The sequence below is a fragment of the Actinoplanes sp. URMC 104 genome (assembly GCF_051386375.1).
Classification (GTDB): domain Bacteria; phylum Actinomycetota; class Actinomycetes; order Mycobacteriales; family Micromonosporaceae; genus Actinoplanes.
Window position 1 is genome coordinate 448464 of sequence record NZ_JBPQTO010000002.1, and the last position, 56531, is coordinate 504994.

Annotated in this window: 51 protein-coding genes and 1 pseudogene (2 of these 52 cut by a window edge); 22 read left to right on the top strand and 30 right to left on the bottom strand. The window is 73.4% G+C overall.

Annotated features, from left to right (window positions below; all coding sequences use genetic code 11):
• Both ACSNN8_RS03040 and ACSNN8_RS03045 read left to right on the top strand, forming a co-directional pair.
• Nucleotides 1-114 carry the final stretch of a PLD nuclease N-terminal domain-containing protein gene (locus ACSNN8_RS03040; protein WP_436646844.1) on the top strand. The gene continues 177 nt to the left of window position 1, outside the view, so the window shows 114 of its 291 coding nt (coding positions 178-291); the start codon falls outside the window, past its left edge; its stop codon occupies nt 112-114.
• A gap of 1227 nt (nt 115-1341) precedes the next feature.
• Entirely contained in the window at nt 1342-3480 is a 2139-nt protein-coding gene (locus ACSNN8_RS03045) for a carbohydrate-binding protein (protein ID WP_436646845.1), read from the top strand.
• On the opposite strand, the gene ACSNN8_RS03050 is transcribed toward ACSNN8_RS03045, so the two are convergent.
• From ACSNN8_RS03050 to ACSNN8_RS03070, 5 genes are all read right to left on the bottom strand, one after another.
• Complete coding sequence (locus ACSNN8_RS03050) at nt 3473-4078, bottom strand: HAD family hydrolase (RefSeq protein WP_436649387.1); 606 nt, start codon at nt 4076-4078, stop codon at nt 3473-3475. The two genes, ACSNN8_RS03045 and ACSNN8_RS03050, sit on opposite strands and share 8 nt — an antisense overlap.
• A 56-nt stretch (nt 4079-4134) precedes the next feature.
• The gene (tuf, locus tag ACSNN8_RS03055; RefSeq protein WP_436649389.1) at nt 4135-5325 is read right to left on the bottom strand and encodes an elongation factor Tu; all 1191 of its coding nucleotides are present in this window, start codon (nt 5323-5325) and stop codon (nt 4135-4137) included.
• Between the two features lie 273 nt (nt 5326-5598).
• The gene (locus tag ACSNN8_RS03060) at nt 5599-7389 is read right to left on the bottom strand and encodes a protein kinase domain-containing protein (protein WP_436646846.1); all 1791 of its coding nucleotides are present in this window, start codon (nt 7387-7389) and stop codon (nt 5599-5601) included.
• Nucleotides 7390-7501: 112 nt separating this feature from the next.
• A complete protein-coding gene (locus ACSNN8_RS03065; protein WP_436646847.1) occupies nt 7502-9547 on the bottom strand; it encodes a hybrid sensor histidine kinase/response regulator in 2046 nt (681 codons plus the stop codon).
• 68 nt (nt 9548-9615) lie between these two features.
• Nucleotides 9616-10314 (bottom strand): SIR2 family NAD-dependent protein deacylase, encoded by a 699-nt coding sequence (locus ACSNN8_RS03070; protein WP_436646848.1) that lies wholly within the window; start codon nt 10312-10314, stop codon nt 9616-9618.
• 150 nt (nt 10315-10464) lie between these two features.
• Here ACSNN8_RS03070 and ACSNN8_RS03075 point away from each other — a divergent pair, with 150 nt between their 5' ends.
• A complete protein-coding gene (locus ACSNN8_RS03075; RefSeq protein WP_436646849.1) occupies nt 10465-11541 on the top strand; it encodes a lytic polysaccharide monooxygenase auxiliary activity family 9 protein in 1077 nt (358 codons plus the stop codon).
• 1218 nt (nt 11542-12759) lie between these two features.
• Here ACSNN8_RS03075 and ACSNN8_RS03080 read toward each other — a convergent pair.
• Entirely contained in the window at nt 12760-13632 is an 873-nt protein-coding gene (locus ACSNN8_RS03080) for a glycoside hydrolase family 88 protein (protein WP_436646850.1), read from the bottom strand.
• The gene (locus ACSNN8_RS03085; protein ID WP_436646851.1) at nt 13629-14567 is read right to left on the bottom strand and encodes a ribose-phosphate diphosphokinase; all 939 of its coding nucleotides are present in this window, start codon (nt 14565-14567) and stop codon (nt 13629-13631) included. The genes ACSNN8_RS03080 and ACSNN8_RS03085 overlap by 4 nt, the downstream gene beginning before the upstream one ends.
• A gap of 67 nt (nt 14568-14634) precedes the next feature.
• On the opposite strand from ACSNN8_RS03085, the gene ACSNN8_RS03090 reads away from it, so the two are divergent.
• The gene (locus ACSNN8_RS03090) at nt 14635-15474 is read left to right on the top strand and encodes an ABC transporter ATP-binding protein (protein WP_436646852.1); all 840 of its coding nucleotides are present in this window, start codon (nt 14635-14637) and stop codon (nt 15472-15474) included.
• On the opposite strand, the gene ACSNN8_RS03095 is transcribed toward ACSNN8_RS03090, so the two are convergent.
• Genes ACSNN8_RS03095 through ACSNN8_RS03110 form a run of 4 tightly spaced genes read right to left on the bottom strand, consistent with a single transcriptional unit; the run spans nt 15471 to nt 23198 of the window.
• A complete protein-coding gene (locus ACSNN8_RS03095) occupies nt 15471-16124 on the bottom strand; it encodes an ABC transporter ATP-binding protein (protein WP_436646853.1) in 654 nt (217 codons plus the stop codon). The two genes, ACSNN8_RS03090 and ACSNN8_RS03095, sit on opposite strands and share 4 nt — an antisense overlap.
• Nucleotides 16125-16161: 37 nt before the next feature.
• Entirely contained in the window at nt 16162-19158 is a 2997-nt protein-coding gene (locus ACSNN8_RS03100) for an FtsX-like permease family protein (protein WP_436646854.1), read from the bottom strand.
• On the bottom strand, nt 19155-22157 hold the full coding sequence (locus tag ACSNN8_RS03105; protein WP_436646855.1) for an FtsX-like permease family protein: 3003 nt from the start codon (nt 22155-22157) through the stop codon (nt 19155-19157). The genes ACSNN8_RS03100 and ACSNN8_RS03105 overlap by 4 nt, the downstream gene beginning before the upstream one ends.
• 42 nt (nt 22158-22199) lie before the next feature.
• Nucleotides 22200-23198, bottom strand: coding sequence for a magnesium transporter CorA family protein (locus ACSNN8_RS03110; protein WP_436646856.1), 999 nt, complete (start codon nt 23196-23198; stop codon nt 22200-22202).
• Between the two features lie 67 nt (nt 23199-23265).
• Between ACSNN8_RS03110 and ACSNN8_RS03115 the strand changes: the two genes are divergently transcribed.
• Nucleotides 23266-23982 (top strand): nicotinamide mononucleotide transporter family protein, encoded by a 717-nt coding sequence (locus tag ACSNN8_RS03115; RefSeq protein ID WP_436646857.1) that lies wholly within the window; start codon nt 23266-23268, stop codon nt 23980-23982.
• Between the two features lie 7 nt (nt 23983-23989).
• On the opposite strand, the gene ACSNN8_RS03120 is transcribed toward ACSNN8_RS03115, so the two are convergent.
• On the bottom strand, nt 23990-24274 hold the full coding sequence (locus tag ACSNN8_RS03120; RefSeq protein ID WP_436646858.1) for an SCO4226 family nickel-binding protein: 285 nt from the start codon (nt 24272-24274) through the stop codon (nt 23990-23992).
• Between the two features lie 49 nt (nt 24275-24323).
• On the opposite strand from ACSNN8_RS03120, the gene ACSNN8_RS03125 reads away from it, so the two are divergent.
• Entirely contained in the window at nt 24324-27095 is a 2772-nt protein-coding gene (locus ACSNN8_RS03125) for an ATP-binding protein (RefSeq protein WP_436646859.1), read from the top strand.
• Nucleotides 27096-27124: 29 nt separating this feature from the next.
• On the opposite strand, the gene ACSNN8_RS03130 is transcribed toward ACSNN8_RS03125, so the two are convergent.
• Nucleotides 27125-27646, bottom strand: a complete 522-nt coding sequence (locus ACSNN8_RS03130) for a CGNR zinc finger domain-containing protein (protein WP_436646860.1) — start codon at nt 27644-27646, stop codon at nt 27125-27127.
• An 86-nt stretch (nt 27647-27732) separates the two neighbouring features.
• Here ACSNN8_RS03130 and ACSNN8_RS03135 point away from each other — a divergent pair, with 86 nt between their 5' ends.
• Nucleotides 27733-28818: an epoxide hydrolase family protein gene (locus ACSNN8_RS03135; protein ID WP_436646861.1), complete on the top strand. Its 1086-nt coding sequence runs from the start codon at nt 27733-27735 to the stop codon at nt 28816-28818.
• A 68-nt stretch (nt 28819-28886) separates the two neighbouring features.
• Here ACSNN8_RS03135 and thrS read toward each other — a convergent pair whose 3' ends face one another.
• The 3 genes from thrS to ACSNN8_RS03150 all read right to left on the bottom strand — a co-directional run bounded on the left by thrS (nt 28887) and on the right by ACSNN8_RS03150 (nt 32170).
• Entirely contained in the window at nt 28887-30887 is a 2001-nt protein-coding gene (gene thrS / locus ACSNN8_RS03140; protein ID WP_436646862.1) for a threonine--tRNA ligase, read from the bottom strand.
• A gap of 82 nt (nt 30888-30969) precedes the next feature.
• Complete coding sequence (locus ACSNN8_RS03145) at nt 30970-31857, bottom strand: hypothetical protein (RefSeq protein ID WP_436646863.1); 888 nt, start codon at nt 31855-31857, stop codon at nt 30970-30972.
• A gap of 4 nt (nt 31858-31861) precedes the next feature.
• Entirely contained in the window at nt 31862-32170 is a 309-nt protein-coding gene (locus ACSNN8_RS03150; RefSeq protein WP_436646864.1) for a hypothetical protein, read from the bottom strand.
• A gap of 169 nt (nt 32171-32339) precedes the next feature.
• Here ACSNN8_RS03150 and ACSNN8_RS03155 point away from each other — a divergent pair, with 169 nt between their 5' ends.
• Nucleotides 32340-33728 carry a gamma-glutamyltransferase gene (locus ACSNN8_RS03155; RefSeq protein ID WP_436646865.1) on the top strand — a complete coding sequence of 463 codons (1389 nt, stop codon included), beginning with the start codon at nt 32340-32342 and terminating at the stop codon, nt 33726-33728.
• A 111-nt stretch (nt 33729-33839) separates the two neighbouring features.
• On the opposite strand, the gene ACSNN8_RS03160 is transcribed toward ACSNN8_RS03155, so the two are convergent.
• Complete coding sequence (locus ACSNN8_RS03160) at nt 33840-34421, bottom strand: HdeD family acid-resistance protein (RefSeq protein WP_436646866.1); 582 nt, start codon at nt 34419-34421, stop codon at nt 33840-33842.
• 176 nt (nt 34422-34597) lie between these two features.
• On the opposite strand from ACSNN8_RS03160, the gene ACSNN8_RS03165 reads away from it, so the two are divergent.
• Entirely contained in the window at nt 34598-35386 is a 789-nt protein-coding gene (locus tag ACSNN8_RS03165) for a DUF1684 domain-containing protein (protein WP_436646867.1), read from the top strand.
• 46 nt (nt 35387-35432) lie between these two features.
• On the opposite strand, the gene ACSNN8_RS03170 is transcribed toward ACSNN8_RS03165, so the two are convergent.
• Nucleotides 35433-35897: a hypothetical protein gene (locus ACSNN8_RS03170; protein ID WP_436649569.1), complete on the bottom strand. Its 465-nt coding sequence runs from the start codon at nt 35895-35897 to the stop codon at nt 35433-35435.
• On the opposite strand from ACSNN8_RS03170, the gene ACSNN8_RS03175 reads away from it, so the two are divergent.
• Together ACSNN8_RS03175 and ACSNN8_RS03180 are read left to right on the top strand one after the other, a co-directional pair.
• Nucleotides 35784-36038, top strand: coding sequence for an AAA family ATPase (locus ACSNN8_RS03175; protein ID WP_436649390.1), 255 nt, complete (start codon nt 35784-35786; stop codon nt 36036-36038). The genes ACSNN8_RS03170 and ACSNN8_RS03175 overlap by 114 nt on opposite strands.
• Entirely contained in the window at nt 35966-36463 is a 498-nt protein-coding gene (locus ACSNN8_RS03180; RefSeq protein WP_436646868.1) for a 5-methylcytosine restriction system specificity protein McrC, read from the top strand. Before ACSNN8_RS03175 ends, ACSNN8_RS03180 begins: the two co-directional genes overlap by 73 nt.
• Here the strand turns inward: ACSNN8_RS03180 and ACSNN8_RS03185 are convergent.
• Both ACSNN8_RS03185 and ACSNN8_RS03190 read right to left on the bottom strand, forming a co-directional pair.
• The gene (locus ACSNN8_RS03185) at nt 36421-37281 is read right to left on the bottom strand and encodes an NAD-dependent epimerase/dehydratase family protein (protein ID WP_436646869.1); all 861 of its coding nucleotides are present in this window, start codon (nt 37279-37281) and stop codon (nt 36421-36423) included. The two genes, ACSNN8_RS03180 and ACSNN8_RS03185, sit on opposite strands and share 43 nt — an antisense overlap.
• Before the next feature lie 10 nt (nt 37282-37291).
• Entirely contained in the window at nt 37292-37747 is a 456-nt protein-coding gene (locus ACSNN8_RS03190) for a MarR family winged helix-turn-helix transcriptional regulator (RefSeq protein ID WP_436646870.1), read from the bottom strand.
• A 50-nt stretch (nt 37748-37797) separates the two neighbouring features.
• Here ACSNN8_RS03190 and ACSNN8_RS03195 point away from each other — a divergent pair, with 50 nt between their 5' ends.
• Both ACSNN8_RS03195 and ACSNN8_RS03200 read left to right on the top strand, forming a co-directional pair.
• Entirely contained in the window at nt 37798-38823 is a 1026-nt protein-coding gene (locus tag ACSNN8_RS03195; protein WP_436646871.1) for an LLM class flavin-dependent oxidoreductase, read from the top strand.
• The gene (locus ACSNN8_RS03200; RefSeq protein ID WP_436649392.1) at nt 38742-39494 is read left to right on the top strand and encodes an NADPH-dependent F420 reductase; all 753 of its coding nucleotides are present in this window, start codon (nt 38742-38744) and stop codon (nt 39492-39494) included. The genes ACSNN8_RS03195 and ACSNN8_RS03200 overlap by 82 nt, the downstream gene beginning before the upstream one ends.
• Nucleotides 39495-39868: 374 nt before the next feature.
• Here ACSNN8_RS03200 and ACSNN8_RS03205 read toward each other — a convergent pair whose 3' ends face one another.
• Both ACSNN8_RS03205 and ACSNN8_RS03210 read right to left on the bottom strand, forming a co-directional pair.
• A complete protein-coding gene (locus ACSNN8_RS03205) occupies nt 39869-40303 on the bottom strand; it encodes a hypothetical protein (RefSeq protein ID WP_436646872.1) in 435 nt (144 codons plus the stop codon).
• 27 nt (nt 40304-40330) lie between these two features.
• Nucleotides 40331-40942, bottom strand: a complete 612-nt coding sequence (locus ACSNN8_RS03210) for a hypothetical protein (protein ID WP_436649570.1) — start codon at nt 40940-40942, stop codon at nt 40331-40333.
• Between ACSNN8_RS03210 and ACSNN8_RS03215 the strand changes: the two are divergent.
• From ACSNN8_RS03215 to ACSNN8_RS03225, 3 genes and pseudogenes are all read left to right on the top strand, one after another.
• Nucleotides 40878-41036 (top strand): annotated as a pseudogene (locus ACSNN8_RS03215) (hypothetical protein); the annotation flags it as partial. The gene ACSNN8_RS03210 and the pseudogene ACSNN8_RS03215 overlap by 65 nt on opposite strands.
• A gap of 87 nt (nt 41037-41123) precedes the next feature.
• The gene (locus ACSNN8_RS03220) at nt 41124-41549 is read left to right on the top strand and encodes a hypothetical protein (protein WP_436649571.1); all 426 of its coding nucleotides are present in this window, start codon (nt 41124-41126) and stop codon (nt 41547-41549) included.
• Between the two features lie 148 nt (nt 41550-41697).
• The gene (locus ACSNN8_RS03225; protein WP_436646873.1) at nt 41698-43638 is read left to right on the top strand and encodes a potassium transporter Kup; all 1941 of its coding nucleotides are present in this window, start codon (nt 41698-41700) and stop codon (nt 43636-43638) included.
• On the opposite strand, the gene ACSNN8_RS03230 is transcribed toward ACSNN8_RS03225, so the two are convergent.
• Nucleotides 43613-44338: a hypothetical protein gene (locus tag ACSNN8_RS03230; RefSeq protein ID WP_436646874.1), complete on the bottom strand. Its 726-nt coding sequence runs from the start codon at nt 44336-44338 to the stop codon at nt 43613-43615. The genes ACSNN8_RS03225 and ACSNN8_RS03230 overlap by 26 nt on opposite strands.
• Before the next feature lie 259 nt (nt 44339-44597).
• Between ACSNN8_RS03230 and ACSNN8_RS03235 the strand changes: the two genes are divergently transcribed.
• The 3 genes from ACSNN8_RS03235 to ACSNN8_RS03245 are packed head-to-tail and all read left to right on the top strand — an operon-like array spanning nt 44598 to nt 47701.
• The gene (locus tag ACSNN8_RS03235) at nt 44598-45614 is read left to right on the top strand and encodes a chemotaxis protein CheB (protein ID WP_436646875.1); all 1017 of its coding nucleotides are present in this window, start codon (nt 44598-44600) and stop codon (nt 45612-45614) included.
• Nucleotides 45615-45629: 15 nt separating this feature from the next.
• Nucleotides 45630-46613, top strand: coding sequence for a methyltransferase (locus ACSNN8_RS03240; protein WP_436646876.1), 984 nt, complete (start codon nt 45630-45632; stop codon nt 46611-46613).
• Entirely contained in the window at nt 46610-47701 is a 1092-nt protein-coding gene (locus ACSNN8_RS03245; RefSeq protein ID WP_436646877.1) for a carboxylate-amine ligase, read from the top strand. The genes ACSNN8_RS03240 and ACSNN8_RS03245 overlap by 4 nt, the downstream gene beginning before the upstream one ends.
• On the opposite strand, the gene ACSNN8_RS03250 is transcribed toward ACSNN8_RS03245, so the two are convergent.
• Nucleotides 47663-49072 (bottom strand): M20/M25/M40 family metallo-hydrolase, encoded by a 1410-nt coding sequence (locus tag ACSNN8_RS03250; protein ID WP_436646878.1) that lies wholly within the window; start codon nt 49070-49072, stop codon nt 47663-47665. The two genes, ACSNN8_RS03245 and ACSNN8_RS03250, sit on opposite strands and share 39 nt — an antisense overlap.
• 28 nt (nt 49073-49100) lie before the next feature.
• A complete protein-coding gene (locus ACSNN8_RS03255; RefSeq protein WP_436646879.1) occupies nt 49101-50222 on the bottom strand; it encodes a phytanoyl-CoA dioxygenase family protein in 1122 nt (373 codons plus the stop codon).
• 73 nt (nt 50223-50295) lie between these two features.
• Here ACSNN8_RS03255 and ACSNN8_RS03260 point away from each other — a divergent pair, with 73 nt between their 5' ends.
• Both ACSNN8_RS03260 and ACSNN8_RS03265 read left to right on the top strand, forming a co-directional pair.
• The gene (locus ACSNN8_RS03260; RefSeq protein WP_436646880.1) at nt 50296-51291 is read left to right on the top strand and encodes a LacI family DNA-binding transcriptional regulator; all 996 of its coding nucleotides are present in this window, start codon (nt 50296-50298) and stop codon (nt 51289-51291) included.
• Between the two features lie 81 nt (nt 51292-51372).
• Complete coding sequence (locus tag ACSNN8_RS03265; protein WP_436646881.1) at nt 51373-51996, top strand: response regulator; 624 nt, start codon at nt 51373-51375, stop codon at nt 51994-51996.
• Between the two features lie 12 nt (nt 51997-52008).
• On the opposite strand, the gene ACSNN8_RS03270 is transcribed toward ACSNN8_RS03265, so the two are convergent.
• Nucleotides 52009-52665: a response regulator transcription factor gene (locus tag ACSNN8_RS03270; protein ID WP_436646882.1), complete on the bottom strand. Its 657-nt coding sequence runs from the start codon at nt 52663-52665 to the stop codon at nt 52009-52011.
• Complete coding sequence (locus ACSNN8_RS03275) at nt 52662-53765, bottom strand: sensor histidine kinase (RefSeq protein ID WP_436646883.1); 1104 nt, start codon at nt 53763-53765, stop codon at nt 52662-52664. The genes ACSNN8_RS03270 and ACSNN8_RS03275 overlap by 4 nt, the downstream gene beginning before the upstream one ends.
• Before the next feature lie 160 nt (nt 53766-53925).
• Between ACSNN8_RS03275 and ACSNN8_RS03280 the strand changes: the two genes are divergently transcribed.
• The gene (locus tag ACSNN8_RS03280; RefSeq protein ID WP_436646884.1) at nt 53926-54663 is read left to right on the top strand and encodes a hypothetical protein; all 738 of its coding nucleotides are present in this window, start codon (nt 53926-53928) and stop codon (nt 54661-54663) included.
• A 32-nt stretch (nt 54664-54695) separates the two neighbouring features.
• On the opposite strand, the gene ACSNN8_RS03285 is transcribed toward ACSNN8_RS03280, so the two are convergent.
• The 3 genes from ACSNN8_RS03285 to ACSNN8_RS03295 all read right to left on the bottom strand — a co-directional run.
• Nucleotides 54696-54866, bottom strand: coding sequence for a hypothetical protein (locus tag ACSNN8_RS03285; protein ID WP_436646885.1), 171 nt, complete (start codon nt 54864-54866; stop codon nt 54696-54698).
• Nucleotides 54867-54960: 94 nt separating this feature from the next.
• Nucleotides 54961-55713: a ZIP family metal transporter gene (locus ACSNN8_RS03290; protein ID WP_436646886.1), complete on the bottom strand. Its 753-nt coding sequence runs from the start codon at nt 55711-55713 to the stop codon at nt 54961-54963.
• Nucleotides 55714-55762: 49 nt separating this feature from the next.
• Nucleotides 55763-56531 carry the 3' portion of a vanadium-dependent haloperoxidase gene (locus tag ACSNN8_RS03295; RefSeq protein ID WP_436646887.1) on the bottom strand. 521 nt of this gene lie beyond the right edge of the window, so only the last 769 of its 1290 coding nucleotides appear in the window; its start codon lies off the right edge, out of view; the stop codon is at nt 55763-55765.

Genomic DNA, 56531 nt, shown 5'->3' on the forward strand with positions numbered 1-56531 from the left:
CCGGTCACCGAGGTCCCGCTGCGCCCGCGGCCGGTCTTCGTGGCCCCCGACGACAATCCCGAGTTCCTCGAGAGCTTGGCCGCCACGATCCGCCGCGAGCACGACGACGACTGACCAAAAATGCCGCCGCGGACAACCGCGTACAGCTACCACGCACGACCGTGTACCGAGAGCGGACGGCCGATCATCCGCTCGGCGCACAACCGCGAACAGCCCGGCGAGCACCGGCCCGGTGGCGGCGTCGGGCGTGGGCGGCGGCGTGCTGGTGCCGGTCGACCGTGCACAATCGCGTAACCGGTCTTCGCGCCCAGGCGAGCCTCACCGTGGCGGCGCACCACTGGGCAGCCAACCCTGCGCACGAACACGCATGATCGCGCTCGACGCACAGCCGCGTGGGCGCCTCTGTCACCCAGTCGCGTCGCCGTGCCCTGTGGACAACCGATTCCGCCCCGCACGCTGACGGTTGGCATACATGCATCCTGTGGACAATCCGTCCGGACCGCTCTCGAAACGCGTAAGGTCCGCCCACGTCCCTTGGGTGGGCGGGGGAGGCGGTGGCTAGGCGGCGCATGGCGATTGGCGGCGTCCGGCAACGGATGACGGGCAGCCGACAGCGGACGGCAGCACGCGACGGGCAGGGGCAACGGACGATGGCGGCGTCGAGCAACGGATGACGGGCAGCAGACAGCGGACGGCAGCACACGACGGGCGGCAGGGGCAACGGACGGACGGCGGCGTCGAGCAACGGATGACGGGCAGCCGACAGCGGACGGCAACACACGACGGGCGGCAGGGGCAACGGACGGACGGCGGCGTCGAGCAACGGATGACGGGCAGCCGACAGCGGACGGCAACACACGACGGGCGGCAGGGGCAACGGACGGACGGCGGGCGGTCGAGGGCAGGCGGTTGACGCGCGGCCGGCAGAGGGACGGACGGCAGCGGCCGGCAAAGGGACGGACGGCAGCAGGCCGGCGGACAGCAGCCGACCGGCAGACGGGCTACGGACGGCAGGCGCCCGGCAGGTGGCCTGTGGACGGCAGCCAACAGCAGCGAAGGCCGGAAACCGAGCGGCCGACATCAGCGACCGGGCAACCCTGGGCGGCCGGGGACGGCGGGCGACAGGTGGGGCACCGGACGACGGGTAACGGGCGCGGAGCGACGGGCGCGGAGCGACGGGCGAGGCGCAACGGGCAGCATCGAGCCCGATGGAGACGCGGTTACGGCGGTGTTGCGGGTTAGTTAAAGACGTTAATAAACTGCCGGACGTCTATCTCTCCTGGAGGTTCGGTGAAGCGATCGATAACCGCCGCCCTAGCGGTAGCATCGACGGCCGTCACAATGCTGGCGGGTCAGCCGGCGACGGCCGGTGGCTCGAAAGCGCTCGTCACGGCCACATACTCGACCGGCGCGGCGACCGCCTGGGCTCCCCTGCCGTCGACGCGCGTCGGGGAAGGCAAGGGCAAGGCGGTCGATGCGACGGTCGTCGTGGATCCGGCGGCGACCAGGCAGCGCTACGGCGGCATCGGGTTCTCGATCGACGAGACCAGCGTCTCCAACCTGTGGAAGCTCACGCCTGCGGAACGGGACAGGGCGGTCAAGCTGCTGGTCGACCCGGTGAGCGGGGCGGGGTTCGACCGGTTCCGGCTCACGATCGGCAGCCCGGACCTCATCGAGCACCTGCCGTTCTGGTCGTACGACGAGCTTCCGCCGGGTGTCACGGAGGACTTCGACCTGAAGTACTTCTCGATCCGGCGCGACCTCGACCTGCACCTGATCGACGCCGTCAAGCTGATCCAGAAGCACAACCCGAGGGCCACGTTCTTCGCCTCGGCGTGGAGCGCGCCGGCCTGGATGAAGACCAACAACCGCTTCACGGGTGAGGTCGCGCTCAAGCCGGGCAGCACCACGGAGCACTACCAGGTGGGCAAGCTGCGTGACGACTGTATCGACGTGTTCGCGCGCTACTACGTCAAGTACGTCCAGTCGATGCGTCGACACGGCATCAACGTGGACGCGCTGACTCTGCTCAACGAGCCGGGCATGGACGTCGTCTATCCGGCCATGGACATCAGCGTCGAGCAGCAGCAGAAACTGGCCGTCGCCATCAAGCGGGAACTGCGGAAGGCACGTATCGGCACGCAGCTCTACGTGCACGACTTCAACTTCTGGGACTGGCGCGACCCGAACAGCACCACGACCAAGAACTACTACCGGATCATGAATGATCCCGCGGCGCGCCGAGCAGCCGACGCGATCGCGTTCCACCCGTACTGGGGTGACCCGTCGGTCATGCGCGACGCCTACGAACAGTACGGCAAGCCGGTGCACCTGACCGAGACCAGCGACCTCAACCCCGCGACGGTGCTCGGCTACTTCCGGCTGGACGCGAGCAGCTACACGCTGTGGGCGCAGACCACCGACCAGACCGGCGGCACGCTGCACTGGACGGACAAGCGCGACAACGACGTGGACTGGGAGGAGGTCGGCCGCACCACCAAGTGGCCCGACCGCCTGGTGAAGGTCGACACCGAGACCCGGACCTTCTCCGTACGCGATGAGCTCTACCCGCTGGGCCAGTTCGCCCGCTACCTGTCCCCTTCGGACGTACGGGTCGAGTCGAGCGCCGCGGACGCCGGCGTGAGCAACGTCGTGTACCGCGACGGCGACCGGTTCACCGCGATCCTGGCCAACGGCACCACAGCGGCCAAGAGCGTCCGCATCCGGCTGGGCGCCGAGTCGTTCGTCGTCAGCGTGCCCGCGGGCGCCTACGCGACGTACCGCTGGAAGGCGGATCCGCCGCGCCGCGACCACGCACCGGTGTTGCGCGCCGTGCCCCCGCTGACCGTCGACCAGTACGCGACGACCACGTTCCGCCTGTCGGCCACCGACCGGGACCGCGACCGGCTCGCCTACTACGCCACCGACCTGCCCGCCGGCGTGTCCCTCGACGCGTCGACCGGCGTGGTCACGCTCAACCCGGCGACGCCGGGCCTGCAGCAGCTCACGTTCTTCGTGACCGACGGCGCGTCACGCGACTCGGTGACCGTGGCGGTGAACGTCACGCCGCGGGGCGCGCCGATCGGCGTCCGGGTCGAGGCGGAGTCGTACGCGGCGCAGAACGGCTGGACCGAGGGCGGCGCGAACTTCGTCGAGAGCAACGCGGGCGCCAGCGGCGGCCGGAACGTCGGCTGGACCGCCGCCGGCAACTGGCTGAGCTACCGCGTCGACGTGGCGCGGGCGGGCACGTACGACCTGGAACTGCGCGTCGCCAACGGCACGGGCGCGGTGGCGGCGGACGCCATCTCGGTCCGCGACGCGGCCGGCGCGAAGCTGGCGACCGTGTCGGTGCCCGACACCGGCGGCTGGGCGGCCTACCGGTCGGTGCACGTGCCGGTGACACTGGCCGCGGGCGACCAGCTGGTCACGGTGTTCTGCGAGACCGGCGGCTTCAACCTGGACTATCTGACGCTCAGCTAGTCGCGGCCGGGTGCCGCTGCCACGGCGGCGGCACCCGGACGGCCGCCATGCCCGCCGCGGCGGCCGACTGCATGCCGAAGTCGGTGTCCTCGAACACCAGGCACCTCCGCGGCGCGACGTTCAGCAGCTTCGCGGCGGTCAGGAAGCACTCCGGGTCGGGCTTGCCGTTGAGGTAGTCGCCGGCGCAGACCATCACCTCGAACCGGTCGAGCAGGCCGAGCGCCGTCAGCGACGCGGTGACCGACTCGCGGCTGCTCCCGGAGACGACGGCGAACGGCACCTTCCCGTACGCGTCGTCGATGTGTTCGAGAACCTCGGGCACCGCGCCGACCGTGGGCAGCAGCTCCCGGAAGATCTGCTCGCGGCGCGCGTCGACGACGCCGACCGGCATCGCGAGGCCCTGCTGGGCGTTGAGGTCGGCGATCACCGAGGCGGGCGTGCGGCCGCCCCACGCGTAGAACAGCTCCTCGCCGAAGTCGGCGCCCCACTCCTGCAGGGCGAGCTGCCAGGCCCGGTAGTGGATCGGCATGGAGTCGGCGATCGTGCCGTCGCAGTCGAACAGGTACGCGTCGAACTCGCCCTCGGGCAGCGGCAGCATCACGAGCTCAACGATAGAGGGACGGCCCGGCTGCGTGAGCCGGGCCGTCCGCCGTGTCAGTCGAGCAGGGCGGTCACGGTGCCGGCGGCGACCGTACGGTTGCCCTCGCGCACCGCGAAGCCGGCGCCCACCTCGAGCGCGACCGGCTTGCCCAGCGTCACCACGACCCTGTCGAGCGTGTCGCCGGGCATGACCAGGTCACGGTCGCCCAGGTCCATGCCGCCGGACACGTCCGTGGTGTGGAAGAAGAACTGCGGCCGGTAGTCCGCCGCGAACGGCGTGTGCCGGCCACCCTCCTCCTTCGTCAGCGCGTACATCCGCGCCTCGAACCTCTCGTGCGGCGTCACCGAGCCCGGCACCGCCACGACCTGGCCGCGCTGCACCTGGTCGCGCTTGATGCCGCGCAGCAGGATCGCCGCGTTGTCGCCGGCCTCGGCGGACTCGAGCGACTTGCCGAACGTCTCGAGCCCGGTCGCGACCGTGGCGACGGTCGGGCCGAGGCCGACCACCTCGACCGGCTCGCCGACGCGCAGCGTGCCGCGCTCCACCTTGCCGGTGACCACGGTGCCGCGGCCGCTGATGGTGAGCACGTTCTCGATCGGCATCAGGAACGGCTCGCCGAGCTCGCGCGGCGGGACCGGCACGTAGTCGTCGACCGCGTCGAGCAGGTCCACGATGGACTGCGTCCACCGCGGGTCGCCCTCGAGCGCCTTGAGCGCGCTGACCCGTACGACCGGAACCTCGTCGCCCGGGAACCCGTACTCGCTGAGCAGGTCCCGGACCTCGAGCTCGACCAGGTCGAGCAGCTCCTCGTCGTCCACGGCGTCGCTCTTGTTGAGCGCCACCACCAGGTACGGCACGCCGACCCGCTGGGCGAGCAGCACGTGCTCGCGGGTCTGCGGCATCGAGCCGTCCTGCGCCGAGACGACCAGGATCGCCCCGTCGACCTGGGCCGCGCCCGTGATCATGTTCTTCACGTAGTCGGCGTGGCCGGGCATATCGACGTGCGCGTAGTGCCGCGACGGCGTCTCGTACTCGACGTGCGCGATGGTGATGGTGATGCCGCGGGCGGCCTCCTCCGGGGCCTTGTCGATGCCCTCGAACGCCACGTACCGGTTGGAGGCCGGGTCGCGGTCGGCGAGAACCTTCGTGATCGCGGCGGTCAGGGTCGTCTTCCCGTGGTCGACGTGCCCCATCGTGCCGATGTTGACGTGCGGCTTGGTGCGGATGAACTGGCTCTTGGCCATCGTCGTCTCAGTCCTCACTGGATGTAAGGCATTGCTGGGTTGCGCGCCCGCTTGCCGGGCGGGGCGCGCCAGAACCGCGCAGGGCTCAGCCACCCTCCCCCTACGGTTCTGCTGCTGGTGGGGAAGGGTCAGATTCGGGTATCGGCGCCGCTGAACGCGGACACGCACACGGGAGCCACCGAGCGGGGCAGCTGCAGACCGGGCGCGAACATGTGGATCACGGTAGGCCGCAACGCGGGAGCCCTCAACCGAATTCCCGCGCGCCCGCCGGGCTCACCAGCTGAACGTGCGGCCCTGGAAGGTGCTCGCCAGCATGCGGCCCTCCCGTTCGAAGCGGAACGTCATGACGACCGTGTAGCTGCGGCCGCGGCGCGGGGTGGTGGCGCCGGGGCCGCAGTCGCGGGTGGCGGCGCGGCCCTCGAAGACCAGGTCGGTGCAGGTGCGGGGCTCGCCGACGACGCGGCCGGTGGCGGCGTCGCGCAGCTGCACCTGCATGCTGCCGGAACCGCCGCCGAACCCCGTCAGCGAGCCCTGATAACGGATGTCGCGGCCGACCATGTGGCAGACCTTGGGGGCGAAGCCGAGGCGGCTGGGGAAGTCGAACCCGACGGTGCCCGCGCACTGCCACGGTCCGTACGGCCGGGCCTCGGGTTGCGGGGAGCGGGCCGGCTTGCGCCTGGCGGAGGGTTGCGCGGGCTTCGAGCGTACGGCGGAGGAAGCCGGCGCCGGAGCAGCCGCCGTGACCACCGGCCGGATCGGACGCCCGTGGCCGGAGCCCCGGGAGGCGGGGGCGGACGAGCGGCGCAGCCCCACGGGCGACGGCCCGGAGGCGGACGGCGTGGCGGGAACGGTGACCACCTCCCGGACGGCGAGGTCGTGCGGCTGGTCGCCGGAGCGGCCCATGTGCCAGGCGGTGGTGGCGGCCGCGGAGGCGACCATGGCGCCGGCCACCGCGGCGAAGGTGGCGCCGGGCCGCGCCCAGCGCCACCGGGGCACGGCGTTGCGCTTGCCGGGGTGACGCGGGGCCGGAATGACCGAGGGCAGCGCGGGAGCGGGCACCTCGGCGGCGGGCTCCTGCGCCCGGGGCAGCGACGCGCTCAGCGAGGGGCCGAGCGACGCGAACGACGGGTGGGCCGGCGGTTCCTCGGCGGGCCGGGGCAGCGCGGGCACGTCGGCGAAGCGGCGCGAGATGTCGGAGAGGTCGGCGACCAGCTCGGCGGCGGTCGGGCGCAGCCGCGGCTTGAGCGCCATGCACGCCGTGACGAGATCCCAGAGCGGGTCGGGGAGGCCGGGCCGGCGGGTGAGGTTGCCCTCGCAGTGCCGGCGCATGAGGTCGGGAATCGAGTCGCTGAGGTACGGCGGGCGGCCGCTGACCAGCTCGTAGAGCAGCACGCCCAGCGCGTACACGTCGGTGGCGGGGCTGGCCCGCGCGCCGTGGAAGGCCTCGGGCGACATGTAGTGCGGGGTGCCGACGACCGCGTTGGGCGTGGTCATGCTCGGCGTGTTGAGGATCCGCGCGACGCCGAAGTCGGTGAGCCTGGTGTCGGGGCGCCCGTCGGTGAACGCGAGAAGGATGTTGTCGGGCTTGAGGTCGCGGTGCACGATGCCCAGCTCGTGGGCCTCGGCCAGCGCCGCGGCGACCTGGGCGGTGAGCCGCGCCGCCTCCCCGGCCGGCAGGGTGTGCCGCTCGCGCAGCAGGTCGCGCAGGCTGCCGCCGTTCACCAGGTCCATCACCAGGCCCAGCGTCTCGCCGACGCTGAACAGGTCGCGCACGCGCACGACGTTGCGGTGCCGCAGCATCCGCAGGATCGTGCGCTCCTGAACGAACCGGGTGACCAGGCGGGGCTGGCGCAGCAGGCTCTCGTGCAGCAGCTTGACCGCGACCGACTCCCCGGAGGTGCGGTCGAGCGCCAGCCAGACGGTGCCGGTGGCGCCCTGCCCGATGGGCCGCTGGAGCACGTACGAGCTGCCGACGCACCGTCCGCTGAGGTCCATGGTCGACGTGCCGGGCGTGTCGGCGCGTGCTGCCGCGCTCGACCGGTTGCTCGTGCGATCCTGGGTCACCGAATGATCCTTCCGGAGCGGGCAATGCCCCGGAATATTGCTGTTTGTCCGGATCGATTGGCAAGCCCTTACGCCCGGTTTCGCACCTTCGGTCGGAGTCGCGGGAACGCCGTTACCTGGCTCCCGCGGGGTCGTTCGACTGGGCAGAGGGAGACGGCTGCGGGCCGCACAGCGCCCGGATCGCCCCCAGCAGCGTCGAGCGCGTGAACGGCTTCTCGATCAGCATGCTGTTCTCGTCGAGGTTGAGCTGCGGGCCCAGCGACGCCGCGGTGTAGCCGGACATGTAGAGCACCGGCAGGTTCGGCCGGTGCGTGCGCAGCGCGTTCGCCAGCTCGGGGCCGGTCATCGTGGGCATGACCACGTCCGTGATCAGCAGGTCGGGGTGCCGGCCCGCGGCCACCTGGGTCACCGCCGTCAGCGCGTCGGTCGCGACCGTGATCTCGTACCCGGCGGGCTCGATCAGCCGCTGCACCAGCTGCGCCACCTCGGGCTGGTCCTCGACGATCAGCACCCGCCCGATCACCGCGGACGCGCCCTGGCGGCCCGCGGCGGGCGCCGGCTTCTCCTCGGCGGCCGGCAGGTAGAGGTGCACCGTGGTGCCCATCCGCGGCTGCGACTCGAGCTCGATGTGGCCGCCGATGCCCTGCACGATGCCGGCGGTCGTGGCCAGGCCGAGCCCCGCGGCCGTGGGCCGGGTGGTGAAGAACGGCTCGAGCGCACGCTGGCGCACCTCGTCGCTCATGCCCACGCCGGTGTCCGTGATGACCATGTGGACGACCTTGCCGGGCGGCGCGCCCTCGGGGCCGTTGCCCGGCTCGATCACCTCGTTGGTGGCGGCGACCCGCAGCATGCCGCCGTGCAGCATCGCGTCGCGGGCGTTCGCGGCGAGGTTGACCAGTGCCTGCTCGAGCGGGCCGCGCTCGGCGCGCACCGACCACACGTCGGGGCCGAACGCCAGGTCGAGGCCGATGTGCTCGCCGAGCGTACGACTGAAAAGCGACTGCACGTCGGTGAGCAGGTCCGGAATCGGGATGATCTCGGGGCGGTTGCCGTCGCTGCGGCCGAACGCGAGCAGCTGGTGGGTCAGCGACCGGCCGGTGCTGACCGCTTCGAGGATGTCGCCGGCCAGCTTGTGCGGCCGGCTGCCCTCCTCGGTCGACGCCGAGATCATCTCCGCCGAGCCGCCCACCACGGTGAGCAGGTTGTTGAAGTCGTGCGAGATGCCGCCGATGAGCTGGCCGAGGCTGTCGAGCCGGCGCAGATGGTCGAGCTGGCGCTTGAGCCCGCGCGCGTCGATGTGGTCGGTGGTGTCGGTGACCATGCAGACCACGCCGCTGAACATGCCGTGGTCGTCCATCAGCGGCATCATGCTGATCCGCACGCTGCGCTGCGAGCCGTCCGCGCGCATGAGCCGGGTGCCGCCGACCGTGGACCGGCCCTCGCGGCACTCGCTGATGCGCCGGTTGAGCTCCTTCTGCCCCTGATCGTTGAGGAAGCCGCGCAGCGACACCCCGACCAGCTGCGAGCGCGGCATGCCCAGCACGACGCCGATCGGCTCGTTGGCGTACGTGACCACCGCGTCCGGGTCGAGCTGCAGCACACCCTCGGGGATCGTCTCGAGCACCCGGCGGTACCGCTCCTCGCTGGCCCGCAGCCGCTCCAGCGCGCGGGCGCTCGAACAGGCGAGGGCCAGCTCACCGGCGATGTCGCGGGCCAGCTCCACCTCCGCGGCGGCGTAGAACGACCCCGGCGTCTCGCGGGTGAGGACCAGATAGCCCGCGTACGTGTTGTCGACGATCACCGGGCACAGGACCGCCGAGTGGATCTGGTGCTCCTCGCCGGCCAGCGGCTCCACGCCGTCGCCGGCCAGCACGATCGGGCGGCGGCTGGCGGCGAGCGCGGTCGAGAAGTCGTCGTCGGGCAGCTGGTCGACGTGGTCGAGCACCCGGGCCATCGCGGCCGAGCGGTCGTCGTCGATGTGGTGGTAGGTGATCGAGTCGTAGCGGCCGTCGTCGCGCAGCAGCTGCACGCCGGCGCCGTCACCGATCATGTCGGCGGCGGCGCGGGCGGCCGTGGACTGCACGGCGGCGGGATCGTGGGAGACCCGGCTCAGTGCCAGGGCAAGATCGGCGAGCGCGTACCGGAGGGGGTAAGCCATGACACCCATGACGACATGATCCGCGTCGCAAGGGGTGCATGGTGCCGGTTCGCCAGGTTTGCAACCATTCAACTGATGATCTGCGGAAGCACCACCGCGGCCGGTCCCCGCAGGTTGAGCGCACAGACCGCATCCAGCGGCGTCGGCTCCGGGTTGACCTGGATGACCGTACCGCCCAGGCGCGCCGCGACCTGCGGAATCTCGGCCGCCGGGTGGACCAGCCCCGAGGTTCCCACGGTGATCAGCACGTCGCAGGCGGCAGCAGCCTCCACCGCCTGCTCCAGCGCCGCGGCCGGCAGCGCCTCCCCGAACCAGACGACCCCCGGGCGTACGGGTCCCCCGCAGCGCACGCAGGCCGGCGGCTCACCGGCGGGCCGCTCCGCGGGCGCCGCACACACCGAGCACCGCGGCTCGAACAGGCTGCCGTGCAGGTGCACGACGTCGCGGGAGCCGGCCCGCTCGTGCAGGTCGTCCACGTTCTGGGTGATCAGCGTGCAGTCGAGCCGGGCGACCGCCTCGTGCCCCGCGTTGGGCTCCACCCGCTCGACCAGCTGACGCCGCCACTCGTACCAGCCCCACACCAGGGCCGGGTCGCGCTCGAACGCCTCCGGCGTGGCCAGCTCGTGGGCGTCGAAGCGCGCCCACAACCCGGTCAGCGCGTCGCGGAACGTCGGCACGCCGCTCTCCGCGGACATGCCCGCCCCGGTGAGCACGACGAGCCGCCGGGCTCCGGCGATCAGGTCGGCAGCGGCTCGCAGATCCTTCATGACCCCTTTGTAGGCTATTGACATTCGTCAATTGTGTGCGACCGTGTTACGACACCCCGCCGGTGCCTTGATCGGGAGCAGAGGGCAGCTCCCGACGGATCCCCCTGGCCTGTCCACCGGGCCACCGACCCATGCGGAGCAACTGCCCTCATGAAAATCAGAATTCTGTTCAGCGCGCTGGCCGGCCTCGTGCTCGCCGGCCTCTTCGTCCTCGTCGCGCCGACCTCCCCCGCGAGCGCGCACGGCAACGTCACCGGGCCCGCGTCGCGCAACTACGGCTGCTACGAACGCTGGGGCAGCCGCTTCCAGGACCCGGTCATGGCGACCGAGGACCCGATGTGCTGGCAGGCCTGGCAGGCCAACCCCAACGCGATGTGGAACTGGAACGGCCTGTTCCGCGAGAACGTCGCCGGCAACCACCAGGGCGCCATCCCCGACGGCCAGCTGTGCAGCGCCGGGCACACCGAGAACGGCCGCTACAACGCCATGGACGCCATCGGCGACTGGCGGGCCACCAACGTCGGCAACAGCTTCAACGTGCACCTGTTCGACGGCGCCCGGCACGGCGCCGACTACATCTGGGTGTACGTGACCAAGCCCGGCTTCAACCCCACGACCCAGGCCCTCAAGTGGTCGGACCTCGAACGGGTCTCCCAGATCGGCAACACCCCCGCGGCCCAGTGGACGCAGCGCGCCGACGGCGTGGAGATCGACGTTCCGGTCTCCCTGTCCGGCCGCAGCGGCCGCGCCATCGTCTACACGATCTGGCAGGCCAGCCACCTCGACCAGTCCTACTACTTCTGCAGCGACGTGAACTTCGGCGGCACCACCACCCCGACGACCCCGCCGCCGACCACCCCGCCCACGACTCCTCCGACGACCCCGCCCACCACTCCCCCGACCACCCCGCCCACCACCCCCCCGGCGGCCGGCGCCTGCTCGGCGACCTTCGCGCTGAGCAGCCAGTGGTCCGGCGGCTACCAGGCCGAGGTGAAGGTCACCGCCGGCTCGGCAGCGATCAAGGGCTGGACCGTCAACCTGGCGTACGGCAGCGCCCAGTCCGTGCAGCAATCGTGGAACTCCACGGTGACCGCGAGCGGCAACGCGCTCGTCGCCAAGAACGCGGCCTACAACGGCTCGCTGGGGGCGGGCGGCTCGACGAGTTTCGGCTTCATCGGCTCCGGCACCGCGGGGACGCCGACGGTCACCTGTACGGCTACCAGCTGATTGTTAGGCCGACGGGCTCCGCGGTGCGCCAGCTCTGGCGTCCGCGGGGCCCAACCGTTAGAGTCGTTATGGGAGCGCTCCCATAACGTTCATGCGGCGAGAGGAGCACGATTCGACCGGCGGCAAGACAACAGGGCTGCGGGGGACGGTGAATTGCCCTCCCCGTCCCTCGTATCAACCTCGGGCCCTGCTTTTCTCCCCCACCAGCCCTCCCCGCCCACCCAGGGGGCTGGCCCGAAAGTACGCCGCGGCAAACCGACAAATCGGAATGTCCACAGGCCACTGCGGGTGATGTTCCAGACAGACTTCGGGTGTTGCGGGCTTCCGAAGATCAGCACGAGAGAGACGGCACTCCGCGGCGCTGCTGGCCGGCGATCGGGTGCGCAATCGATGCGGACAGACTTTCGCCGCGTGTCGGTAGAGGCTCGCCGAGCTCGACAACGATCGCTCACATGCAGGCGAAGGCGAGCTCGACAACGATCCGCTCACATGCAGGCGAAGGCGAGCCAGGACGCGGACAGCAGCCGCGAGATGCTGGCGAAGGCTGACGGGATGCGGTCAGGTACTCGCCAAGAGGGCCGGCAAAGGGTTGCCACGACGGATGCCGGCACAGGGTCGCCAAGATGTGGGTCGCCAAGAGGCTGGTGAAGCTCGCCGACATGCCGACAGCCGCTTGCCCAAGACTGCCGACGAGGCTTACCGAGATGCCGACGATGCTCGCTGGGATCACGACGAAGCGAGCGCCCGATTGCCGGTGAACGATGGCACCGCCGCCGTTGTGGACAGGCCAACGGCGAAGCCGAGAAACCGAAACGGCTGACGTGTCGCGGTACCGTCGCGCGACCGCAGCGCCGCCGCTATGGACGACGGGCGGACGGCGAACCTGAAAGCCGGGACGGCGGCCGCATGACGGGTGCGCCGCCGTCGTGGACGACAGCCAACGGCGAACCCGAGGAAACGGAACGGCCGCCGCGTGTGACCGGAGCGCCACCGTCGTGGACGACAGCCAACGGCGAACCCGAGGAACCGGAACGGCCGCCGCGTGACCGGTGCGCCGCCGTTGTGGACGACAGGCCAACGGCGAACCCGAGGAAACGAAACGGCCGCCGCGTGACCGGAGCGCCGCCGTTGTGGACGACGGTGGACCAAGGCGAGCCGGCACACCGAAGGCTGGCAATCAGCCCACGCGGCAGGGTCGACGGCCGGAGCGGAGAAGGCCTAACCAAGCGCATCAGCGGCAGCGGAGGCGAGCAGATGAAAAGCCTGCGCCTCCACCGAGATCCCCGCCCGGTCGAAGTGCGGCGCCCCGCAAGCCCCCCGGACGAACCCCACGGCGTCGACCTCGCGGGTGGCGGCGGCGAGCAGGTCGCGCCCGACGGAGGCGTACGACGAGGGCAGCCACCCGTCCGCGACACCGGTGAGGGCCGCGTACGCGAACATCTGCGCGGCGTTCGTCTCGCGGAACGACCCCGGATCGTCCAGCACGTCGGGAAACAAGCCGTCGGCGCGGCGGAAAGCCAGGCACGCGTCGAGCACCTCGCGCGCGTGCGCCGGCAGCCAGGTGGAGCGCAGCGGGGGCGCCAGCCGTACGGCCCGGGCTATCCCGGCGACCACCCAGCCGTTCCCGCCGCCCCAGCGCGCCGGGCGGCCGGGGTCGATCGCGGAGTACACGCCGTCGTGGCACAGGTGGCGGCGGTGGCCCTCGACCTGGCGTACGGCCTCGTCGAGCTCGCCGCTCAGCGCCAGGAAAGGCACGACCATGTAGACGGTGTCGGCCCACACCTCCGCCCGGCCCAGCACGTGGAAGAGCGTCCCGTCGGCGGCCCGCGGAGCGGACATCAGGAACGCGAGCTGCCGCGCGGCCGCGTCGGTGAAACCCGCCCGGACGACCGCTTCGCCGCACGCGGCGCCGTTGACGGCGTTGTCGTCGGCGCCGCCGAGCCGGCCGTCCGGGGCCTGCGTCGTGACCGCCGACTCGGCCATCAGGCGGGCCAGGTCCGTACGGCCGAGGTCGAGCGCCGCCTGCGAGGCGACGCCCTGTTCCCAGCTGAGCCGCTGCATCGACAGCAGCGCGTCGAGGACCCGGGTCATGCGAACAACGCGCTCACGGACTCGCCGTTGTGGATGCGCCGCATCGCCTCGGCGAGGGCGGGCGCCACCGACAGGATGGTCAGCTTGTCGGTGCGGCCGGCGGCCGGGATCGGCACCGTGTTCGTGCAGACGATCTCCTCGATCTCCTTCTCGTCGGACAGCCGCTGCACCGCGTCGGCGGCGAAGAGCCCGTGCGTGCAGGCCACCCGCACGCTGCGGACGTTGCGCTCGCGCAGGCGGTGGAGCAGCTCGAACACCGTGCTGCCCTTGGCGATCTCGTCGTCGAGCACGATCACGTCACGGTCGGCGACCTCGCCGATCACCGTGCTGATCACGACCTTGTCGTCGGCGTAGCGCTGCTTGGCGCCGGCCGCGACGTCGATGCCGAGCAGCCGGGCGAACGCGGCGGCCTCCTTGGCGTTGCCCAGGTCGGGCGACACCACCACGGCGTTGCTCAGGTCGTACTGCCGGAAGTGGCGGGCCAGCTCCTGCAGCGCGTGCAGGTGGTCGACGGGGATGTTGAAGAAGCCGTGCACCTGCGGCGAGTGCAGGGTCATGGCGAGCACCCGGTCGGCGCCGGCGGTGGTGAGCAGGTCGGCGACGAGGCGCCCGCCGATCGAGATGCGCGGGGCGTCCTTCTTGTCGCTGCGGGCGTACGCGTAATGCGGCAGCACGACCGTGATGCGTCCCGCCGAGGCGCCGCGCGCCGCGTCGAGCATGAACAGCAGCTCGACCAGGTTCTCCTGGACGGGCGGGACGAGCGGCTGGATCAGGAAGACGTCGCGCTCGCGGCAGTTGGCCTGCAGCTGCACCTCGATGCAGTCGTTGGCGAAACGGGACGTACGGGTCGGCAGCAGCGGCACCCCGAGGTGGTCGCAGATCTCGGCGGCGAGCTCGGGATGGGCGGATCCGGAGAAAACGGCGATGTCACGCACGTGCACACCCTAAAATGCCGCCCGGCGCGGGGCCGCCCCGGGCGCGCGAAACCGCTAGCGTGAATCCATGAACGGATTGGCCGTAGCGTGCCGCCGGGTGGTGCACATCTACCGGGCCGAGGCCGGTGACGTGGTCGCGCTCGCCGGCGTCGACCTCTCGATCGCGCCGGGTGAGACGCTCGCGCTCGTGGGCCCGTCCGGCTCCGGCAAGTCGACGTTGATCGCGCTGCTGGCCGGCCTCATGCGCCCGTCGGCCGGGCGGATCAACATCGGCACGTACGACATGGGCAAGCTCTCCGACGGCGAGATCTCGCGGCTGCGGGGCACCGAGATCGGCGTGGTGCTGCAGGGGGCGGCGCGCAACCTCCTGCCGTACGCGTCCCTGCACCGCAACATCTGGCTGGCGCAGCGCCGCGCGGCGCACACCCGCGGCATCACGCTCGACGACCCCGACCGCATCCTCGACCTGGTGGGGCTGCCCGGTCAGGGCCGCCGGCGCCTCGCCGAGCTGACCCCGGGCGGCCGGCAGCGCGCCGCGCTCGCCGTCGGCATCGCCACCGGGCCCGGTCTGCTGCTCGTCGACGAGCCGACCAGCCGCCTCGACACGGCGGGACGCGACGAGGTGCTCGCCGCGATGGAGACGGTCAACGCCGAACGGCAGACGACGATCGTGGTCGTCACCCACGACAACGAGGTGGGCGCCCGGCTGGGCCGCGCCGTGACGATCCGCGACGGCCGGGTCGGCGCCGAGGGCCGCGACGGTCAGGACTTCGCCGTGGTCGCGGGCGACGGCACGGTGCAGCTGCCGCCCGAGGTGCTCGGCAGCTACCCGCCCGGCACGCTGTTCACCGTCCAGCACGTCGACGGCGAGGTCACGCTGGTTCCCGGCGGCACCGAGCCGGTCTAGGGCCGCACCCACACCGCCTCGCCGTCGCCCAGGTGCAGCTCGCGGTCGCAGGCCGCGGCGGCCTCGGGGTCGTGGGTGGCGAAGACGACCGCCGCGCCGCGGTCCGCCTCGGCCCGCAGCAGCTCCAGCACGCGCTGGCGGTTCGCGGCGTCCAGCTCGCTGGTGATCTCGTCGGCCAGCAGCACGTCGCCGCGCAGGGCCAGCCCGCGGGCGATCGCCGTGCGCTGCTGCTGGCCGCCGGAGAGCTCCTCGATGAGCTGGTTGGCCTGGCCCGACAGGCCCAGCGGCTCGAGCGCCTCCGCCGTGCGGCGCCGGGCCTCGGCCGCCGTGCCGCCGGTGGCGATGACCGCGACCGAGATGTTCTCGGCGGCGGTGAGGATCGCGGCCAGCCCGTTGTCCTGCGGGATCAGCACCACGCCCAGCTTCACCGCCTGGTCGCGGTCGGCCAGCGGCTCGCCGTCGACCAGCACCTGTCCGCGCGCCGGCGGCAGCAGCCCGGCCATCGCGCTCAGCAGCGTCGTCTTGCCCGCGCCGGACGTACCGGTGACGGCCAGGATCTGCCCGGGCCGGGCCTCGACCGTCACGCCCCTCAGCACGGTGAGGTCGCTGTCCCAGGCCAGGTCCGCGTCGGCGACTGTCAGCGTCCGCATGTGTCCTCCAAGCAGTTCACGGTCGATCCGGGGCGCGTCATGGTCTGATCCGGCGGCGCAGGTCACGGCCGGCGCCGACCGCCACCACGGCCGGCACCAGCAGCACCAGGGCCGTCGTGCCGGCGAGCACCAGGATGCGCGGCCAGGACGGCAGCGGCAGGGTTTCCGGTTGCACGCCGGCCAGCGGCAGCGCCCACCCGGTGACGGCCCACGCGGCCACCGCGGCGGCCACGCCGACGAGCGCGGCGATGCCGACCAGCGCCGGGTACGTCCACAGGGTCGCCCGGCCGGTCGTCGCCCGACCCAGCCCCTGCGCGCGCAGCGCGGACAGGTCCTCGACGCGGCGGGCCCGGTCGACCGCGGCGGCCAGGACCAGGGCGAAGACGCCGAGCAGCACGGCGAGCCCGCCGGCCAGCAGGTGGAACCAGAGCGCCAGCGCCGGGCCCTGCTCGTCGAGCCGCCGGTGCACCTGCCCGGCGCGGGTGTCGGAGAGCACGAACAGCCCCTGCGCCTCGAGCCGCTCGGCGACGTCGGCGGGCGCGCCGGCGCCGACCCAGACCTCGGGCAGCAGCGCGGGGGCGGCGTCGGTGGCGAGCCGGTCGGCGTACTCGAGGTCGACCAGGCCGGCGTGCCGGCCCAGCCGGGGCACGGCGGGCAGCCCGGCCGTCCCGGTCACCGCGATCGGCCGGCCGTCGAGACCGGTCAGGACGTCGCCCGGCGGTTCCCCGGCGTACGCGACGGGCAGCGGGTACGGCGTGCCGACCGGCTGGATCCAGGCGCCGCTGGGCAGCCCGCCCGGCGCGTCCACGTCGATGCGCAGCCCGCCGGCGTCGGCGCTGACCGTGCCGTACTCGGGCATCCGCCAGCGCGGCGCCTCGGCCAGCGCGGCCGCGGTCAGCGTGTCGCGGGGGCTGCCGCTGCCCACGCTCGCGATCGTCACGCTGCCGGTCACCCCGACCACGGTGCTGTTGACCGCCAGCTGGAAGCCGTTGACCCGGCAGCCCTCGGCGCACGCGCTGACCCGCTGCGCGTAGCTGTGCCGGCCCTCGTGCAGGTCGCCGAGCTGCACCAGGGCGTCGCCCTCGCCGGTCAGCGAGGACACCGCCACGTTGAGCCGCAGGTCCTTGCCCGGCGGCACGCCGGTGGCGGTCGCCTCGACGGTCAGGTCCGGGCCGCCGATCACCGGCGGTTCGGGCGCCGGCGGGCGCAGGTCGCGGGCCACGTCGTCCACCGCCGGTGCCCCGCCGGGCCAGCTCGCGACAGCGGCGAGCCGCGTCGTGTCGGCGGCCAGGCCGAGCGGTTCGCGGCCGTCGGTGTTGCGCAGCCGCGCGGTGGCCATCGCGAACCGGCCCTCCGGGTCGACCTGGCGCACCGCGTGCAGCAGCTGGCTGCGGTACACCGGCGCCACGGTCAGGACCCGGTCGGCGCCCACGCCCAGCTCGGCCTGCACGACCCGGCCGCGGGCGGCGACGTCGACCGCGCAGGCCGCGTAGCCGGCCACCGCGACGGTGGCGACCAGCAGCGCGAACAGCCGCCCGGCGCCGGGGCGGCGGGAGACCTGGAAGCCGGCCAGCGCGGGGCCGAGCCGGCCGGCCGCCAGCGCACGGGTGGCGTAGCGCGTCACCAGCGGCAGCAGGGCGCGGGCGGACAGCAGCGCGAGGGCGAGCATGACGAACGCGGGGGCGAGCAGGCCGACGCCGGTGAGCTCGCCGCCGGAGACCGCGAGCTGCCCGGCGCTGAGCGCGGCCAGCAGCACGACGACGGCCTCCGGGGCGTACGTGCGGTTGCCGTTGGTGGTGACCGGGCGGCGCAGCAGCGTGGCTACCGGGCTGAGCAGCTGCCGCCGCTGGGCCAGCAGCGCGGCGCCGAGGGCGGCCAGCGCGGCGAACGGCGCGAACCGCAGGGAGGCCCACCCGGGGTCCACGCCCACCCCGGGGAACCGGGCGGCGGCCACCAGGTTGACCAGCAGCTGCCCGGCGACGCACCCCGCGACGGCGCCGGCCAGGATCGCGGCCAGGCTCTCGCCGGTCGCCAGCCACCAGCGGGTCCACCACCGCGAGCCGCGCAGCGCGACGACCGCCAGCTCCGGCCGGCGGCCCTGGGTGCCGTAGCCGACCGCGAGGAAGATGCTGAAGCAGGCCAGCAGCACCAGCGGCACGGCCATCACCGGCACCAGCAGGTGGGCGGCGGAGCGGCCGGAGTCGATCCGGTCGAGCAGCGCCGGGATCGACGTGTCGACCTGCAGCGACGTGCCCGTGGCCCGGCCGGTCAGCGACTGCAGCCCGGCGCGCAGCGCGTCGAGCCGGTCGACGTCGAGCGCCTGGGGGCCCGCGGCGCCGTCGATCGACAGCTCGGTCACGCCGTGGTCGGTCGTGCTCATCGTGGCGTCGCCCACGAACGCCGGTTCGGCGGGGCCGCGGCCGGGCAGGGCGGCGAAGTAGCCGTGCGTGCCCCAGTAGACGTCGCCCGGGTCGGTGATCTCGTACAGGCCGGCGACGGTGAGCCGTTTGGGCCGGCCGGCGGCTTCCCAGTGCGGGTTGCCCGGCTCGTCGACGAACGCGGCGAAGCTCAGCGTGACCGGGTCGCCGGGGGCCACCCCGGTGCGCTCGGCGGTCCGCCTGCCGACGATCACGTCGCCCTCGCCGATCAGGCAGCGGCCGTCCACGATGCGCACGTGGCCGCAGACGTCCTGGCGGAACACCATCGCGGTGGGGTCGATCGCGTCCCGTTCCAGGCCGATGACGGGGATCGCGGCGGCGTAGACGTAACTGAAGCCGGGCAGCTCGATCAGCGCGGCGCCCACGTCGGTGAAGTCGGCGGCGCCCTGGTCACGGAAGTCCCGGGTGCCCGCGATGACCAGCGTGCGCTCGGCGGGCGCGGCGGTGGCGATCTGGCCCGCGGCGATCGCCCGGTCGACGGCCGTCAGGTACGCGGGCGCGGCGACCGCGGACGCCACCGCGAACAGGGCCAGCAGGGCGAGCGTGACGGCCTGGCCGCGGCGGGCCCAGACCATGGCGAGCACCAGCCGGATCATCGGCGCAGCCCCTTGACCAGCGGCGCCACCGCGAGCCACGCGACCAGGCCCAGCACGACGAGCGCGACGAGGCCGGACAGCAGCACCGGCGCCCAGCCGAGCGCGCCCGGCGGCGGAAGCACGTCCCAGCCGTCGGTGAAGCCGGGCACGGCGACGCGAGCGAGGGGGTCGGCGACCGCGGCGGCGAGCAGGCCGGTCAGCAGCCCCGCGCCGACGAGGACCCAGATGCCGGCGTACGCCGTGCCGACCGCGGCGCGCAGCGGCAGACCCTGCAGCCGCAGCGCCCGCAGCTGCTCGAGGCGGCTGCGCCGGTCGACGGCCCCGGCCACCCCGATGGTCGCGGCCGCCAGCAGCAACCCGGCCACGCCCGCGACCAGCCCGAACCGCGTGATCGCGGAGGGCGCCTGGTCGGCGAGCCGCTCGGCCCGGCGGGCGACCGTGTCGTCGGCGGCGATCGTGAGCCCGGCCGCCCGCAGCGCGTCCACGGTGCCGGGCCCGGCGTCCGGCGCGAGCCAGACCTGGAACTGCCCGGGCGGGTTGACGTCCCCGGCGACCCGGCGGGTGGTCTCGAGGTCGACCAGCACGCCGGAGCGCCCCACGACCGGCAGCACCCCGGCCGTGCCGTCCACCCGCACGGGCGCCGGCTGTGTGCCGAACGAGGCGAGCGCGGGCTCGCCGAAGCGCCAGGACTCCTCGGGCGGCCCGGCCAGCACCACCGGCAGCGGCAGCGCGCTGTCCACGGCGTACACCTCGGTGCCGAGGTCCGGGGACTGGGTGGTGTTGAGGTCCACCGAGATCCGCAGCGCGCCGTCGCGCGCGGCGACGTCGAGGGCGGCGCCCGTGCCGGTGCGCCAGCGGGCGATGTCGCCGAGCTGCTCCGGGCCGAGGACCGTGGCGGGCGGGCCCTGCTGGGTCAGCTCCCGCACGGTCACCGCGCTGCCGGGCGGGCCGGGCAGGATCGCGCCGGTGCGCGCCGGCGGGTTGCTGAACTGCCAGCGCAGCAGGCGGCAGCCGGGCGCCCGGGCGCAGCCGGTGACGGCGGCCGTGCGGGTCTGCTCGCCGCGGGTCAGCGTGCCGAAGCGGGCCTGCACGGGGGCGCCGCTGCCCTCGTGCTGCAGCAGCAGGGCCAGCGCGGCCGGCGACCTGCCGTCGTACCGGACCCGGACGGTCAGCCGGTCGCCCGTGATCGCCGGCAGCGGCGGCGGGCCCGCGTTCTCCGCGGTGGCCGCGCCGAGCAGCGCGAGCGGGCCGTACTCGGGCCGCCAGTGGGCCACCGCGGCGAGCCGGGAGCTGTCCACGGCGACGATCGGCGGGGTGCTGCCGCGGTCCACGACCACGGCCATCGCCCGGTCGCCGCGCGGATCGGCCTGCCGGACGGCGTTGAGGAGCGTGGTGCGGTTCGGCGCCTGCACCTGGAGCACGCGGTCGGCGCCCAGCTCGGCCCGGCTGCGCTCGGTGCGGTGCGCGCCGTCGGCCAGCGTCAGCCCGAGCATGGTGGTGAACAGCGCGACGGCCACGACCACCAGCGCGAACACGCGGTCGGTGCCGGGCTGCCGGCTGACCTGCACGGCGGTCAGGCCCAGCCGCAGGCGGCCCGCGCGCACCGCCGCGCTGCCGCCCCGGTCGGCCAGCTGCCCGAGCAGCCGGGCCAGCAGCAGCGCCACCGCGAGCGCGACCAGCCCCGGCGCGGCCAGCGCGAGGCCGCTGTCCGGCGCGCTCGACCGGGCCTGATAGACGGCGGCCACCGCGACCGCGAGCAGCAGCAGGTCGGCCAGCCCGGACCGCCAGCCGCCGCGGCCGGGGCTCACCTGGCGCAGCAGGTCGGCGACCGGCCTGCGCAGCACGACGCCCTCGACCGCGGCCAGCACGAGCAGGCCGCCGAGCAGCACCGCCCCGGCCGCGGCCAGCGAGAACAGCAACGCCTCGACCCGCTGCACCGGCGAGGTGACCGGGCCGGCCAGCCACCGCGCGAGCAGGTAGCCCAGCGGCAGCCCGAGCACCGCGCCGGCGGTCAGCGGCAGCAGGTGCTGCCCCCAGACCAGCCGCAGCATCGCCGCCCTGGTGCTGCCGCGCAGCTTGAGCAGCGCGACGTCGCCGCGGCGGTCGCGCCCGGTGTAGCGGCCGGCGAGGCCGATCGCGAACCAGGTCAGGACCACGGTCTGCACGAGCGCGACCACGACGCCGAGCCGGATCTCCGCGCGGTCCCGGGCGATCGCGGTGATCAGCGGGCTGCTCGAGTTGACCATGCGCAGCCCCGAGGCGCCCAGCGCGGCGGAGGCCTGGCGCAGCACCGGGCCGAGCCGGTAGCCGCCGTCGCCGCGCAGCAGCGAGTCGGGGATGGTGACGTCGAACGTGACCGTCGGCTCCCACAGCTGGCGGGCCTCGAACGTCTCGAGCGCGGTGAAGGCGGGGTCGAACCCGCCGTCCGCCTCGAACTGCGGGTTGCTCCAGTAGGGCCCGTTCGGGTCGGCGTACGCGAACCGGGCGACCACCCGCAGCGCGAGCGGGTCGCTGCTCTGGCTCGCCCGCAGGGTGAGCGGGTCGCCCGGGCGCACGCCCAGCTGCTGCGCCGACGCGGTGCTCAGCGCCACCTCGCCCGGCGCCGCGGGGCACGGGCCGTCGAGCACCACGTGGGCGCAGAAGTCGTCGCGGTACGCGATGCTCATCGCCGGGGCGCCGCCGCCGGTGGCCACGGTGAGCGGCAGCACCAGCCCGATCACCGGGTCGGACGCGGGCAGCGGCAGCCGGCCGCCCATGGTCGACTCCATCCGGGCGATCGCGGAGCGCGGGTCGCCCTCGGTCTCGGCGATCTCGCGCACCGACACGGTGCGCTGCTCGGCGGGGGCGGAGGCCACATCGGACGCGGCGGCCCGGTTGATGCTCGCGTACGCGAACCACGGCGCCGCGGCGGCCACCGAAGTGGCCAGCACGGTGAGCAGCAGCACGGTCAGCACCTGGGCGGTACGGGTCCGCACAGCACCCCAGACGAGCGCCACCATGCCGGGAGGCTACGCCTTTCCGGCGGCCCGCGATGCCCCGCTCTACAGCCAGCCGCGGCGCTTCAGATACACGTAGAGCAGCACGGACGTGGCCAGGATGAGCACCGTGCTGGCGATCAGACCCGAGACGTGTTCGTAACCCGGGTACGGCAGGTTCTGGCCGAACCATCCGGTCAGCGCCGTGGGCACGGCGATGATCGCGGCCCACGCGGCGAGCTTGCGGGTGGTGTCGTTGAGCGCGTTGCCCTGCTCGGCGAGGTCGGCCTGCAGCAGCGACTCGATCCGGTCGCGCAGGTGCTCCACCTCGTCGACGGTGTGCTGGGCGTGGTCCTCGACGTCGCGGTAGTAGGGGCGCAGGTCGGCGTCGACCAGCCCCAGGTCCGCGCGCATCGCCTGGCCGACCAGCTCGGGCATGGGCGCCACCGCGCGGCGCAGGGCGGCCAGCATCTTGCGCTGGTCGATGCCCTGCATGCGCACGTCCCGCGGCGCGCCGCCCTCCTCGAGCAGCGCGTCCTCGACCCCGTCCATCGCCGCGTCGAGGCGTTGCGCGGCCGCGTAGTGCCCGTCGACCACCACGTCGAGCAGGCCGTAGAGCAGGAAGCCCACCCCGCCGGCCGCGCCCAGCTCGGCGTCGGCGTCCCAGCGGTCGACGAACCGCGAGGTGTCGCTCTGCGACTTGCGAACCGTGATCAGCGCCCGCGAGGTGACGAACGCGCTGATCTCGGTCTTGCCGAACCGGGTCTGCGAGTCCCGGGTGGCGATGTCGACCGCGTAGACGTTGAGGAACACGTGGTGCGGATAGCGGTCGAGCTTGGGCCGCTCGTGGTCGACCACGGCGTCCTCGACGGCGAGCGGGTGCAGGCCGAACTCCTCGGCGACCAGCGTGAGGTCGCCGGAGTCGGGGTCGAACAGGTCGAGCCACAGCACCGACTTCGGGTGCTGCTCGAGCAGGCCGGTCACCTCGCCGTAGTCGAAGTCCTGCGCCACGACCTTCCCGTTCTCGTAGAGGCGGGTGGTGATGGGGCAGGAGGGTGCTGTCACGGACACCACTATGCCCCGGTGACCTTCGCGCTACCCAGCGGCCACCGCCGGCGGCCTAGGATGAGCCGTGACCTGGCTCGACCAACTGCTGACCACGTTCTACACCGCCAAGTGGCAGGTGACCGCCGACCAGGCGATCTACTACCGCGAGATCGTCGGGAACGCCTTCGGGCTGGGCTCCGCGCTGTTCGGGCTGCGCCGCAGCGCGTGGGCGTGGCCGGTCGGCATCGTCGGCAACGTGCTGCTGTTCACCGTGTTCATGGGCCAGGCGGTCGGCAACGACCAGGGCACCCCGCTCTACGGCCAGGCCGCCCGGCAGGTGTTCTTCCTGGTGGCCAGCGTGTACGGCTGGTGGCGGTGGAACAGCAACCGCCGGCGCACCCACGGCACTGCGGTGACGCCGCACTGGGCCTCGGCCCGCCAGCGCCTGGTCTACGGCACGCTGGCCCTGGCCGCGCTGGTGCTGTGCTTCTTCGTGTTCCGCGCGGTGGGGGCGGGCTTCCCGGTCCCCTGGTGGTACTACCTGGCCGACTCGTGGATCTTCGTGGGCTCGATGCTGGCCACCTTCGCGATGGCCCGCGGCTGGGTCGAGTTCTGGCTCTGCTGGATCGCCGTCGACCTGGTCGGCGTGCCCGAGCTGCTGCACTTCGGCTACTACCCGTCCGCGATCCTGTACGCGGTCTACGCCGCGTTCGTGATCTGGGGCTTCGTCGTGTGGCTGCGCATCTCGCGCACCGAGGAACGGCGCCCGGCCGCCGGCGAGGCGGCCGTGGCGCCGGCCTGATCGGCGCTCAGACCTCGGCCGTCAGCTCGTAGACCTCCGTCGTCGGGTGACCGGCGCGCTCGTGGATGCGCATCACGGCCTCCTTGCTCGGCCCGGTGCTCAGGCAGAACACCTTGCCCGACTCCGGGTCCAGCCACGCCCGTTCGAAGTGCACCCCCTCCTCGCCCTCGATCTTCAGGTCGGCCTCGTGCGCCTCGGACAGCTGCTCCGGCGTGACGCCGACGAATCCGTTGTGTACGTCCATGAACTTCGCCATGTCCTGAAGGCTGCCCGCCCGGCGAGCGTCGGACATCGGTCAGAGCACCTACGAAGGCACGACCCGCTGACCTAAAGTCGCGGGCGTGGTGGCCAGCCCCGTCTTCGTGGGCCGGGAGGACCTGCTCGCCCTCGCCGACCGGCGGCTCGCCGCGTCCACCGGCGAGCTGCTGTTCCTGGCCGGCGAGGCCGGCATCGGCAAGACCAGGCTGCTCGGCGAGATCGTCGCCCGCGCCCGCTCGGCCGGGTACGCGGTGGTGGCCGCCGGCGCCTCCCCCGGCGACACCGAGCTGGCCGGCGGGCCGCTCGCCGACCTCGGCGCCGAGCTGCGCCGCGACCCGGCGACCGCCGCGGCCGGGGTGCGGCTGGCCGAACGCCTGCGCGAGCTGGCCGACGGCGACGCCGCCCGCCGCCGGCGCCTGCTCGTGGCGGACCTGGCCGCGCTGCTCGTGCCGTCCGACGGCCCGGCGCTGCTGGCGCTGGAGGATCTGCACTGGGCCGACGACCTCACGCTCGACGTGCTGGCCCGGCTGGCCCGGCACGCCCGAGCGACGCGGCTGCTGGTCGTCGGCACGTACCGCAGCGACGAGCTCTACCCCCGCGTCCCGATGCGCCGGTGGCGGACCCGCCTGCTCACCCAGCGGCTCGCCGAGGAGGTGCGGCTCCCCCGGTTCGGCCCCGCCGAGACGGCCGCGATGGCCGCCGCCATCACCGGCACCGGTCTGCCCACTCCGTCCGCCGAGGCCCTGCACACCCGCAGCGACGGCATCCCGCTGCACGTCGAGGAGTTCCTGGCCGCCGACGCGGACGCCGGACAGGTGCCCGACACGCTCGCCGACGCCGTGCTGGCCCGTGCCGCCCACCTCGGCCCCGCCACCCGCCGCCTGGCCGAGGCCGCCGCGGTGCTCGGCCGCTCGTTCGATCTCGACCTGCTCACCACGCTCACCGGCGAGCCGCCCGCCGCCGTCGACGAGGCGCTGCGCGAGCTCACCGTCCGCTTCTTCGTGCTGTCCGGCGACGGCGCCGGCTACGGCTTCCGGCACGCGCTGATCCGCGACGCGCTCTACGCCGACATCCCCCCGCATCGGCGCCGGGCCCTGCACGCCGCGGCGGCCGCCGCCGGGCTGCCCGACGCGCTCGCCAGCGACCACTACGAACGGGCCGGGCTGCCCGGCGAGGCGTTCCGGCACGCGCTGGCCGCGGCTCGCGAGGCATCCGCGCTCTCCGCGCACCGCGAGGCCGCCGGGCTCTACCGCCGGGCGCGGCGCACCTGCCCGCCCGGGCTGCCCCCGGCCGAGCGGGCCGACCTGCTGGCCGCGCTGGCCTGCGAGCTGGCCTCGATCGACGAGAACGACGAGGCCGCCGCGTGCTACGCGCAGGCGTACGACGTCCGCCTCGGTCTCGGTGACGACGCGGGCGCCGCTGCGCTGGTGCCCGACTGGGTCGCCGTACGGCACCTGCTCGGCGCCGACCTGGAGGCGCGCACCCGGGCGCTGCGCGCGGCGCTCCCGCTCGCGGCCGACCGGCCGGCCACGCGCGCCGAGATCCACGCCGAGCTGGCCGCGGCGTACATGCTCGACCGCCGCCTCGACGAGGCGCTCGCGGACGGGGAACTGGCCCGTGAGCTGGGCGCCGGCGACCGGATGCGCTGCCACGTGGACGCCACGGTCGGCTCGGTGCTGCTGTTCGCGGGCCGGATGGCCGAGGGCGCGGGCCTGCTGCGCGACGCGATCGCGCGGGCGTCGGGGCTGCGGCTCGAGGCGCAGGCCGCGCGCTGCTACCGGATGCTGGGCACGTCGATGTCGGTGCTGGTCGAGTACGACGCGGCGACCGCGACGCTGACCGAGGGGATCGCGTACGCCGAACGCGTCGAGCAGGTCAACGACCGGCACTACATGGCCGCGCACCTCGCCCACGTGCAGTGGGCCACCGGCGACTGGCCCGCGGCGGCACGGACCGCGCGGCAGGCCCTGGCCGACGGCGGCGGCATCACGACCGAGATCACCGCCCGGCACGTGCTCGGCTACCTGGCACTGGGCCGCGGCGCGTACGACGAGGCCGCCGGCCATCTCGCACGCGCGGAGTCGCTGGGTGCGGGCATGCGCGAGCTGCAACGCGTCTCCCCCGCCTGGTGGGGCCTCGCGGAGCTGGCCCTGGCCCGCGGCGACGCCGCCACCGCCGTCGCCCGGTGCGAGCAGGGGTACGCCGCGTCGGCCGCCGTCCGGGACGCCGCCTACCTCTTCCCGTACGTCGTGACCGGCGTCCGCGCCTACCTGGCCGGCCCCGGCCCCACCGCCGCCCGCGACTGGCTCGACCGCGCCTCCACGCTGCTGCACGACCGCGCGATCCCCGGCACGCTGGGCGCGCTCGACCACGGGCACGGCCTGATCCACCTGCACGAGGGCCGTACCGGAAAGGCCCGCGACTGCCTGGCCGCGGCGCGCACGTTCTGGGCGTCGCGCCGCCGCTTCTGGGAGGGCACCGCCGCCCTGCTGGACCAGTCCCGCTGCGCCCACCGCTCCCGCCGCCCCGCCGAGGCCGTGGCGTTGCGCGAGGCGGCGCTGCAGGCGTACGCCTCCGCAGGCGCCACTGTCCCGCCCGCCGCGGCCGACTCCTCCCCGGCGCAGACCCGCCACGCTCCCCTGCCGCCCGCCCGTTCGCTGCTCTCCGCCCGCGAGGTGGAGGTGGCCCGCCTGGTGGCCGCCGGCCTGACCAACCGGGAGATAGCCACCGCCCTGACCATCGCCCCCAAGACGGCCGCCGCCCACGTGGAGCACATCCGCACCAAGCTGGGCGTCTCCCGCCGGGCCCAGATAGCGGCCTGGTTCGTCACGAGCACCAGCACCCCCACCCCCTGATCCGGGCCGCCGGCGGCGCGAACGCCGCGTCACCCGGCCGGCCGGCGGCGCTCCCGGTAGGTGCGGGTCTTGTGGCGGTTGCCGCAGATCTCCATGGAGCACCACCGGCCCCGGCCGTTGCGCGAGGTGTCGTGGAACGCCCACCGGCAGTCCGGCGCCGCGCAGAGCTTGAGCCGCTGCCACTCACCGCGGGCCGCGCTGCGCGCCACCGTCTCGACGATGACGTCCAGCCACGGCCGGCCGGACCGGGCGACGATCCGCAGGCCGTCCGAGGCGTCCGGGGCCAGCTGCAGCGGATGCTCCGTCAGCGCCGTGACGCCGTCGGTCTCCCCGAGCAGGACCCGGCGCAGGGCGGTGCGCAGGGCGACGGTGGCGGCCAGGTCGGCCGGCTGAAGCTCGGCCCCGCCGGGCAGGTCGTGCGCCGCCAGCCAGTCCGCGAGCTCCCGCGGCGAGGCGAGATGCTCGGCGGCGACGTGGTCCTCCCCGTACCGGCTGAAGGTCCTCTGATCGACCGTGTTGAGAAACTCCTCGACCAGCTGCAACGTCGTCACAACACCAGTATAAGCGTTGACCGGTGTTGACGTCACGCGACTCCACTATTAGCGTTCGATGGTGTCGAGCAGAGGAGGAGGAAGCGATGAACCACGACAACGCGGCGCCCGAGGCCACCACCCAGGACGTCCTCGACGATCTGCGGGCCCGGCTGCGGGCGTTCCGTCCGGTGGCCCTTCCCGGCGGGCACGGCTGGCAGCGCGGCGTCGACCCGGATCACCTGGCCGAGCTCGTGGCGTTCTGGGCGGACTCGTACGACTGGCGCGTCCACGAGGAGCGGATCCGGCGACTGCCCTGGACGCTGACCACCACGCGGGCGATCCACCAGCGGTCCGGGCGTGCCGACGCCACGGCCGTGCTGCTGCTGCACGGCTGGCCCGACTCGGTGCTGCGCTTCGAGCGCGTCCTGCCGCTGCTCGCCGACCACCACGTGGTCGCGCCGGCCCTGCCCGGCTACCCGTTCGCCGCCCCGGTCCCCGAGCGCGGCATGTCGGCCGACGAGATGGCCGGCGCGGTCGCCGCCACCATGGCGGCCCTCGGCTACGACCGGTACGTGGTCTCGGCCGGCGACGTCGGCTGCGACGTCGCCGAGGCGCTGGCCGCCCGCCACCCCGAGCGCGTCGCGGCGCTGCACCTCACCGACGTGTCGCAGCACCACTTCCTGATCGACCCGCCCACCGACCTGTCGGCGGCCGAGCGCGCCTACGTCGGGCGCGGCCGCGACTGGCAGGCCCGCGAGGGCGGGTACATGCACGAGCAGTCCACCAAGCCGCACACGCTGGCCGCCGCCCTGGGCGACTCCCCGGCCGGGCTGGCCGCGTGGATCCTGGAGAAGCTGCGCGGCTGGACCGACTGCGACGGCGACGTGGAGTCCGTCTTCACCCGCGACGAGCTGCTGACCTGGATCACGGCCTACTGGGTCACGGGCGCGATCGGCACGTCCTTCACCCCGTACGCCACCGCGGAACCGCGGTCCACCCGCCTGACGCCTCCCGCGGTCTTCACGATCTACCCGTACGACCTGGTCAACGCCCCCCGCGAGTTCGCCGAGCGGTTCTTCACCGTGCACACGTGGCGTGAGGAGCCCGAGGGCGGCCACTTCGCGGCCTGGGAGCAGCCGGCCCGCTACGCCGCCGCCGTCCACGAGGCCGTCCAGCTCGCCAAGCCGTAGGGCCCACGCCGGCGAGCCGCCCGCAGGAGCCGGCCCGGGCGCCACGAGGCGGCACCCGGGCCCCGGGATCAGGCCGCGGACGGCCCGACGTTCGTCCGGGACCGCACGATCTCGGCGACGTGGGCGACGGCCTCCTCGAGCGGGACGCCGTTGCGCTGCGAGCCGTCGCGGTAGCGGAAGGAGACCGTGCCGGCGGCCACGTCGTCGTCGCCGGCGATGGCCATGAACGGGATCTTCTGCTGCTGGGCGGTGCGGATCTTCTTCTGCATGCGGTCGTCGGAGTAGTCGACCTCGGCGCGGATGCCCGCCTTGCGCAGCGCGTCGACGAAGCCGGTCAGGTAGTCGGCGTGGTCGTCGCGGATCGGGATGCCCACCACCTGCACGGGCGCGAGCCACGCCGGGAAGGCGCCCGCGTAGTGCTCCACCAGCACGCCGAAGAACCGCTCGATCGATCCGAACTTCGCCGAGTGGATCATGACCGGTTCCTGGCGGGTGCCGTCCGCCGCCTGGTACTCCAGCCCGAAGCGCGCCGGCTGGTTGAAGTCGTACTGGATGGTCGACATCTGCCAGGTGCGGCCGATCGCGTCCCGCGCCTGCACGCTGATCTTCGGACCGTAGAAGGCCGCGCCGCCCGGGTCGAGCACCAGCTCGAGGCCGCTCTCGGTGGCCGCGTCCTCGAGCACCTTGGTCGCGATCGCCCACTGCTCGTCCGAGCCGATGAACTTGTCGCTGTTCGGGTCGCGGGTCGACAGCTCCAGGTAGTAGTCGTCCAGGCCGAAGTCGTCGAGCAGCGACCGGACGAACTTCAGCAGGTGCTTGATCTCGTCCGGCGCCTGCTCGGCGGTCACGTACGAGTGGGAGTCGTCCTGCGTCAGGCCGCGCACGCGGGTGAGGCCGTGCACCACGCCGGACTTCTCGTAGCGGTAGACCGAGCCGAACTCGAACAGCCGCAGCGGCAGCTCCCGGTAGGACCGCCCGCGGGACCTGAAGATCAGGTTGTGCATGGGGCAGTTCATGGCCTTGAGGTAGTAGTCCGCGCCCTCGAGCTGCATCGGCGGGAACATCGTGTCCTTGTAGTACGGCAGGTGGCCCGACGTGTGGAACAGGCCTTCCTTGCTGATGTGCGGCGTGCCGACGTACTGGAAGCCCTCCTCGATGTGACGCGCGCGGACGTAGTCCTCCATCTCGCGCTTGATCACACCGCCCTTGGGGTGGAACACGACCAGGCCGGAGCCGATCTCGTCGGGGAACGAGAACAGGTCGAGCTCGGTGCCGAGCTTGCGGTGGTCGCGGCGCTCCGCCTCGGCGAGCCGGTTCAGGTACGCCTTGAGCTCGTCACGCGACGGCCACGCGGTGCCGTAGACGCGCTGCAGCTGCGGGTTCTTCTCCGAGCCGCGCCAGTACGCCGCGGCCGAGCGCATCAGCTTGAACGCGGGGATCAGCCGCGTGGTCGGCAGGTGCGGGCCGCGGCACAGGTCGCCCCAGACGCGCTTGCCGTCCTTGTCGAGGTTGTCGTAGTGGGTCAGCTCGCCGGCGCCCACCGTGGACAGCTCGGCGTCGTCCACGTCGCCCTTGATGTCGACCAGCTCGAGCTTGTACGGCTCGTCGGCCAGCTCGGCCTTGGCCTCGTCGAGCGAGGAGTACTCGCGGCGGCGGAACGTCTGCCCGGCCTTGACGATCTCCTGCATCCGCTTCTCGAGCTTCGTCAGGTCCTCGGGCTGGAACGGCTTGGGCACGTCGAAGTCGTAGTAGAAGCCGTTCTCGATCGGCGGGCCGATGCCCAGCTTCGCCTCGGGGAAGATGTCCTGGACGGCCTGGGCCAGCACGTGCGCGGCCGAGTGGCGCAGCACGTTCAGCCCGTCGGGCTCGTCGATCGCGACCGGGGTCACCTCGGTGTCGGCCTCGGGCTGCCAGTCGAGGTCCCGCAGGCGGCCGGCGGCGTCACGGACGACCACGACCGCCTTGGGCCCGGTCGCCGGCAGGCCGGCCGCGGCCACCGCGTCGGCGGCCGTAGTCCCGGCCGGGACGACGAGAGGGTCGGCCACAGCAGGGGTACGGGATGCGGACACGGTGATCTCCTTAGGAAAGCGCTGTCGGAACCCTGACGATGCTATCCGCCCGGATTTTGCCGCAGCGTCCCGCGCCCGCGCGTCACCGTTTGGTGAGCTCGGCCTGGTCCTCGGCGCCCGGGGCGTACGAGAGCAGGTACCGGCCCGCCGAGCGCTCCTCCAGCGCCGTGATCGCGGCCAGCCTGCGGTCGAGGTCGAGCTGGGCCCGGTTCATCGCGCCGTCGTGCAGGTCCTGCTGACGTTCCCGGGCGGCGAGCAGCTCGTCCTTGGCCCGGCGCAGCAGGATGCGGTTGGCGGTGTCGCGGTCCTCGGGCGGGATGCCGGCGGCCGCGCCGATGATCTCGGGGTGCTCGGCGATCGCCCGGTCCTGCAGCAGCGAATGCTGGTTCTTCCAGTAGTCGGTCTGGCTGCCGTCCGTCCAGTTGGCCAGCGCCAGGATGTGCACCTCCGAGTACTGCGGCTCCTCGGTGCCGGGCACGAACTCCTCGCGGAAGGTGTGGTCGGCGAGCAGCTCGGCGGCCCTGCGGTCCCTGTCGTTGATGCCGGCCACCAGCTCGCCGAGGTGCTGGGCGTACCCGTCGACCAGCGACTGGGTCGCCGCCACCGCGATCGGCGCGGTGATCGTGCCGGAGGCCAGGTCGATGCGCAGCCCGCGGCTCTGCGCCTCGGCGACGACCTCGCGCACCTGACCCTGGTAGTGCGCGACGTCGAGGGCGAACTCGCGGATGGTCCAGGCGATGGCGGCGCAGTGCACCTGCCCGTTGCCCAGCTGCAGCCGCAGATCCGCCGACTTGTCCTGGGCGGCCTGCGAGCTCGGCCCGGCCGGCCAGTGGTTCGCCAGCTCGCGGGTGTCGCGGCCGAGGTCCTCGACGGCGTCGTCCAGCGTCTGCGCCAGCCGGTCCCAGCGCCTCGCGACGCTCTCGAGCCGCCCGGTGTCGGCGGCCAGCAGCCCCTGCAACGTGATCGTCACGGCGTCACGCCCCCGGCTTGCCGGCGACCTGGATGCGGCCGGCCGCGTCGGCGTCGGTGGCGACGAAGTCCCCGGCCGCCGCGCGCAGCTCGCCGCCGTAGTCGCGCACCATCGCGGCCAGCCCGTCCGCGGTGATCTGCCAGAACCGCGCCGAGCCGGCCAGCTGGTGGTCGCAGAGGGTCGAGCCCTCGACCGCGCCCTGTCCCGCGTACTCCCAGCCCGGGATCTGCGCGGCCACGGCAGCCACCCGCTCCCCGATCGCCGTCACCGCCGCGCCCATGGCCCGCACCGCGGGCGCATCGATGCTCGTCATGTCATCCATCGATCAACCACCAACCCCGTAGAAGCAACGACTGGCGCAAAGTACACGGCGCGGGCACTCCCGGCGGTTCAGACCGGCCCCGGTGCTGCCCGCGATCGACACCCGCGAGCACGGCGCGGCCCCCGACGACGAGCGTGCGCCGGGAACGTAGGGTCGCGGTATGTCCGTCGCCGTGGCTGCGCCGCATCCGGCCGCCGTCGAGGCCGCGCGCCCGATCGTGGCTGCCGGCGGCAACGCGTTCGACGCGGCGCTGGCCGCTGCGGGCGCGCTGGCGGTGGTCTATCCGCATCAGTGCTCGGTCGGCGGAGACCTGGTCGCGATGGTGCGGACGGCCGGTTCTCCCGTACGGGCCGTGCTGTCCATCGGCGCGGCCGCGTCCGCTGCGGTGCCGCCCACGGCGCCGCGCATGCCGTTGCGCGGGCCTCTGACCGTCACCGTGCCCGGGGTGGTGGCCGGGTGGGCCGCCGTGCACGGGCTGGGCGCGCGGCTGCCGCTCGCCGAGCTGCTCGCCCCCGCGGTGCGGCTGGCCTCGGACGGGGCGCCGTTCAGCGCCGGCCTGCGCCGGGCGATCGAGCAGCAGCGGGAGGTCGTCCGCGCCGACCCGGGGCTGTCCGCGGTGATGCTGCGGCCGGCTCTCGTGCAGCCCGCGCTGGCGGCGACGCTGGCGCAGATCGCGCGCGACTGGCGTTCCCTCTACCGTGGTCCGCTCGCGCAGCGCCTGGCCGTCGGGCCGCTCACGGCCGGCGACTTCGCCGCGCACGCCGCCGAGGTGACCGAGCCGCTGAGCGCCGTCGCCGGCGGGGTGACCTGGCACGCCGCGCCTCCGCCGGTGCAGGGCGCCACCTTCCTGGCCGTGAACGGATCGCCGGATCTGCTCGCCGGGAGCCACCGCGCCCAGTCCGCCCGCGACGCGCTGCTGGGCGACCCGCGCGGCGGGCCGATCGACGTCGCCGGGCTTCTCGGGCGTACGTCCCCGGTTGTGGCAGCCGCGGACCGGCTGCACGAGCCCACCGGGGACACCGTCGCCGTCACCGCGGTCGACGACGACGGGAACGCCGTCACGCTGATCCAGAGCGTCTTCGAAAGCTTCGGCGCCGGCATCCTCGAGCCGTCCACCGGCGTCGTGCTGCACAACCGCGGCTCCGCGTTCAGCCTCGACCCGGCGCACCCCGGCCGCCTCGCCCCCGGCAGGCGGCCGCCGCACACGCTCTGCCCCACCCTGGGCATCGCCGCCGGCGACGTCGTCGCGCTGGGGTGCCAGGGCGGCCGCGCCCAGCCGTGGATCCTCGCCCAGATCGCCCCCGACGCCTTCACCGCCCCCGACCCGGCCGAGCTGGTCGCGCGCCCGCGGTGGATCCTCCGGGGCGCCGACCTGATCCTCGAGCCCGGCGTGCCCACCCCACCGGCCGCGGCCGGCCTGACCGTCACGACCACCGCCGGCCCGCACGACGACGCCGGCCACGTGCAGCTGTCCCGCCTGCGCGGCGGCCGCCTCGACGCCGGCAGCGACCCCCGCGCCGACGGCCTCGCCGCCGTCCTGCCCTCCTAGCGCCCACCCGCGCGGCCGGCATCAACCCGCACGGCGCCGCGAGACAGGCACGGGACCGTGGGCACGGCACAGTGGGGCGGTTCCGGCGCGCTGGGGCCGGGACGGGGAGGGTCAGACGGCCGCGTGGCCGGGGCGGTTGCGCAGCACCATCAGCAGCTGGATCAGGCCCATGAGCAGCAGCCAGATGCCGGTGAGCCAGACGATCGTCGCGAGGGACGGGCCCGGCCACAGGAGCACGACGAGCCCGCCGAGCACGCTGACGGCGCCGAGCGCGGCGAGGACCAGCCGGCCGGCGGCGTCGTGGCCCGCCGTGAACGCGTTGATCAGGCCCACGATCCCGCCGATCAGCCACGAGATGCCGATCAGCGTGGCGATCACGACGACGGACACCAGCACGTTGCGCAGGCAGATGACTCCGGCCACGACGAACAGCACGCCGATGACGGCGCTCAGCGCCCGGGCGGCGCCGTCCGCGCGGGCGGCGGTGATGGCCTGGACGATGTTGATGACGCCGTGCACGAGCAGCCAGACGCCGAACAGTGCGGCGCCCACGTACAGGGTCTCGTCGGGCCAGGCGAGGGCCAGCACCCCCAGGACGATCGAGGAGGCGGCGCCGGCGACGGCCAGCCACCAGAGGGACCGCTCGGCCGAGCGGGTGAACGACGCGGACATCGGGGCGTGGGTGGTGGACACGGAAGCCTCCCGGAGCGGTGTGGGCACGAGCTGACCGGGACGGCCGATGCGGCTGCGGAACACCGCAGGGGTCGCCGTGCGGGCAATCTATCGCCGTACGCCTCCGGGGACCATCCTCCGTGACGGCCGAAACAAGCTCTATCTCCCATAGGCTAAGTAGGCATAGGCTGGCGGGCATGACCGATCAGACCTGGGCCGAGTGGCACGCCGAGCACGAGCGCGACCTCGCCGACCCGCACGGCTTCCTGGCCATCACCAGCCTGAACTTCCTCGACGCGACCCCGCGGCGCTTCCCCGACGCGCCGGGCGAGTGGAGCACCGGCCCGGACGGGCCCGTCGTCGACCTCGCGGACGGCGAGTCGCTCACCGTCGACGGCGCCGAGGTCACCGGCCGGCACAGCTTCGGCGTGCTCGCCGAGCGCAGCAGCGTCTTCCCCGCGTTCGGCGACGCCGTGGTCGAGGTCGCGAAGCGCGGCGGCTTCGACATCATCCGGCCGCGGCATCCGGAGAACCCGCTGCGGCAGCAGTTTCACGGGGTGCCGGCCTACGAGCCGACCGAGAAGTGGCAGCTGACCGGCCGCTACGTGCCCTTCGACGAGCCCCGCGACGTCACGGTCGGCGCCGCGGTCGAGGGCCTCGAGCACGTGTACGAGTCCCCCGGCCGCGTGGAGTTCGAGGCGCAGGGCACTCCGCTGGCGCTGACGGTCTTCAACGGCCGTACGCCGGGGTCGTTCTTCGCCCTGTTCACCGACGAGACCTCGGGCGTGACCACGTACGCGGCCAACCGCAGCCTGGCCATCGACGCCCCGGCCGCGGACGGGACGGTGACGCTCGACTTCAACAAGGCGACCAACCTCGTCTGCGCGTACACCGACTTCGCGACCTGCCCGCTGCCCCCGTCCGAGAACCGCCTGCCGGTCCCGGTCGAGGCCGGCGAGAAGATCCCGTACGAGCGACTCCCGTAACGCTGCACGGCCCGCGTCTGCTAGAACCTCAGCTGGGACGCGAACGCTACGACAGGTTCACGCCTGGCTTCGCCGGCGCGGTGATGGGCAAGCTCGGCAGCGACCCGGAGACGTTCAACCGGATGGTCACCCGGCTGTGGCGCGAACCCGTCGACGCGGCACTGGCCTCGCCGGCTACCAGCAGTTCTGCGCCGACCTCCGCGACTGGCGACAGCAGCACGGCATCGCGCCGCAGGAGGCGGACGCCGTTCTCACCCGCTTCATGCGGGCTGCCAGGACCGTCGTTGCGCAAGCGCCGCTGCCGGCCGCGGAACGGCTCGGCGCCAACGAGGTCGCCGCACGGTGTCACCTGCCGGTCGAGCAGGTGGACCAGTGGGCGGAGGCGCTGAGCACCGGGATGCGGCAGGCGGTGTTCCACGGGCCGCCCGGCACGGGCAAGACGCACGTCGCCGGGCTGCTCACCCGGCACCTGGCGACCTCGGCGGAGCACATCGAGGTCGCGCAGTTCCACCCCGCGTACTCCTACGAGGACTTCGTCGAAGGCCTGCGGCCCGAGACCGGAAGCGCCACATCGCGGACGTGGCCGGTGCGCCGCCCGAGATGGCCGGCGTGCCGGCCCGGTACCGGGAGATCGTGCCGCTGGCGCGGCTGATCCTGGACGGCCGGACCACGCTGCCGACGGGGTCGGGGAGCGCCGGAGCCAGCGTGCTGTTCCTGATGACGAAGATCTGGGAGACGTACGTCGGCAGGTGGTTGCGCGCCCGGCAACCGGGCTGTGCCGTGACCGGCCGGCATCGCATCCCGCTCACGGAGACGCGCTCCGCCTGGGCGGACTTCGTCGTCTCCCGCGCGGGTGAGCCGGTTGCCGTGTACGACGCCAAGTACCGGCCGTGGCGGCCCGACCCCGCCACCGACGAGCTGTACCAGCTCTACACGTACGCCCGGCGCCTCGGCATCACCCGCGCCGCGCTGGTCTGTCCGGCGCGGGAGAGCAGCTTCGCCGAGACGTCGGTCGGCGAGGTGACGATCGGCAGCTACGGCGTCCCGGTGGAGCGCCAGGTGAACTCGGGCTCGTAGCCGAGCAGGCGGCGGGCCTTGTCGATGGAGAGCAGGGTCTCGTGCTCGCCCAGCTCCTTGCGGACGGGGACGTCCGGGAAGACCTCGGCGGCCAGCGCGGCGCTGGAGCGGCTCATGACGGTGTCGGCGTTGGCGATCACGAAGACCTCGACGCCCGCCTCGGGATAGGCCAGGGCACGCCGTACGGCCTGGGCGCCGTCGCGGGCGTCGATGTAGGCCCACGCGTTCCAGCTGCGCAGCCGGGGGTCGGCGTCGTAGGAGGGGAAGGCCTCGTAGTCGCCCGGCTCCATCACGTTGGAGAACCGCAGGCCGACCATGGTGAGCTCGGGGTCCCACCGGCAGAACTGGGCGGCCATCTGCTCCTCGAGGTGCTTGGCCAGCGAGTACGAGGAGTTGGGCCGGACCGGGTACTCCTCGTCGACGGGCAGGTAGGGCGGCGGCGTGGTGTCGAAGGGCAGCCCGAGCAGGGTCTCGCTGGACGCCCACACCACGGTCTTGATGCCGGCCACCCGCGCGGCCTCGAAGACGTTGTAGGTGGCGCGGATGTTGTTGTGGAACGTCGCCGCGTTGGGCAGCAGGCCCGGCGCGGGGACGGCCGCGAGGTGCACGACGGCGTCGATGCGGTCGTAGCGCTCGTCGACCGTGGTGAGCGCGCCGACGACCTGGCCGAAGTCGGTGAGGTCGACGTTGAGCCACGGGGCGGGCGAGGACGACGGCGCCTGGTCGAGGTTGACGACCTGCTGGCCGTGGTCGAGAAGGTCCTGGACGACGGCGCGGCCGAGCTTGCCGCTGCCTCCGGTTACCGCGATGCGAGCCATGGCCCTAGTTCTACCCCCGCGCGAGGTGGGCACGCAGGGCAGCGGCGATCTCGCCCGCGGCCTCGAGCTGTGCAGGGGTCAGCGCGTCGACGAAGATCTCGCGGATGTCGCGCAGGTGGGGGCGGGTGGCGGCCGCGAAGGCGGACGAGCCCGTGGGGGTGAGCACGACCTCGGCGCCCCGGTTGTCGGTGGGGCAGTCCTCGCGGCGGATCAGGCCGCGCTTCTCCATGCGCGCGAGGTGGTGCGACACCCGGCTGCGCTCCCAGTGGATGGCCGCGGCCAGCTCCGAGCTGCGCAGCCGGTTGCCGGTGGCCTCGCTGAGCGCGAGCAGCACCGCGTAGTCGCCCGGCGAGAGCCCGGCCGAGCGCTGCAGCCGGGCCGCCATCTCGGCGCGCACGGCTTCACCGGTCTCCAGGTAGTCCCGCCAGATGCCCAGCTCCGAGCGCGTCGGGAAGCGGGTGGTCATGGACACAGCGTACCCGGCATAATTGACACGTCAATCACGTTGGAGGCGGCATGACCGACCACATCTTCGGCCTCGACACCTTCGGCGACGTGCCGGAGGACGACCGAGGCACCCTGCTCTCGCACGGCGCCGCCATCCGCCAGGTCGTCGACGAGGCCGTGCTCGCCGACGAGCTCGGCGTCGACGTCATCGCGCTGGGCGAGCACCACCGCCCCGAGTACGCGATCTCGACGCCCGAGACCGTGCTGGCCGGCATCGCCGGGAGGACGTCGACCATCCGCCTCGCGTCCGGCGTCACGGTGCTGAGCTCGGACGACCCGGTCCGGGTGTTCCAGCGCTTCGCCACCGTCGACGCGCTGTCCAACGGCCGCGCCGAGGTGATCCTGGGCCGCGGCTCGTTCACCGAGTCGTTCCCACTGTTCGGCTACGACCTCGCGGACTACGACAAGCTGTTCGAGGAGAAGATCGAGCTGTTCGTCCGGCTGCTCGACGAGAAGCCGGTGACCTGGAGCGGCACCACGCGCGCGCCGCTGGTCGACGCCGACGTGTACCCCAAGACCGACTCCGGGCGGCTCACGACGTGGGTGGGCGTCGGCGGCTCCCCGCAGTCGGTCGTCCGTACGGCGCGGTACGGCCTGCCGCTGATGCTGGCGATCATCGGCGGGGCGCCCGAGCGCTTCACCCCGTACGTGGACCTCTATCGCCGTGCCGCCGAGCAGCTCGGCACCGCCGCGCACCCGGTCGGCATGCACTCCCCCGGCTTCGTCGCCGACACCGACGAGCAGGCCCGCGAGCTGTTCTACCCGCGCTACAAGGTCATGCGCGACCGCATCGGCGCGCTGCGGGGCTGGCCGCCGCTGCGCGAGCAGGAGTTCGACCACGAGGTCGAGCACGGCTCGCTCTACATCGGCTCGCCCGAGACCGTGGCCCGCAAGATGGCCCGCGCGATCAAGGCGCTCGGCGTCGGCCGGTTCGACATGATCTACACCGCCGGATCGATGCCGGCGAGCGCGCGGCTGCGCAACGTCGAGCTGTTCGGCACCAAGGTGCTGCCGATGGTGAAGGACATGCTGTGAGCACGATCGGCATCCTGGGCGCCGGCAAGGTCGGCACCGTCCTGGCCCGGCTCGCCGTGGCGGCCGGGCACCGGGTGCTCATCGCCGGGTCCGGGGACGTCTCGAGGATCAGCCTGATCGTCGGCGTGCTGGCGCCCGGCGCCGAGCCGGTCACCGCCGCAGACGCGGCCGCCCGCGCCGACGTCGTGGTGCTGGCCCTGCCGCTGGGCAAGCACCGGACGGTGCCGGTGGAGGCCCTGCGCGGCAAGCTCGTGGTCGACGCCATGAACTACTGGTGGGAGGTCGACGGCATCCGCGACGACCTGACCGACCCGCGTACGTCGTCCAGCGAGATCGTGCGGGAGTTCCTGCCCGGCTCGCGGGTGGTCAAGGCGTTCAACCACATGGGCTACCACGACCTCGAGGAGGGCGCGCGTCCGCCGGGCGCTCCGGACCGCAAGGCGATCGCCGTCGCCGGCGACGACCCGCGCGACGTCGCCACCGTCGCCGCGCTCGTGGACGACCTGGGCTTCGATCCGGTGCTCGCCGGCCCGCTGGCCGAGGGCGTACGCCTGGAGCCCGGCACCGAAGCCTTCGGCGCGAACGTGCCCGCCGACGAACTGAGGGCCATGCTCGACCGGTTCCCCGGTTCCGAGCGGGGTCGCGTGGTGGCCGAGGCCCGCGGAGCCTGAGCCTGCCCTCCCCGCCGCCGACGTGAGCAGCAAGTCGCGGACTGCCCGGCCCCTGTTCTGTGTGGCGCGACGGCCCGGTCGAAAGGTTCTGAGAATGCTGGGGAAATGGGGCGTTGCTGAGGCGCCGGTCGGCCGATGAGCCTTTCTGGGACACCGAACCATTTGAGACAGCGGCTGCTGCGCATTCCGGCAATTTCGGGGTGCGACGTTTTGCCGGCAATACCGTGGGTCGGGTAACCGTCCGATCCGACCCACGGTGGGAAGTTTCTCGTGAAGCACAGGAAGCCTGCGCGCCTGCGCGGCGCATGGATTGCTGTTGGTGGTCTGCTGGCGCTGGGCGGGCTGGTGCCGCTGCTGGACGAGACCGGGCCGGCCTACGAGTTGCGCGCGGACGAGGTGTGCCCGTCGGAATCGGCCGGGTCCGCGACGCCGGACCCTAGCTTCTCGACGACAGCAGCCATTGCCACTACCTCGCCGTCGAATGCGGACTCCCCGACGCTACCCACCACACCGGCGACCACACCGGTCACCACCGGAACAACCACCCCGGTCACCACCGATGCGACCTCGGCTTCGGCCGACCCCGTAACCACGTCACCCTCCCCGGACCTCACAACCACGTCACCCTCCCCGGACTTCACGACCACGTCACCGTCGCCCGAACTCACCACCACGTCACCGTCGCCCGAACTCACCACAACATCACCGTCCCCTGAGCTCACGACCACATCACCGTCCCCTGAGCTCACGACCACATCACCGTCCCCTGAGCTCACCACCACATCACCGTCCCCCGAGCCCACCACCACGTCAGAGTCCCCGGACGCCATAACCGCTCAAGTGGCGGAAGCGGCTGAGGCATCGGCCTGCCCCACCAGCTCGGCTGCCGTTGACGCCACCACCGCGCCGACGTCCGCAGCGACCAGCCTCCCTACGACTGTCGCGGCCAGTTCGGCGCAGACCGTCGCCCCAACGACGACCACGACTACGACCCCCGTCCCCACCCCCACGACGACGGCGCCCACCGTCCCGGCCACCGCGCCGACGACCACATCCGCCTCGCCGAGCGCTTCGGCCACGATTACCTCCCCGAGCGCCTCCGCCACGACGACCTGGCCAGGCCCCTCCGCCACAACCACCTCGCCCAGTCCCACCGCCACAACCACCTCACCAAGCCCCACCGCTACAACCACCTCACCAAGCCCCACCGCCACGACGACCTCGCCGAGCCCCTCGGCCACAACGATCTCGCCGAGTGCGTCGGCCACGACGTCGGCGTCGGCCGGGCCGACGGTCTCGTCCACCGCGCCGACCTCTGCCCCGGCCACCTCGTCGAGCCCGACCGCGCCGGCCGTCGTGCCGAACGCCCCGTCCGGGGTGACCGTGTCGGCTGCGACCTCGTCGATCCGGGTTTCCTGGAGCGCGCCGGCCGCCAACGACGCGACCATCACCGGCTACCGGGCGACCGCCAGCCCGGGCCCGGCCACCTGCTCGACCACCGGCGCGACGAGTTGTGTCCTCGGTGGCGCGGCCGGTGAGACGTACACGGTCACCGTTGTCGCCTTGTCTGCTTCGGGAGAGTCCGCGCCCTCGGCGCCGTCCGGCAGTGTGTCGCCGGAGGAACCGGTGGTGAGCAGCACGCCGCCGGAGACCGACCTGCCACTGGACACCAGCGAGGGCGACATCTCCACCGCAGTGCCGGGCGAGGAGCTGGTCATGATCGGCTCGGGCTATGCGCCGTACTCCTCCGTGACGCTCACGGTCTACTCGAAGCCGACGGTTCTCGGCACGGTGACCACCGACGGTGACGGGTCCTTCCGGCAGGCGGTCACGGTCCCGCCGGGGCTGACCGGGTCGCACTCGTTCGTGGCGGCCGGGGTCGACCCGAGCGGCAACCCGCGGGCGTTGCGGCTCGATGTCACCGTGGCGGCCAAGAGCAGCGACGACGGCGGCAGCGGCACGCTTCCGATCACCGGTGGCGCAGCGATCTGGTTGTTCCTCGTCGGCTTCGTCTGCGCGACTGCCGGTGTCGCGATGCGGCTGGTACGACGCTAGTCGCCTCGGCGGGGACCGCCGGTGGTTTCGTCAGCCGCCCGGGCGCCTCGACCTCTGCGGAACCCGACGCAACGGGCCTGCCCGGTCGTGGCGTGGGACACCTCCCGACAAGGCAGCCGAATCGGCCCGGGGCGCGCAGAATGATCCGGTGAGCTCACAGGCGCCCGAGAAGGCGGCGGTCCCCCAGGAACACCACGGGCACGGCAAGCTGCGGGCGGCGGTCGTCGTCGGCGCGCTCGGGGTGGTGTTCGGCGACATCGGAACCAGCCCGATCTACACGATCCAGACCCTGTTCAACCCGGACGACCCGCACCCGGTGCCGATCACGGGCGACAACATCCTGGGCGCCATCTCGACCATCTTCTGGTCCGTGATGATCATCGTGACGCTCACCTACATCACGCTGGTGATGCGGGTGAACAACGACGGCGAGGGCGGCATCATGGCCCTCATCACGCTGCTGCGCCGCTGGGGCACGTCGACCGGCCGGCGCAGCGCGGTGGCGCTGGCCCTGCTGGGCATCTTCGGCGCCGCGCTGTTCTTCGGCGACAGCATGATCACGCCGGCCATCTCGGTGCTGTCGGCGATCGAGGGGCTCGAGCTGGTGCGTCCCGGCTTCGACAGCGCCGTCGTCCCGATCACCGCGGTGATCATCGTGGTGCTGTTCTCGCTGCAGCGGCGGGGCACGGCCGCCGTCGGCCGGCTGTTCGGGCCGGTCATGATCCTCTGGTTCGTGACGATCGGCGCGGCGGGCATCGGCGGCATCGCGCAGCACCCGCGCATCCTCGAGGCGCTCTCCCCCACGTACGCCATCGAGTTCCTCGCCGGGAACTTCCACATCGCGTTCTTCGCGCTCGCCGCGGTCGTCCTCTCGGTCACCGGAGCCGAGGCGCTCTACGCCGACATGGGGCACTTCGGCCGCAAGGCGATCGTCTACGGCTGGCTCGGGCTGGTGCTGCCGGCGCTGACGCTGAGCTACTTCGGCCAGGGCGCCCTGCTGCTCGGCGACCACGGCGCGGTCGGCGGGCCGTTCTTCCTGCTGGTGCCCGAGTGGGGCCGGCTGCCGCTGGTGATCCTCGCGACCGCGGCCACCGTGATCGCCGCGCAGGCCGTGATCACCGGGGCGTACTCGGTGGCCTCCCAGGCGGGTCAGCTGGGCTACCTGCCGCGGCTGCGCATCGCGCACACCTCGGAGTCGACTGTGGGCCAGATCTACGTCCCGTGGATCAACTGGCTGCTGATGGTCGCCGTGCTGGTGCTGGTCTTCGCGTTCCGCAGCTCGGCCGCGCTGGCCTACGCGTACGGCATGGCCGTGATCGGCACCATCACCATCACCACGCTGCTGTTCTTCTACTTCGCCCGGGTCCGCTGGAACGCCCCGCTGTGGCTGGTGCTGACCGGCGGCACGATCCTGCTCGCGATCGACCTGCTGTTCCTGAGCGCCAACCTCACCAAGATCGTGCACGGCGCGTGGCTGCCGCTGCTGATCGGCCTCACCGCGTTCACCGTGATGGCCACGTGGCAGCGCGGCCGCCAGATCGTCACCGCGGAGCGCGACCGGGCCGAGGGCTCCCTGCGCGAGTTCGTGGCCGACCTGCAGAAGCGCCCGGCGCTGGCCCGCGTGCCCGGCACCGCGGTGTTCCTCAACCGCGGCAAGCAGACCGCCCCGCTCGCGCTGCGCGCCAACGTCGAGCACAACCACGTGCGCCACGACCAGGTGATCATTCTGTCGATCGAGACGCTGCCGGTGCCGCGGCTGGCCGACGACCAGCGCACCGAGGTCGACGACCTGGGTTCCGCGGACGACGGCATCCTGCACGTCAACGCGCGCTACGGCTACATGGAGACGCCGGACGTGCCGGCCCTGCTGCGCTCGCTCGACGCCGCGTACACCGAGGGGACGATCTCGGCCGACGAGGCGTCCTACTTCCTGTCGAAGATCGAGCTGGCCCGCGGGGACAGCGCCACGATGGCCCCGTGGCGCAAGCGGCTGTTCATCGCCACCTCCTACATCACGGCGGACGCGGCGGAGTTCTTCAGCCTCCCCCGCGACCGCACGGTGATCATGGGGTCGCGTATCGAGGTCTGAAGTGCCGCAGGGTCGCCTCGGTCTTGGTGACCTGCGGCTCGTCGTCGGGCACGATGCCGTGCGCCCGCAGCGCGCTCGACGTCTCGGCGGCCACCTCGGCCGCCTTGCGTGACGCGCACCGCGTCGACAGTTCCGCGATCGCCGATCCGTCGGGGTAGCGCCACAGCTCGGCGGTCAGCGGGTGGTCGCACGCGGCCAGGGTGAGCCGGCAGCGCCGCACCTCGACCGGGCCGAACTCGCGCAGGGCGTCGAGGGGCACGTTGGCGTACGCCGTGAGCAGGCGCCTCTGCCGCCCGGAGAGCAGCCGGGCGAGCGGCTTGCCGGCCTTCACGGCGCGCTCGAGCTCGTGGCGCCCCAGCGTCCGCTTGAGCGCGCCCGAGCAGGCGTAGTTGTCGGGCAGCGCGTCGATCTCGACGGCGAACCCGTCGTCGCGGCGCAGCCACCCCGGCAGCGCCTTGGGCAGCACGGGTCGCAGCTTCACCACCGCGTCGCCGGCCCGCCCCTGCGTGCTGCGGAGCCGCACGATGAGCCCGTGCCGTTGCAGCGCGAGGTCGGCGGTGTCGAGGAAATAGACGGTACGGGCCTGGCCACAGCTCAGATCGGCGCCGAGCGCGTGCAGGTCATCGGGCGAAACGGCAACCTTGAGTTCCACCTTCGGCGCCTCGCCGATCAGCGGAGGCTGCCAGAAACCCCTGGTCATCACTGTTTTCGTCACTGCACGCCCATGTCTGTGGTGGTCCGGCACGGCGACCGGTGTTACCCGGATCGACCCTATGAAACGCAAAGCTTCATTTCATTCTCGTGTCGTCGGACACCATCGGCGCCGAAAGAGCTGTTAACCTTCCGTTAAACCCAGCTATTCCCTTACTTTACCTCGGTGCCGGGCAGCGGCCATGGTAGCCGGGCGGGGTCGCGCTCGCTCCGGGTTTGCGACCCGGGCCGGTGGGTACCCGCGCCAGATGCCGACAAGGGACGTGGTGGTGGTCGGGGCGTCCGCGGGTGGGGTCGAAGCCCTGACCGCGTTCGTGGCCGGGCTGCCGGCGGACCTGCCGGCCGCCGTGGTCGTGGTGATGCACGTGCCTCCGACGGGACACAGCGGGCTCGCCGACATCCTGAACCGGCACGGCCCGCTTCCGGCGACCACCGCTCAGGACGGCGACCGGCTGCGGCCGGGGCACATCTACGTCGCCGGGAACGGCCGCCACCTGCTCATCAAGCACGACCACCTCGTGCTGAGCCGGGCGCCGAAGCAGAACCGCGTGCGGCCCTCGGTGGACACCCTGTTCCGCAGCGCCGCCCGCTGGCTCACGTCGCGGGTCGTGGGGGTGGTGCTGTCCGGATACCTCGACGACGGCACGGCCGGCCTCGCCGCGATCGTCTCGCTCGGCGGCGCCGCGGTGGTGCAGGACCCGGACGACGCGATCGCGGGCGCCATGCCCCGGGCCGCGCTGTCCGTCGTGCCGGACGCGGTGGTGAGGCCTGTGGCGAAGATCGGCGCCGAGATAGCGCGGCTGGTGGGGCAACCCGCGCCGCAGCCCGGTCACGTTCCGGATGACGAGCTGGTTCGGGAGACGGACATGTTGGAGACGAGTACGTCGGGGCGGATCGGCGAGCCGGCCGCGGTGGGCTGCCCCGACTGCAACGGCGGGATGCGCGAGATCCGGACCGGTGGAGCGGTGCACTTCCTCTGCCACGTGGGCCACTCCTGGTCGCCGCTGGCCCTCGCCGCCGCCCAGGCGGAGAAGGTCGAGCAGTCGCTCTGGACCGCGGTCAGCATGCTCGAGGAGCAGGCCGCGATCCACCGGTTGCTGGCCGAGCGGGCGACGGGACCCGAAGCGACCCTGACCCGCCGCCACCAGAGCGACGCGGCCGACGAGGCGACGCGGGCCGCCGAGACGATCCGCAAGCAGTTCCCCGACCTGCTGCCGCGCCTGCTCGACCCGGTGGCGAACGCGGGGACTAATCGCCCGATCTAGGGGAACCCGGCGCGCATGACGACGACCGAAACGGCTCCCGCGGGCACCGGGGAGCACACGTTGGCCGCCGACGAGGCGCTGCTGCAGCTCGGGCGGGAACTCAAGAGCACCGGCTACCGGTTCACCACTGTCACCCCCGAGACCCATGCGCGCGTCAACCGGCGCCCCGGCAACGCCACCGCCCGCACCCTGCGCGACGTGCTCGGCTGGAGCCGCCCGTTCGCCGAGGGCGTGCTGCCCGCCACGATCGTCGACCTGCTGCGCGCGGCCGACGCCGTCGAGCCGCACGGCGACGGCCTGTGGCGCAGCCGGGTGCGGTTCTCCTCGTACGACGACGAGCTGTTCGTGCACTCGGCCTTCCCCACCGACGCGCCCGACTCGGTGTTCTTCGGCCCCGACACGTACCGGATGGCCGACGCCGCCTCCGCGCACGCGGCGGGCCGCGCCGGCTCCACCCGCCGCGCGGTCGACATCGGCTGCGGCACGGGCGCCGGGGCGATCGCGGTCGCCAAGCGTGCCCCGCAGGCCGAGGTGTTCGCGGTCGACATCAACGACAACGCCCTGCGCTACGCCCGGATCAACGCGGCCCTCGCAGGCGTCGGCGACCGGGTCCGGCCCACGGCCAGCAACCTGCTCGACGGCGTCGACGGCGCGTTCGACCTGATCATCTCGAACCCGCCGTTCATGATCGACCCGGCCGGGCGCACGTACCGCGACGGCGGCGGCCCGGACGGCAACGACCTGTCGCTGACGATCATCGACGTGGCGGCCGAGCGGCTGGCGCCGGGCGGCTCGCTGGTGCTGTTCAGCGGCTGCGGCATCGTCGAGGGGCACGACCCGCTGCGGGCCGCCGCGGCGGAAAGGCTGGAGGGAACCGGCCTCGCCTGGGACTATCGGGAGGTGGACCCGGACGTGTACGACGAGGAGCTCGACGGCGAGGCGTACGCCCGGGCCGAGCGGATCGCGGTCGTGCTGCTGACCGCCACCCGGCCGCGATGACCCGCACGCTCGGCGTCGAGGAGGAGTTCCTCTTGCTCGACCCGGACACCGGCGAGAACGCGCCGCTGGCCGAGAAGGTGTTCGCCGGCCTGCCCGGCGAGCTGCACGCGCGGCACCGCCGCGAGTTCCGGCACAGCATGGTCGAGATGGTCACCGACGTGTGCACGACGCTGGACGAGCTCCGCGACCAGCTGCTCACCGCGCGGCGCGAGACGGCGGCCGCGGCCCGGGCCACCGGCGCCGACCTGGTGGCGATCGGCGCGACGCCCCTCGCCGAGCCGTTCCGCGAGCCCGCCGACGACGCCCGGTTCCGGCGCATCGTCGGCCACTACGGCCCCATCGCGCAGGACCCGGCGGTGTGCGGCTGTCACGTGCACGTCGGGGTGCCGTCGCCCGAGCTGGCCGTCGAGGTGTGCACCCGGTTGCGCGGGCGGCTGCCGGTGCTGCAGGCGCTGGCCGCGAACTCGCCGTTCTTCGACGGCGCCGAGACCGGGTACGCGAGCTGGCGCTCGATCCAGCTGCTGCGGTGGCCGACGATGGGCGCGTGGCCGCACTTCCGGTCGGCCGCGGAGTACGACGCGACCGTCCGCACCATGATCGCCTCGGGCGAGATGATGGACGAGAGCATGATGTTCTGGTACTCGCGCCCGTCCGCGAACTTCCCGACCGTGGAGATCAGGGTCGCCGACGTCTGCCTGACCGCCGACGACACCGTGCTGATCGCCGCGCTGGCCCGCGGCATGGTCGACACCGCCGCGCGCGAGGCGCAGGAGGGCCTGCCGGTTCCCGGGATCCCTGACGTGCTGCTGCACTCGGCCCACTGGAACGCCGCGCACGACGGCGTCGACGGCACGCTGCTCGACCCGGTCGCCGGCCGGGCGCGCCCCGCCTGGGAGCTGATCGGCGAGACGGTCGACTGGGTCACCCCGTCGCTGCGGGAGCACGGCGACCTGGACGTCGTGACGGCCGGGCTCGACCGGGTGCGCCGGGAGGGAACCGGCGCGACCCGTCAGCGGCGGCTGCTCGGCGGGTCGGGCAGCGTGGCGGCGCTACTGGGCGACCTGGCCGCGGCCACCGTCGCCGGCTGAGCCGAGCCGCTGCCAGAACGACGCGAGGGTCGCGGCCCCGTTGATCAGCATCTGGATCGCGACCCGCTCGTCGTCGTCGTGCCAGCGGTCCTCCGGCAGCCCGGTGCCGAAGAAGACGACCGGCGCCCCGATCACCCGGGTCAGCAGCTCGGCGGGGCCGCCGCCCGCGTTGCCCATCCGGCCCGGCCGCTTGCCGAAGCCCTCCTCCATCGCCGCGGCGAGCTCGGCCAGCGCCGGCAGGTCGTCCGGCGTCCGGTACGGCTCCTGGGAGATCTCCTCCGAGATGCTCAGGTCGTACTCGACCCGGTCGTCGAGCCGCGACTCCACCCACTGCCGCAGCTGCTTCTCCACCGTCGCGGCCTTCTGACCCGAGGCCGTACGGAAACTGAACCTGGCAGTGGCGACCGCGGGCACCGCCGCCCGGGGCAGCCCGGCCGGGTCGCCCGAGAGCAGGCCGATGACCTCCACGGCGGGCCGCTCCCACAGCCGTTCCAGCACGGTGTAGCCGTGCTCGCCGCCGATGGCGCGGGTCTCCGAGCGCTCCAGCCAGTCCTCGTCGCTGTACGGCAGCGCCGCCAGCTCGGCCCGCCGCGTCTCGGTGAGCTCCTCGACGTCGTCGTAGAAGCCGGGCAGCGTGATCCGTCCCCGGTCGTCGTGCAGCGCCGCGATCAGCGCGGACAGCTCGATCGCCGGGTTGATCGCCGGGCCGGACACCGCGCCGCTGTGCACGTCGCGCAGCGGGCCGAAGACCCGCAGCTCAGCGCTGATCATGCCCCGCAGGCTGGTGCACACCGCCGGGTGATCGGCCCGCCAGGTCAGCGTGTCGCTGAAGACGATCAGGTCGGCGTCCAGCCGCTCGCGGTGCTGCTCGAGGGCCTCGGCGAGGTGGCCGGACCCGGCCTCCTCCTCGCCCTCGACGAGAATCTTGATGTTGACCGCGGGCGCGTCCCGGCCGGTGGTGGCCAGGTGGGCCCGCAGGCCCCACACGTGGGCGAGCACCTGCCCCTTGGCGTCCGACGCGCCGCGGCCGTAGACGTATCCGTCGCGCACCACCGCCTCGAACGGGTGAGTCTCCTCCCACTGATCGTCATCGGTCACCCGTACGTCGTGGTGACTGTAGATCAGCACGGTCGGCGCACCCGGCGCCTCGCACCACTCGGCGTACACGGCCGGGGCGCCCTCGATCCGCCACACGTCAACGTGCGGGAACCCGGTCGCGCGCAGGGCGCCGGCCAGCCAGTTCGCCGAGCGGATCAGCTCCGGTTCGCTCTCCGGCAGCCCGGCCACCGATCGGTGCCGGATCCAGCCGATCAGCTCCTTCACGAGGTCGTCGCAGTGCCGGGTCAGGTAGTCATGAACATTCGCAGCCACCGGGGCCGACTACCCCTATTCCGGCATTTCACGCGCCCGGGACCCGCCGGGCTGCCGAGGCGGCCAGCTCACGCTCGAACCGCTCGGCGTCCCACTCCTCCGCCAGGGCCTGCCGCATCAGCTCCGCCTGGGTCCGCGGGGCGAGGCCGCCGAGGGGCTGGTCGCGGTCGAGGTTGGTCGGGAACGCGTACCCCTCGGCCGAGGCGGCGATCACGTTGGCGGCCGAGCCGGAGAAGTCCCGCAGCACCGGATACAGGGCGCGGGCCATGGCGATCCGGTCGACCGACTCCATCGCGCGGCCGAAGCCCGAGGAGATCTGCAGCAGGTTCGCCATCCGGCGCACGCCGGCGGACCGGTTGGTGCCCGCGCCGTGGAACAGCGCCGGGTTGAAGAACGCGGCGTCGCCCTTGGCCAGCGGCAGCTGCACGTGGTGCTCGTCGAAGTACGCGGTGAACTCGGGCCGGTGGAAGGCGACGTAGCCGGCCGGGTACTTCTGCGAGTGCGGCAGATAGAGCGTCGGGCCCGTCTCGACCGGCATGTCGACGTGCGCCACCGCGCCCTGCAGGGTCAGCACCGGCGACAACGCGTGGACGTGCGCGGGATAGCGCAGCGCCTGCTCCTGCGACATGAACCCGAGGTGGTAGTCGCGGTGCGCGACCTGCGCCTGCCCGCCCGGGTTGACGACGTTGACCTGCGAGGTGACCTGGTAGCCGACGCCGAGCCAGGCCTCGCAGACCAGCGCGAGCGTGTCGTTGTCGTAGTACTGCGCGAAGGCCGCCGGGTCGCGCAGCGCGAACTTGTCGAGCGCGCCCCACACCCGGTCGTTCGCGCCCGGCTTGGCGAAGTGGTCGCCGCCCCGGACGCCGGCCGCCTTCTGCTCGGCGATCAGGTCGGTGAACACGGCCGTGGCGCGGTCGACCACGCCGGGCGCGAATGCTTGGGTGAAGACGACGACGCCCGGCCCGTCGCGCAGCGCCCGGATCAGCTCGCCGCGCACCTCGAGGGTGTCCGGCAGCGACCCCGGATAGATCAGCACGTTGCCGGCGACGTCGGTGGCGTGCGGGTAGTCGGCCAGTTCCGTCTTCTGCTCGCAGACGGCCCGGAAGTCCTCCAGGCGGCAGTCCGCGGCGCTGAACCAGGTGGTTGTCATGGGCCTCACGCTAGGTCCGCGCGGGCCGCTGCGGGCCCTTGAGAAGACCTCAAAAACCCCTCATCGTGGACGGGTGAAGCACCCGTACCGGATCCGGGAGATCGCCGCGCAGGCGGGCCTCAGCGAGGCCACGGTCGACCGGGCGCTGCACGGCCGGGCGGGGGTCCGCGAGAGCACGGTCCGCGAGGTGCGCCGGGCCGTCGCGGACCTCGACCGGCAGCGCGACCAGGTGCGGCTGGGCGGGCGTACGTTCCTGATCGACGTGGTCGTGCAGGCGCCGCCGCGCTTCTCCGCCACGATCCGCGCGGCGATGGAGTCCGTGCTGCCCGCGCTGCGCCCGGCCGTCGTCCGGGCGCGGTTCCACCTGGTCGAGGAGTCGTGCGTCCCCGTGCTCGAGCGGGTCGCCCGGAGCCGGTCGCACGGCGTGATCCTCAAGGCCCCCGACGTGCCCGCGGTCGTCGCCGCCGCGCGGGCGCTGACCGTGCCGCTGGTCACCCTGGTCACCGACCTGCCCGCGGCGCCGCGCGTCACGTACGCCGGGCTCGACAACCGGGCCGCCGGGGCCACCGCCGCGTACCTGATCCGCCAGTGGCTCGGCGACCGCCCCGGCGACGTGCTGGTGGTGCGCGGCCGGGGCTCTTTCCGCGGCGAGGACGAGCGCGAGGCCGGCTTCCGCGCCGAGATGCCGCGGCGCATCGTCGAGGTGGTCGACGCCTCCGACCGGCCGGACGCCGTACGCGACGACCTCCGCACGACGCTGGCCACGAACCCGCCGATCCGCGCGATCTACTCCCTCTACGCCGGCGCGGGCGGCAACACGGCCGTCGTCGAGGCGTTCGACGGCCACCCGTACGCCGTCTTCGTGGCCCACGACCTCGACCGGGAGAACACGCTCCTGCTCCGCGACCGCAGGCTTTCCGCCGTGCTGCACCACGACCTGCGCACCGACCTGCGCCGCGCCTGCCACGCCATCCTCCAGGCGCAGGGGGCGCTGCCCGGCCCGATCCGCACCAACCCCTCCGCCGTCCAGATCATCACCCCGTTCAACACCCCACCGGCCGAGCTCTGACGGCACACCGTCCGGTGTGGAACGATACGTGCTCGCGCCCGGCCGCTCGGGCGCCACCGGACACAGAACGGGAACGAGACGATGGACGCCACAGTCGCCCTCTTCATCCTCGGATGCGCGGTCGTCGCGCTGATCGCCGTTCTCCTCCTGCGATCGCAGAACCGGGACGGGCGGGCCGAGGCCTCGTTCACCTTCGGCGACCTGTTCTCGGCCTCGGTGGCGCTGGAACCCAGGAACACCGCTTCGGCCGAGCAGGCCGTGCAGGAGGCCGCGCACCTGAAGGGTGACTCCGACGCTCCGGCGGCCGGTCTTGCGACGACTGCGCCGACCCGGCTCGCGCGGGTGCTCTGGGTCGATGACAACCCGGACGGCAACCTGTACGAGACCGTGGCTCTTGAGCGGATCGGCCGGTTCGTCACCAAGGCGACGTCGAACGAGGCGGCGATGCACTATCTCGGCGAACTGGACTTCGATCTCGTCATCACCGACCTCGGCCGCGCCTCCGAGGCGGAGGGTGGTGCGGATCTGATCCGCCGCCTGCAGGCCTCGGGACAGAGTCTGCCGATCGTGGTCTACACGGTCGACGCGGCGTCGAGGCGGGCCGCTCTGGTGGCTCAGGGTGCGACGGCCGTTGTGGACCGGCCGCGGGACCTGGTCAACGTCGTCGACGAACAACTGCGCCGGAGGGTGGGATCGGTCGGCTGAGACGCCGCGGGGTCAGTCTGCGCCTTTGACGGTGTCGCCGCGGCCGTGGGCTATCAGGACCAGGTGGACCCGGTCGCGGGCACGGAGCTTGTCGAGCAGGTGGGCCACGTGGGTCTTCACGGTCGCCTCGGAGACGTACAGGGTGGCGGCTATCTCGGCGTTGGTGCGGCCCACCGAGATCTCGTGCAGCACGTCGCGTTCGCGCGGTGTCAGCCGGCTCAGGGCGGCCGCGGTCGCGGGGTCGCGTACGCCGGGAAGGTGCTCGTCGATCAGCCGGGCGGCGACGTCGGCGTCGATGAGGACCTCGCCCTGGGCGACGGCCCGGACGGCGGCCAGCATCGACGCCCGCGGGCTGTCCTTGAGCAGGAAACCGGCGGCGCCGGCCCGCAGGGCGTCGAGCACATAGGCGTCGATGTCGTACGTCGTGAGGATGAGCACCCGCGACCGGGAACGCGCGGCCACGATCGCCCGGGTGGCCTGGATGCCGTCGAGGACCGGCATGCGGATGTCCAGCAGCACCACGTCCGGGCGGGTCCGCTCGACCAGCTGGACGGCCGCGCGCCCGTCGCCCGCGGTGCCGACGACCTCGATGTCGTCCTGCGCCTGCAGGATCAGCGCGAAGGCGTCGCGGACGAGCTCCTGGTCGTCGGCGACCACAACCCTGATCATGGCGTGCGCCCTGCGCCCAGCGGGATCTCCGCCCGTACGCGGAAACCGTCCGCCGTCTGCTCCGCGACCAGCGTGCCGCCGCACGACTCGACCCGCTCCCGCATGCCGGCCAGCCCGTGCCCGCCCGGCTTGCGACGGTGGCGCACGGCGCCGCTGTCGCTCACCGCGACGACCAGGCGACCGTCGTCGGCGCCCACCTCGAGCAGCGTGGGCACCGGACCGGCGTGCCGCAGGGTGTTGGTGAGCGCCTCCTGCACCACGCGGTAGGCGGCTCGCCCCGCCACCGCGGGCACCTCGGCGCCGTCCAGCCGCAGGCGGCAGTCGACCGGCAGGCCCGAGGCGCGCAGGGCCTCCACCAGGCCGGGCAGCTCGGGCAGGCCGGGCAGCGGCGCGTGCGGGCCCGGCGCGTCGGGGGCGCGCAGCACCGACAGCAGCCGCCGCGTGTCCTGCAGGGCGTCGCGCCCGGCGCGCTGGACGGCCCGGACCGCGCCCTTGGCCGTGTCGGGGCTGGTGTCCATCAGCTCCTCGGCCGCCTCGGCCTGCACGACCATCAGCGTGACGCTGTGCGCGAGCACGTCGTGCAGCTCCCGGGCGATCTGGATCCGTTCCTCGGCGGCGGCCGTGCGGACCCGCTGGGTCGCCTCGCGCTCGGACTGCTCGCGCAGCTGCCGGAACCACGTCCCGAGCGCGAACACGGGCACCACCCACAGGCCCCACGGCCAGGAGCGGGTGAGCGAGTCGTCCGGGTCCACCACGACCGAGGCCAGCGCGACCACCGAACCGGCCGGCAGAGCCGCGTACGCCCACGGCCGCCGCCCGTACCGGCCGCAGGCGAAGACCGTGACCGTGAGCAGGACCGTGCCGGAGGAGGAGAGCGAGAACAGCCCGAGGCCGATCGGCACCGCCCAGCAACCCGCCACCACGGCCAGCGCCGCGACCGCACGGCGGCGCCGGAACACCAGGGCCGCGCACGCCACCGCGTACAGCGGCAGCATGAGCGCGGGGTGCGGGAGCCGGTCGAGGGCCGCCTCGAACGTCCCGTAGGCGAACAGGCCCGCGGGCACCGACCAGTCGCCTGGCTCCAGCCGATCGCGGCGCATGGGCTCAGGGTAGGCCCGGCCGGCGCCCGCGGGCCTCAGCCGACGGCCTGATGTGTCTCCGCCCGTGGGCGGAGGCGGGCTCGCTCGCGCGCCGATGCGGCCGCCCGGACCGCGCCGCGATGCTGACGGCAATCGTCGCCGACCACTGAGGAGCCGAACCATGCGACTGATCGTCTTCCGCGTCGTCACCGTCGCCGCCGGGCTGATCTACGGCTACGCCACGACGCTGCTGCCGGTGCCGTGGACCGCCATCCCGGTCGACCGCGCCGGATACGCCCCCGCCGACATCCGCTGGGAGCTCGCGCTGATGGGCGCCTCCACCGGCGTGGTGCTGGCCGGGCTGCTGCTGGCGTCCGCCTGGCGGCCCGTGGAGCTTCCGCTGCTGCCGCAGGTCGTCGCGGCGGGCATCGTGCTCGACGTGTGCCTGGAGGTTCCCGTACGCGGACCCGCCTACCTCGCGCTGGCCCTGCCCGCCGTCGTCGCCGTGCTCGCCTATCCCCGCCCGCGCAGCCTGCTGGAGATCCGCCCGGGCCGGCGCCCGCGCCCCTGGTTCGTCCTGTTCGGACTGGTGACCGGCGGGCTGCTGCTCGCGCGCGTGGTCGTCATGGCGCGCCGGCCGGACGAGTGGGTCGACGACGCCGCGCACACGGTGCTGATCGCCGCCGCGGTGCTGCTCACGCTCACCGGTCGTCCCGGCTGGAGGATCGTCGCCGCCCTCGTGGGGGCCGCGCTGCTCTATCTCGGTGTCGTGGCCGTGGTGCTGCCCAGTTCCGTGGCGTGGGGGCCGGTGTGGGGCCCGCCCGCCTGTGTCGCGGGCCTCGCGTACGGCCTCGCGGCCGTGCGGCCGGCGACCGTGACCACCGGCCGCGGGCTGCTCACCGCGGCGCGCACCACGTGATCGACGGCGGCGCGACGTGATCGCGGCGACGGTCAGTCCGTCGACGCGCCGGACGCCGGCAGGTCGGGGTCCGGGTCGGCCGGTCCGGCCGGCTCCTTCGCCGGGGCTCCGGGGTCGTCCCTCGGGTCCTCGGCGTTGGCGTCGCGCAGGTATTCGTCGGCGGCCGGGGGCGGGTCGCCCACGGCGTCGGGGTCGACGCTCATGTCGTCCTCCTCTTCTCGGGTGCCGCCCGCCTACCCCGCACAGGCCGGTTCATACGCCCGGCCGCCGCCGGACGAGCCGGCCGGGTCCGGACGCTCAGCCCGCCTGGGACAGGCCGAAGGCGACCAGGAAGCCCGCCACCGTGATCAGCCCGGTCAGCAGGTGCGCATCGTCGAACGCTTCGGGGATCATCGTGTCGGCGACCATCGCGAGGATCGCGCCGCCCGCCAGCGCGGTGATCGTGGCCAGCGCCGCGGGCGCGACGCCACCGAGCAGCGTGTAGCCCGCGACCGCCGCGAGGCCGCTGATCACGGCGATGCCGCTCCACAGGCCGAAGACGTACGCCTTGGAGCGCCCGGCGTGCCGCATGCCGGCCGCGCTCGACAGGCCCTCCGGCACGTTGCTGATGAAGACGGCCGCGACGGTCACGACGCTGACTCCGCCGCCCGCGAGCAGGCTGGTGCCGATCACGATGGACTCCGGGACGCCGTCGAGCAGGGCGCCCAGGGCCAGCGCGGTCCCGGACCCGCCCTGCTGCTCCTCCGACAGCTGCTGCGAGCCGGAGCGTTTGCGGTGCCGGGCGCCGCGGCGGGCGAGCAGCACGTTGCATCCGGTGTAGACGACCGCGCCGGCGACCGCGCCGAGCACCGTGGGCAGCAGCCCGGCCTGCTCGTGCGCCTCACCGATCAGCTCGAACGCGACGGCCGACAGCAGCACCCCGGCCCCGAACGCCATCACCGAGGCGATGATCCGCTGCGGCACCGGCGCGAGGTAGCCCGCCGCTGCGCCGATCACCAGCGCCGCACCGGCGAGCAGTCCCCAGCTTCCCGCTTCCAACCATCCAGGCATGCGGCCCGTGCTGCCCGCAACGGGACCGGCCAAAACGCATCATCACTTCTCAGCGGGGACAGGCCCCGTCGTGCGTCGGCCCGCTGCGGTGCAGCAGCTTCGTGGCCAGCACCTCGCGGGCGACGCCCGCGCCGATCCGCTGCCCGGCCCGGTCGCTGAACGGGAAGTGCTGCCCGCCGTACACCCGGGACCTGCCCGCCTCGGTCGCCGCGGCCGAGAAGCCCGGATAGTCGCGTGCCGTGCCGCCCGGCGCCGAGTCGGTGGCGTGGCTGAACGCGATGCGGTCGGTGCAGAAGAAGCCGGCCAGCGCGGTCGCCGCCGCCCTGCTGTAGGAGCTGTGCCCCGACACGTACTCGGGCGAGGAGCCCACGCTGCCGGCCCGCGCCGTCCACGCCGGATCGGGCTCGGTGGCCGGGTTGCCGTCGGTGTCCGCCTCGCGGATCGCGGTGGTCGGCCGCCAGTGCCGGTACCGGTACTTGGTGGCCACCGTCGGCACAGTGGTGTCGGCGAGCGTCATGGTCAGCAGCGCGGTGAGCCGGGCCTGCTCCGCCAGCGGCAGCCGCCGGTCGCCGGCGACGGTCAGCGCGATCCGCAGCCACTCCCCCGGCGGCTGCGGCGATCCGGCGGGCAGCGACCAGAACTGGTACGTGGCGAGCAGCCCGGGCGCCGGGACGGCGGCGTCGCCGAGCCGCTTGACCTCGGCGAACGACCGCGCGTACGCGCCGCTGGTCAGCGCGGGCGGCGGGCCGGGCACGTACCGGGCGGGGTCGGCCACGGCGAACGGGCGGACGGCGCGGTACTGCACGCCCGGCCACTCG

Coding starts and splice junctions, on each gene's coding strand:
- ACSNN8_RS03045 (WP_436646845.1), top strand. CDS start 1,342: ATGCTGGCGGGTCAGCCGGCGACGGCCGGTGGCTCGAAAGCGCTCGTC.
- ACSNN8_RS03050 (WP_436649387.1), bottom strand. CDS start 4,078: ATGCTGCCGCTGCCCGAGGGCGAGTTCGACGCGTACCTGTTCGACTGC.
- tuf (WP_436649389.1), bottom strand. CDS start 5,325: ATGGCCAAGAGCCAGTTCATCCGCACCAAGCCGCACGTCAACATCGGC.
- ACSNN8_RS03065 (WP_436646847.1), bottom strand. CDS start 9,547: ATGGCTTACCCCCTCCGGTACGCGCTCGCCGATCTTGCCCTGGCACTG.
- ACSNN8_RS03070 (WP_436646848.1), bottom strand. CDS start 10,314: ATGAAGGATCTGCGAGCCGCTGCCGACCTGATCGCCGGAGCCCGGCGG.
- ACSNN8_RS03075 (WP_436646849.1), top strand. CDS start 10,465: ATGAAAATCAGAATTCTGTTCAGCGCGCTGGCCGGCCTCGTGCTCGCC.
- ACSNN8_RS03080 (WP_436646850.1), bottom strand. CDS start 13,632: ATGACCCGGGTCCTCGACGCGCTGCTGTCGATGCAGCGGCTCAGCTGG.
- ACSNN8_RS03090 (WP_436646852.1), top strand. CDS start 14,635: ATGAACGGATTGGCCGTAGCGTGCCGCCGGGTGGTGCACATCTACCGG.
- ACSNN8_RS03095 (WP_436646853.1), bottom strand. CDS start 16,124: ATGCGGACGCTGACAGTCGCCGACGCGGACCTGGCCTGGGACAGCGAC.
- ACSNN8_RS03100 (WP_436646854.1), bottom strand. CDS start 19,158: ATGATCCGGCTGGTGCTCGCCATGGTCTGGGCCCGCCGCGGCCAGGCC.
- ACSNN8_RS03105 (WP_436646855.1), bottom strand. CDS start 22,157: ATGGTGGCGCTCGTCTGGGGTGCTGTGCGGACCCGTACCGCCCAGGTG.
- ACSNN8_RS03120 (WP_436646858.1), bottom strand. CDS start 24,274: ATGTCCGACGCTCGCCGGGCGGGCAGCCTTCAGGACATGGCGAAGTTC.
- ACSNN8_RS03135 (WP_436646861.1), top strand. CDS start 27,733: ATGAACCACGACAACGCGGCGCCCGAGGCCACCACCCAGGACGTCCTC.
- ACSNN8_RS03150 (WP_436646864.1), bottom strand. CDS start 32,170: ATGACGAGCATCGATGCGCCCGCGGTGCGGGCCATGGGCGCGGCGGTG.
- ACSNN8_RS03155 (WP_436646865.1), top strand. CDS start 32,340: ATGTCCGTCGCCGTGGCTGCGCCGCATCCGGCCGCCGTCGAGGCCGCG.
- ACSNN8_RS03165 (WP_436646867.1), top strand. CDS start 34,598: ATGACCGATCAGACCTGGGCCGAGTGGCACGCCGAGCACGAGCGCGAC.
- ACSNN8_RS03175 (WP_436649390.1), top strand. CDS start 35,784: ATGCGGCAGGCGGTGTTCCACGGGCCGCCCGGCACGGGCAAGACGCAC.
- ACSNN8_RS03185 (WP_436646869.1), bottom strand. CDS start 37,281: ATGGCTCGCATCGCGGTAACCGGAGGCAGCGGCAAGCTCGGCCGCGCC.
- ACSNN8_RS03190 (WP_436646870.1), bottom strand. CDS start 37,747: ATGACCACCCGCTTCCCGACGCGCTCGGAGCTGGGCATCTGGCGGGAC.
- ACSNN8_RS03195 (WP_436646871.1), top strand. CDS start 37,798: ATGACCGACCACATCTTCGGCCTCGACACCTTCGGCGACGTGCCGGAG.
- ACSNN8_RS03210 (WP_436649570.1), bottom strand. CDS start 40,942: ATGGTCGCGTCGTTGGCGGCCGGCGCGCTCCAGGAAACCCGGATCGAC.
- ACSNN8_RS03230 (WP_436646874.1), bottom strand. CDS start 44,338: ATGACCAGGGGTTTCTGGCAGCCTCCGCTGATCGGCGAGGCGCCGAAG.
- ACSNN8_RS03235 (WP_436646875.1), top strand. CDS start 44,598: ATGCCGACAAGGGACGTGGTGGTGGTCGGGGCGTCCGCGGGTGGGGTC.
- ACSNN8_RS03240 (WP_436646876.1), top strand. CDS start 45,630: ATGACGACGACCGAAACGGCTCCCGCGGGCACCGGGGAGCACACGTTG.
- ACSNN8_RS03245 (WP_436646877.1), top strand. CDS start 46,610: ATGACCCGCACGCTCGGCGTCGAGGAGGAGTTCCTCTTGCTCGACCCG.
- ACSNN8_RS03255 (WP_436646879.1), bottom strand. CDS start 50,222: ATGACAACCACCTGGTTCAGCGCCGCGGACTGCCGCCTGGAGGACTTC.
- ACSNN8_RS03265 (WP_436646881.1), top strand. CDS start 51,373: ATGGACGCCACAGTCGCCCTCTTCATCCTCGGATGCGCGGTCGTCGCG.
- ACSNN8_RS03270 (WP_436646882.1), bottom strand. CDS start 52,665: ATGATCAGGGTTGTGGTCGCCGACGACCAGGAGCTCGTCCGCGACGCC.
- ACSNN8_RS03275 (WP_436646883.1), bottom strand. CDS start 53,765: ATGCGCCGCGATCGGCTGGAGCCAGGCGACTGGTCGGTGCCCGCGGGC.
- ACSNN8_RS03280 (WP_436646884.1), top strand. CDS start 53,926: ATGCGACTGATCGTCTTCCGCGTCGTCACCGTCGCCGCCGGGCTGATC.
- ACSNN8_RS03285 (WP_436646885.1), bottom strand. CDS start 54,866: ATGAGCGTCGACCCCGACGCCGTGGGCGACCCGCCCCCGGCCGCCGAC.
- ACSNN8_RS03290 (WP_436646886.1), bottom strand. CDS start 55,713: ATGCCTGGATGGTTGGAAGCGGGAAGCTGGGGACTGCTCGCCGGTGCG.